Raw genomic sequence first — 57,671 nt, forward strand, 5'->3', positions numbered from 1 at the left:
GGAACCTTCGTCGACGAAGATCGGCAGGACCAGGTCGCGCGGATTGATCTCGGTTTCGCGGAACAGCTCGCGCAGTTGCGGTGTCGCGCGCAGGCGGCGCATGCGCGAAGTGGGAAATTGTGCTGGCATGGTATGACTGGCTTCAGGTTGAGAACGCCCGCAAGTATACGCCGATCACGCCGATTGCGCCGGGCTGCCCGGCAAAAAAGCCGCGCAGGTCAAAAAATGCCGCCTGGCGCCTTCATTGCGCGTGCAGCAGGGCCGCCACTTGCCAGCGCATGTCCGCCGCCAGCTGCACCAGCATGGCGCCCCGGCGGCGCGCGTCCGCGCGTTTTTTCGACGGCACCTGCTCCAAGTCCGGCATCCGGCATTGGCCGCATGGCAGGCGGTAATTGCCGTCGCTGGTGGGCAGCGCGTGCAGTTCCCGCCACGCCAGGTCGTAGTCGCAGGAGATGTGGCGGCGCCGGCGCCAGTTCAGCGCGATGCGGTTGGCGTTGCTGACCAGGTCCAGGTGGCTGCAGCCGAAAAAATCGCCGAGGTCGCGCAAGGCGGCCACCATCAGGTTTTTCGGCCGGCAGCCGTGCAGCGCCCGCGTGGCCTCTTTCACGGCCTGCGCGCCCGCCTGCGAGCGCAAGCCCTGCAAGGCGCCCAACTGGATGGCATTGCCGCCAGGCTGAGGCCGGAACAGGAAGCTGGCCAGGTACAGCGACACGCCGTCGCGCGTCAGGCGCAGGCACAGCTCCCCTTCGCGGTGGCTATCGTGGATGGCCGTCAGCTGCAAGCGGTAGGTGGCGCCGTCCTTGCCCTCGATGGCGGCCAGCACCAGCGCGCGCCGCGCCACATGGTCCACCAGCGCACGGGCACCCGCCTGCCACAGGAAGCGGTAATGCCCGCACAGCAGGTCCACGCGGGCCGCACAGCCGAAGCGGCGGCTGGCGTAGGGACGGTAGATCTTGTACAGCAAGCTGGGATGGGCTTGCGCCAGCGCCGCCAGGCCCGGCGTGCCGGCGATGAAGGCTTGCCAGCGCGCGCGCTGCACGGGAAAGACGAGCGCGCCCAGCGCAGCCTTGATGCGGTGGCCATGCTGGCGCAGTGGCACCGGCTGCGGCGCGGCGTTGTCGCCGATGGCGGTAAAAGTATGCATGCGAACAGCTCTACGACGGTCTGGATGAACGGGACGCGGCGGCGGCCGCTGGCAGCCCGGGGCCGGCGGCTGTACGCTGGCAGCCGCTTTGCGCCGGGTAGAGGGGATGATAGGGGGAGGTGAAAACGAAGGGGGTTACAAGTTGGTAATGTGCCGATATGCCACACCGGCCCGCTGCCGGCTCTGGCGGCCTAGCGCAGCAGGCGCAGGCGCAGGCGCAGGCCCGGCGCCGCATCCTCGATTTCCAGGCTGCCCCCGTGCAGGACCGCGATGGCTGCCACGATGGACAAACCCAGGCCATTGCCGGGCAAATGGCGGCTCTTGTCGAGCCGGTAGAAGCGCTGCGTCAGCTTCGGCAGTTCTTCCGCCGGCACGCCGGGGCCGTTGTCGCGCACGGCCAGCCAGCTGCCCTGCGCGTCGCTGCCGGCCGACACTTCCACCGTGGCGCCCGGCCCCGCATACTTGATGGCGTTGTCGACCAGGCTGGCCAGCGCGCTGCCCAGCAAATTGCGGTCGCCGCGCGCAGGCACGCCCTCGCCATACATCTGCACCAGCAGCACGCCCTGCTCGTCGGCCGTGGCTTCGTACATTTCCACGATGTCGGCGCCGATCTGGTGCAGGTCGATGTCATTGAAATTCTCGGGACGCATGCCCGATTCGGCCGCCGCGATCTGCAGCAGCTTGTCGAACACGCGCGTCAGGTCGTCGATGTCGTCGATGGCCGCCTGCGACGCGGCTTCAAAGCCCGCCACGCTCTGCTGCTGGCGCAAGGCGCCGTCGAGCTTGTTGCGGATGCGCGCCAGCGGCGTGCGCAAGTCGTGCGCAATGGCGTTCGATACGTGGCGCACGCCTTCCATCAGGTGCTCGATGCGGTCGAGCATGCGGTTGATATCGCGGCTCAGCAAGCCGAATTCATCCTCGCTGGAGACGGGAATGCGCCGGCTCAGGTCTCCCGCCTCGATTTCCCCCGCCGTGCGGCGGATCTGCCCGATGCGCGCCTCGAGCTGGCGGCGGAACAGCCAGGCGCCCGCCACCACCAGCAGGATGGCCACCCCGCCGCCATAGGCCAGCGAGCGCAGCACCAGGGTGCGGATCGACTTGCCCTCTTCCATGTCGCGTCCCACGAACAGGCGCGCGCCGCCCGCCAGGTCGCGGATCAGCATGCGCGCGGGCACCCTGCGCCCTTCGCGCGTGACGTCGCGGTGCAGCAGCCGGCCCACGGGACTGCCCGCATCGGGCCAGGACGACAGATTGCCGGCCACGCGGCGGCCATCGGCGTCCACCAGCAAGAAAATCTCCGTGTCGCTGTCGGTGCGGTCCGTGAGCAAATGGGCGATTTCCGCCGTCGTGCGGCTGGCATCGCCCTGCTCGTACAGCGCGGCAAGGCGTTCCGACAGCAGGACCAGCTTGCGGTCCACGCTGCGGTCGAGCACGCCGATGGTGCCGAAATAGAATACGGCGCACACGATGCTGATCGAGACGACCACCAGCACGCCGTAGCCGAGCGCCAGGCGGGCCGCGATGGAGCGGTGCAAATTACGCACCGTCGAGCACGCCCAGGGTGTAGCCGACGCCGCGCACCGTGTGGATCAGCGGCGGCGAAAATTCCTTGTCCACCTTGGTGCGCAAGCGGCTCACCTGCACGTCGATGACGTTCGTCTGCGGGTCGAAATGGTAGTCCCACACGGCTTCGAGCAGCATGGCGCGCGTGACGGACTGGCCCTGGTGACGCATCAGGTATTCCAGCAGGCGGAATTCGCGCGGCTGCAGGGCGATTTGCCGGTTGGCGCGCGTCACGCGCATGGTGCGCATGTCGAGCACCAGGTCGGCCACCTGCAGCTGCGTCGATTCGGGCACGGGCGCGGCGCGGCGCAGCAGCGCCTCGATGCGGGCCAGCAGTTCGGCGATGGCGAACGGTTTCGACAGATAATCGTCGCCGCCGCTGCGCAAGCCGCGCACGCGCTCGTCGACGCTGGACAGGGCCGACAGCACCAGCACGGGCGTGTTGCGGCCCATGCCGCGCAGGCGCGCGACGATGGCCAGGCCATCGATCTCGCCGGGCAGCAGGCGGTCGAGCACCAGCGCATCCCAGTCTTCGCCGCAGGCCAGGCGCATGCCGTCGATGCCATTGTCGCAGGCGGTCACGTCGTGGCCCGCCTCGCGCAGGCCGGCACAGATATAGCGGGAAGTTTCGGCTTCGTCTTCAATGACCAGGCAGCGCACGGGGAATTCCTTGTAAAGATCAGGACAGCAAACATGCGCAGCATACGCCAGGCGCGCGCCACTTGCCAGTCCCGTCGCGTGCGGCAAACGATGGCAGGGTCGGGTACAATACAGCCTCGACAATGTTTGGCCGCGCCCGCGCGCGCATGTTTGCGCGCATATTTTATGGCGCCGCCCCGCTTGCCGCAGCCTGCATAGCCTACCACTGCCACTAACGAACAGCAGGCGCGCCTGGCGCGCGCCACAGACAAATACAGCCATGAAATCGACCCACTCTCTCGCACTGGCGCTGGCCATCGCCTGCGGCAGCGCCGCCGCCGCAGACACCAAACAAAGCATGCTGTTCGATGAAATCCCCATCGGCAGCTGGAGCACGTCCGCCGAACTGGGCGCCATTACCACCTCGGGCAATACGGTGGGCACTTCCGTCACGGGCAAGATCGACGCGCGCCAGGAACTCGATGACTGGAGCAACCAGTACATCTTCAGCGGCTACTTCAAGGAAGACGAAACGACCAACGACGACGGCCAGAAGATCCGCGAACGCTCGGCCGAGCGCTTTTCCGCCTCCGCCAAGGCCGCCTACAAGCTGATGGCTGACCATGAAAAACTGTTCGTGCTCGCCTCGCACGTGAACGACAAGTTCGGCGCCTACACCAAGTACTCGACCCTGGCCGTCGGTCATGGTTCGCGCTGGTACCAGTCGAGCGACAAGAGCGTCGACGTGGAAGTCGGTCCTGGCTATTTCAGCGGCACCAACGACACGGGCGAATCGGAACACGGCCTGACGGTGCGCGGCGCGGCCGCCATGAAGTGGAAGATCAGCCAGTCGGCGATGTTCACACAGACCGTCAGCGTGGAACGGGGCACCTCGAACACCCACTCGATCGCCGAGACGGCCCTCAGCACCAAGATCAACGGCACCATGCAGATGAAAGCCGCCTTCAGCGCCCGCAACGATACGCGCGTACCGGACGACAAGAAGAACACGGATACGCAAACGTCGCTGACCCTGGTCTACTCGTTCTAGGCCGCGCCCGACCATGCCGACGCTGATGCGGCGCCTGCGCGCCTGCGCCCTCGTGTGCGCCGCGGCGCTGCTGAGCGGCTGCGCCGCCGTCACCGTCAGCGCGATTTCGCCGGCCGACTACCTGCAGCAGCGGCGCGGCGACATCCTCACCACGGGGAAATTGAGCGCCGCCGCCAGCGAAGTGCTGCGCATCATTGGCAGCGACATCGCCGCCTGCGAAGCCAATACGGGCAGCTGCCGCGCCGACCTGGCCCGCTCCGACCTGCTCAGCGACGAGCAGCGCCTGGCCACCCTGTCCGAACTGTGGCTGGAAAGCGCGCTGGCAGAAGAAAAGCAAGGCGGCCACGCCAGCGCCGAACTGCTGGCCGCCTGGCTGGAATCGGCCCGCTACGCCTATGCCTACCTGTTCTACACGACGCGCACGCCGGGCCAGCGCGCCTTCGAGGAGCGCCAGACGCAAATCCGCGACTACTACAACTACGCCGTGCAAAAGGCCGTCGGCAACCTGTTCCGCCACCGCGGCGAGTACCGCCCCGACGGCCATGTGATCCGCGTCGCCGGCTGGCAGATCGACAGCGAATTGTCGGCCCTGCGCCTGCCCGAAGACGGCACCCTGCCCGAAGAACTGCTGCCCGCCACCTCGCTGTCGTTTTCCGGCCTGCGCAATGTGTACCGGCGCGACGGCTTCGGCGCCGACCTGGTGGGCGTCATGCCCAAACCCGGCGCGCAAAAAGGCGAGTATGTGCCGTACCAGGAAACCCGCTTCCCCGTCGTCACGGCGCTGATCCGCTTCGACGGCAACAGCCTGCAGGAAGTGCTGGCCACGCAGCAGCTGCTGGTGATGCTGGTCGACCCGACGCGCAGCGAATCGACGCGCATGGCGGGCCAGGAACTGCCCGTGGCGGCCAATTTCACGGCCGGCTATGGCCTGTGGCTGGCCCGTTCCGGTTTCGGCGTGCAGGCGCTGCGCACCCTGTTCGGCCGTGCCGACGGCATCTCCCGCCCGCAGGTGCACCTGATGCAGCCCTACGACCCGGACAAGCGCACCATCGTCATGCTGCACGGCCTGGCCAGCAGCCCGGAAGCGTGGATCAACGTGGCAAATGAGCTGATGGGCGACGAGCAGCTGCGCCGCCGCTACCAGATCTGGCAGGTGTACTACCCGAGCAATGCGCCGCTGGCGGCCAACAATGCCGCCATCCGCCAGGCGCTCGCCGCCACCCTGGCCCAGTTCGACCCGTCGGCCAAGGCCGCCGCCGCGAACGACATGGTCTTGATCGGCCACAGCATGGGCGGCGTGCTGGCGCGCCTGATGGTGTCCGACGCCAGCAACACCCTGCTCGACGCCATCACGGAAGAATACAATTTGAAGGGCAAGAAGGCGGAAAAAGTACGCGCCGGCCTGGCGCCCTACCTGAATTTCACGGCCATGCCGCAGGTGAACCGCGCCATCTTCATCGCCGCGCCCCACCGCGGCACCTCGTTCGCCAACCACAAGGTGGCGCGCTGGATCGCCAACCTGGTGACGCTGCCCATCACCATGCTCGACCAGCTGTCGGACGCGGCCGGCAGCCTGGCGCAGCTCGACACGGGCAGCAGCGAACCGCTGCGCATCCCCAACAGCATCGATAATCTCAGCGACAAGGACCCGTTCGTGCGCCTGGTGGCAGACCTGCCCATCAGCCCGAAAGTGCGCTATTACTCCATCATGGGCAACGACACGCCGGACCTGCCGCTGGCGGAATCGAGCGACGGCGTGGTGCCCTACGCCAGCGCCCACCTCGACGGCGCGCAGTCGGAAAAAGTCATCCCTTCGTGGCACAGCGTGCAGGAAAGCCCGCAGGCGATCCTGGAGATACGGCGGATTTTGCGGCTGCCGGACAGCTTGCCCTGAGCCGCATCAGGCTTGCAGCGCTTCCAGCGCCACGGCGGCCACTGCCAGCGCCGTTTCCGGCGGCGTGCCGTCCTCGAGGTGCCAGGCCGCCGACAGGCCCGCCCAGGCGGCGCACCATGCCAGCAGGCGTGCACGCTCCAGCCCCGCCGCATCGGCGATCAGCGCGACCTGCCGTTGCAGCCGGCCCGGCGCCATGGCCAGTGCGCCATCCGGGTTGCACAGGATATTGGCGAAGTCAAAGCCCCGCTCGCCCATATAGCCTTTCGGGTCTATGGCCAGCCAGCCGCGCGCACCGCCATCGAGCACGTTACCGTGATGCAGGTCGCCATGCAGCACGACGCTGTCCTGCGGCGCCGCAAGCAAATCCCGCGCCACGGCCTGGCATGCGGAAAATACGCCGCCGTGCGCGACGGCGGCGCCCAGAGCGGCGAAGCAGCCGGACAAGGAAGGAAGTGTCGGCGCCATGGGCCGCGGCGCATGCAGTCGCGACGCCACGGCGCACAGGATAGCGGTGGCCGCCGCATCGCCCTCCTCGCCCGTGCGCGCCAGCGCGGCCAGTGAACGGGTACCCCTGGCCCGTTCGAGCAGCAGCGCATCGCCATCCGTGGAGGCGGCCAGCACACACACGGCGGCGTCACCACCCCACCAGCGCAGCACGACGCCGGCGCGCCGTTCGTCGCCGCCCGTCGACAGCTTCAGCATTGCCGGCTGGCCGCTCCGCAGCACGGGCAGCAGACTTGCCGCGTGCGTGTGCAGGGGGGCGCCATCGGCCTGCAATGACCATCGCTCAAGGTAGGTGGCAAGGCGGTCCTGGTAATCCATGGGCAATCCCCGGGTGAAGGTCAAGGCGCCACTATACGGGACAGGGCAACGCGCAGCCAGTTCACGCCGGCTCGCGCCACTTGTCCTTGATTTCCAGCATGGCCGGCAAGTGTTCCACAAACAGCGCCAGCAGTTGCGGGTCGAAATGCGTACCGCTGTCGCGCTGCATGGTGGCGATCGCGTCCGGCACCGTCCAGGCGGGCTTGTACGGGCGTTCGCTGGTGAGCGCGTCGAAGACGTCGGCGATGGCGACGATGCGGCCTTCGTGGGGGATTTCCTCGCCTTTCAAGCCGTGCGGATAGCCGCTGCCATCCCATTTCTCGTGGTGCGTCAGGGCGATGGTGCGCGCCATTTTCAGCAAACCGCCCGCGTGCTCGCCGATGATGGCCGCGCCGATTTCCGCGTGGCTGCGCATGACTTTCCATTCGTCCGCATCGAGCTTGCCCGGCTTTTGCAGGATGGCGTCGGGGATGCCGATCTTGCCCACGTCGTGCATGGGCGCCGCGTTGAGCAGGTCTTCCGCCCTGCCCGCGCTGTAGCCGGCCGCCAGTGCCAGCTGGCGCGCGTAATAGCTCATGCGGATGACGTGCATGCCCGTCTCGTTGTCCTTGTATTCGGCTGCCTGGCCCAGGGTCTGGATCACCTGCAGGCGCGAGCGGCGCAATTCCTCGGCATCGACCAGCGACAGATGCGTGCGCACGCGGGCGCGCACGATGGGCGGGCTGACGGGCTTCGTGATGTAGTCGACGGCGCCCGCGTCAAAACCGTCCGCCTCGTCCTTCACGTCGCACAGGGCCGTCACAAAAATGACGGGGATGGAAGCCGTGGCCGGCATCGCCTTGAGCTGGCGGCACACTTCGTAGCCCGTCATGGCGGGCATCATGATGTCGAGCAGGATCAGTTCGACGGGATTGTTCTGCGCCAGTTCCAGCGCCTTGTCGCCATCCTTGGCGTACAGCAGGCGGTAATCGTCCTGCAGGATCTGGCGCAGCACCTGCAGGTTCGTCGCTTCGTCGTCGACCAGCAGCAGGATCGGTTTGTCTTCGTGTAAGGTCATCGTCAGCCCAATATCAGGAATCAGGAAAAGTCGGCCGGCGCCGGCGCTTCCAGCCACGCCAGCATCTGGCGCAGCACGCCCGCGGCACGCGCAAATTCAAAGTCGTCGATGGCGCTGGCCAGCGTTTGCAGGCGCTGCTGCTGGCCGTGCGGCGCCAGCAAGGCGGCGATCTGCGCCATCAAGGCATCGTCGAGCTGCCCGCCTTCCAGGCTGGCGATGGCTTGCCGCAGCAAGGCACCGGCGGCGGCCGCATCGAGGGGAGCGCTGGCGGCCGGCGCGGCACCGGCCGATGCCGGCAGCGCCCCGATGTCCGCTTCCAGCTCGGCTGCCAGCGCCATGAAGGCGGCCGCCAGCTGCACCAGCAATTCGGTCGCCGGCAGCTGACGCGCGATGGCTTGCTCGATGCGTCCCAGCAGGCTTTCGACCTGCACCAGGCACAGATTGCCCGCCGCGCCCTTGATACGGTGCAGCAGGTGGCCCGCCACGCTGCTGCCGCCCCGCTCCATCTCGGCCGCCAGCATGGCGGCGCAATCGCCATTGGCCTGCACGAAACGGGCGATGGCCCGCTGCAAGGTTTCGCGGCCGCCCCACAGGGCGATGCCGCGCTGCCAATCCACCTGGCCGGCGGCGGCACGCGCCGCCGAACCGGCCGCCGGCGGCGGCATGGCCACGGCGATATCGAGCAGGCGGGCGATTTCCGCCGTCAGCTTGTGCATTTCCAGCGGTTTCGAGGCAAAGCCGTTCATGCCGGCCGTCTGTGCGGCACGCCGGTCCTGTTCCAGCACGCTGGCCGTCAGCGCGATGATGGGTGTCGCCTTCAAGCCCTGCTCGCGCTCGTGCACGCGGATCAGGCGCGCCGCTTCCAGGCCATCCATGCGCGGCATCTGCACGTCCATCAGCACGATATCGAAACCGCCCTTGCCAAATTCGCGCACGGCGCTCTCGCCATCGCTGGCGGCGATCACCTGGTGGCCGGCCGCGCCCAGGCTGATCAGCAGCAGCTCCACGTTCTGCGGCACGTCGTCGGCCGCCAGGATGCGCAGCGGCGGCAAGGCCACCACGGGCTGCTCGCTGCGGCGCGCCACGGCCTTGCCCGGCGCCAGCGGCAGCAGCACGTGGAACACGCTGCCCACGCCAAGGGTGCTTTCCACCGTGATGGTGCCCCCCATCAGTTCGACCAGCTGCAGCGAAATCGTCGTGCCCAGGCCCGTGCCGCCAAAGCGGCGGCTCATGGACGAATCGGCCTGCGTAAACGGGGCGAAAATCTTGTCCAGGCGGTCGGCGGGAATGCCGATGCCCGTGTCATGCACGGCGATATGCACCTGCTCGCCCTGCATGCCGACGGCCACGCGCACATGGCCCACTTCAGTGAACTTGACGGCATTGCCGATCAAATTCGTCAGCACCTGCTGCACCCGGCGCGCGTCGCCCAGGAAGAACTGGCCCATGCCCGGGTCGACATCCACATGCAGCACCAGGTCGCGCGCATGCGCCGTGATGCGCAGCGACGCGGCGACATGGTCGACCAGGTCCGGCAGCGAAAAGTCCACCAGTTCCAGCTCGGTCGCGCCTTTTTCCAGCTTGGCCGTGTCGAGGATGTCGTTGAGCAGATCGAGCAGGGAACGGGCCGACTGGCGCACCGTGCCCAGATGGCGGCGCTGCAGGCTGTCCAGGGCGGTCCCCAGCAGCACTTCCGTGAAGCCGATGATGGCATTCATCGGCGTGCGGATTTCATGGCTCATGTTGGCCAGGAAGCTGGTCTTCGATTCGGCCGCCAGCTCGGCGCGGTCCTTGGCCGCGCGCAGGTTTTCCTGCATGGCGCGCCGTTCGCTCACGTCGGTGGCCAGCTTGACCACCTTGAACGGCTTGCCGTCCGTATTGAAGATCGGATTGTAGGAAGCCTGTATCCACACTTCCCGGCCATCCTTGCCGATGCGCTTGTACTCGCCCGTATTGAATTCGCCCTGCGCCAGGTGCTGCCAGAACGCGATGTAGTCGGGCGAAGTCACATAGCCCGGTTCGCAGAAGATGCTGTGGTGCAGGCCCAGCACGTCGTCGGGCCGGTAGCCGACCAGGTCGAGGAAGTTCTCGTTGACAGCCAGGATGCGCCCTTGCAGGTCGAATTCCGCGACAGCCGTCGCGCGCGAAATGGCCGTCACCTTGCCTTCGTACTCGGCGTTGCGCAATTCGCTTTCCGTGATGTCGAGGATGACGCCGTCGATCCAGCGCACCACGCCGTCGTTGTCGAGCACGGGGCCGCTGCTTTCGCGCACCCAGCGCTCGCGCCCGTCGCGGTGGATCAGGCGGTAGACGTTCTCGAAGTCGCGCTTTTCACCGGCCGCCTGCACGCAGGTGTCGTTGACGCGCTGGCGGTCGTCCGGGTGCACGAGGTCGAACAGCCTGACCCGCCCGTCGACGAAGTCCTGCGGCATCCAGCCCGTCAGGTTGAAGACGGCGTCGCTGATGAAGATCATCTTCCATTCGGGCGCGAAGCTGCAGTGGAACGAGACGCCGGGAATGTTGCGGATCAGGGTGCGGTACTGGCGCTCGCTGTCCTTGAGCGCCTGCTCCATGCTGCGCGACGAGCGCATGTCCGTGACAAACGCCACGAACAGGGGCTGGCCCGGCGTGTCGATCTTGCCGATGGCCACGCGCATGGGCAGCACGGCGCCGTCCTTGTGGCAGCCATCGAGTTCGCGTCCGCTGTCGAGGATGCGCGAGGCGCCCGTTTCCAGGTAGTCGCGCAGATAGCCTTCGTATTCGGCCGCGTCGGCCGGCTGCAGCAGCACGCTGGCGTCGCGCCCCACGATCTCCGCTTCGCGCCAGCCGAACAGGCTTTCCGCGGCGGGATTGAAGGAGCGCACCTTGCCCTGGCCGTCGATGGTGATCAGGCCATCGGCCGCCGTATCGACGATGGCGCGCAGGCGCGACTCGCTGGCGCTGGCATGGCGCAGCAGCTGGCGGTAGCGCAGCAAGCCGTTCGCGGCCGCCACGAAGACGGTCAGGGTGACGGTGATCAGCGCCACGGCCAGGGCCACGAACGAGGCTTGCACCGTGATCGTGTTGTCGCCTGCCGTGGGGGTACCGGAAAAGCGCGCCGCCAGCATGCCTGTGTAATGCATGCCGGAAATGGCCAGGCCCATGACGACACTGCTGACCAGCAGCGCCGCCAGCGGGCTGAGGCGCTGGCGCAAGGCATGCAGGCCGAAGCGTATCCACAGCGCCAGCATGGCCATGACGACGGCCACCAGCAGCGACAGGGCAAACAGCCACGGCTGGTAATGCAGGGTCAGCGACGTCTGCATGGCGGCCATGCCGCTGTAATGCATGGAGCCGATGCCCAATCCGACCAGCACGCCGCCCACCACCAGCTGGCGCCAGCTGATGCGCGGGCGCGCCAGCAAGTGCAGTGCCACCCACGACGCCGCCACGCCGGGCAGCATCGACAGCAGGGTCAGGCTGGGGTCGAAGGACACGCGCGTGCAGATGTCGAAGGCCAGCATGCCGATGAAATGCATGGACCAGATGCCGCCGCCGAGCGCGATGGCGCCCGTGATGATGGCCGTCTGGCGCTGGAAGCCCCGCTCGCTGCTGCGCGCCATGCCGGCGATCTGCAAGGCCATGAACGAGGCAAAGATGGCGATACCGATGGAAAACAGCACCAGCCCGACATCGTGCGTGCCGTAGATGTACGGCATGGTATCGGTCGATGCGGTAAAGATGGAACTAAACATACTGTCGTGGCATAAGAGAGTGAAACCTAACGTCGCAAAACATGACTGCGCACCGCGCGCCGGTGCCAGGCTTTTTAGTAAAGCGGCAACACAGCGAAAATGACAACGGTAGCAGTCGACCAGGGCAAGGCTCGGTCATCACGCCCGCGCCTGCCGCGCGGGGGAAAGGTGCTCGTTCAGAGAAAACAAGCGGAATGCGTACGAACTCTGGCGCGGATGGCTGGCCGCCAGCGTGACGATGATTTTTTAAAGAGCCATGAGTATAGTTGCTTTGCGAAAATATTCATAGGACTTCAGCAATACAGTTATCAAAACTGATATTTATTGCGGCGGCGATGCGACAATGCCCTCCTACGCCTGCGGCCAACGCGCGCGGATGGCCTCGGATTGCTGGCTCAGCGGGCCAAACGTCTCGCTGACAGGGATACCGGCCAGTCTACAACGGCGGACGAGCTCCTCCTTGATCTGGCACAAGGACCAGCGTTGCGGCACGGGCAAGTTCAGGCCCACCACGCGGATCAGCGGACAGCCCCCCGAGGTCGTGTAGAGCAGCAGCTCCACGCGCGCCAGCGGCGCCGCGGTCCGGTAGACCTGCAACGCACCCCCATACGTGACCACTTCCAGCCGCTGCAGCTGCGTCAAGTCCAGCAGCACGCTTTTATCCCAGCCGGGCAAGCGTCGCGCCTGTCGCCGCAGCAACAGGCCTCCGTCGCCCAGTTCCGCATGAAAGAGCAGGCCCCGTCCGGGAAACAGCACCAGGCCCGCCACCCAGGCGGCCAGCGCCAGCGGACCGAACAACACTGCCTCGCCCGCATACGGCACGTTGCGCCAGACGGCTTGCAGCATGAAGGCGAGGATCAGCGCGCAACCGCCCAGCAGCACGCTGCGCGACAGCACGGGACGCATATCCGCCATCAGCGCCGCCTGGGCCGCGGCATCGTCGGCCGGCGCAAAGCAGATCCATTCGGCGCGCGCCCGTTGCAGCTGGCGCGCCGGTTCTCCGCTCAAGCGTTCTGCGCGAGCATGCCGCGGAACCAGGCCAGCTGCTCGCGCGTCAGGTAATTGGCGCCGTCGCCATGCAGGATGACGATCTCGATCTCGGCCGGGATCGAGGCGAGCAGTTGCGCGCCCGTCACGGGAATATTGGGAAACGCGATGCCGGCCAGGAAGGCGGGATCTTCCGCCACCGTCACGCAGCGGCGCTCGGGATTGGGCGACGGCACGAGGAACAGGTCGATCTGCTCGCTTTGTCCGCCGATCACGACGTGCAATTGCGCGGCCAGCAGTTCGGGCAGGATCAGCTCGATGTTGTTCTCGGCGCGCGATTGTTGGAAAGCATTTTTCAGGGGAGTCGATGCAGGCGTGGCGGTCATGGCAAATTGAAAAGATGAAGACGGCGGCAGTGTAGCAGAGGCGCCCGGACGGGCGCGCTCCGCTGGCGCAACGGCTACATCTTGTAGTTCAGCGAGACCAGCACGCTGCGCGGCGCGCCGTAGCGTTCCAGACCGCCCGACCAGGAATAGCCGAGTCCCTGGTAGTAGCGGCGATAGAGCACGTTGTCGACGTTCACGCGCAGCTGCAGCTGCTCGCTGAGGTGGTAGCCGGCCGTCAGGCCGACCAGCGCGTAGCCGCCCTGCCGCGTCAGGTAGCCGGGATCGCGGCGGTAGATCTTGTCCTGCGCGTAGACGGAGGCGCCCACGTTCCAGCGCGCCAGGCTGCCGCTTAGCTGCACATTCGTCATCAGCTTGAACAGCTGCTTCGGCTCGTCCGTGGCGATGCGCTGGCCGATATTCGCCGCCACGCTATCCTTCGTGTACTTGGCCAGCACATAGGTGTAGCCGCCCGCGATCTGCCAGCCCGGCAATGGCGAACCCGACAATTGCAGGTCGACACCCTCGCTCTGCACCTGCCCCGCCGCGCGGGCGCAGTAGATGGCGCCGCCCGTGGGGCAATTGACTTCATCGGCCATGGCGCGGTTGTTCTGCCTGATGCGGAACAAGGCGCCGCTGGCATTGAGCCTGCCGCCGAAATACTCGCCCTTGACGCCCACTTCCAGGTTGGTGCCGCTCAGCGGCGGCAAGGTATTGCCGCGCACATCCAGCGAGCTTTGCGGCTCGAAAATCTGCGTGCCGCTCGCATACACGGAATGGTGCTGATCCACATCGTAGACGAGGCCCGCGTACGGCGTAAACTTCGCGTTTTCCGTCAGGCTGCGGCGCCATGCGGGATTGGTGGAATACCAGCCCGTCACGTCCTGCGCGTACCAGCCGAAGCGCCCGCCCAGCACCAGGCGCAGGGGATCGGCCAGGCTGAAGTTGCCGGCCGCATACAAGCCCTTCTCGTTCGTCTTGCGGCCCCAGTTGTAGGGCTCGAACGCCGTGCCGCGCATCGGGTAGGCATACGGATTCCAGCTGCGGATGTCGATCACGCGCGTGTCCGCGCCCTCCCAGCTCTGGCCCGCGTCCGAATCGTCGTGGCGGTAGCTGGCGCCCACGATGACGTCGTGCTGGCGGCCGAACCACGTGACGGGGCCGCTCAGGCGCCAGTCGGCCACCACTTGTTCCGTGTTGTACTTCCAGCCCGTTTCCGACTGGCTCAGCTTGTATACTTCGCCATCGATGCGGCTGTTGGTAGTATTGCGCGTGCTGGACGCGGCATCGATATGCGTGATGGCGAAGCGGCTGCGCCAGCCCTTCTCCAGCCTGGTTTCCAGGTCGGCAAAGACGACGTTGTTGTCGCGTTTCTGGAACGAGTCCGCATTATTCAGGAAGGTCGAGCGGGGCAAGGGCATGTGGCTGCCATCGGTAAACGTGGGCAAGCCGACGAACACGCCGTCGGTGCGGCTGTGCTGGCGCGAAAAACCGATGCCTGCCGTGGTCGATGGCGTCAGGTCCGCCTCGACGATCGCATACACGGTGCTGTTCCTGTTGTTGACCACGTCGACGAAGCTGTCGCTGTCGCGCCAGCTGGCCGCCACGCGCCCGCGCACACTGCCCGACTCGTTCAGCGCATTGCTGGCGTCCACCGTCAATTGCCGGTCCTTCCAGCTGCCCAGGTGGGCGGACGCGTTCAGCATGGGTGTGGCCGTGGGGCGCTTGCGTATCATGTTGATGCTGCCCGACGGCGCGCCCGCCCCTTCCATCAGCCCCGTGGCGCCGCGCACCACTTCCACGCGGTCGTACATCAGCATGTCGGCGGAGACATTGCGTTCATTAAAACCCGTCACATCGAGCGGCAAGCCATCGACATTGACGTGGCTCAAGGCAAAACCGCGCGCGAAATACGTGGTTTCCTGGTCGGACACGCCCTGCGTCTTGCCATAGATGCCGGGCGTGGCCCGCGCCACGTCCTGCAAGGTGGTCAGATCGAAATCCTCCATTTGCTGGCGCGAAATGACGCTGACCGTTTGCGGCGTGTGGCGCTGCGACAGGTTCAAGCCCGTGGCTGTCGACAGATTGCGCGACGTATAGAGTCCCGTGCCTTCCGTGGCGCGGTCCGCCTCGGCGCTGACGACGACGGCGGGCATGCTCTCCAGGCCGCCATCGGCCGTGCTCGTATTGATCTTGCGCAACAGGTAATTACCGTTGCCACTGTCCGTCACTTCCAGCCCGCTGCCTTGCAGCAGTTTTTGCAGGCCGGCGGCGACGCCATGGCGGCCCTGCAAACCTGGCGTCGCCAGGCCGTCCAGCGCCACGCCCTGCGTGGACAGGTTGATGCCGGCGGCGATGGCAAACGTGGACAACGCGCCACGCAGTCTGCCGGCGGGAATATTGTAGTCGCGCACGCTCGCGGATGGGCTGGCCTCGGCGGCCAGCGCCGTGTGCGGCAAGCCGGCGCCAGCGGCGCCCACGGCCAGCAGCAGGATCAGCGCGGCGCGCACGGCGCCCGTGGTGGGATGGAGCGCGAGTGGCGTCCACGGTGAAGATAAGCGGTGCTGCACAGCCATGTAAAACCCTTTCGATGGTTCGGATTGTTCGTTCTCTACCTTGTATGACGAAGCAATCCCCAAAAAGGGACAGGCGGACGGCAAATAATTTCTTCAGACCGCCTCGACGCTGATCCAGTAGCGCGTGCGGCGTACCAGCCGGATCGGCAGGGAACGCTGCAGCAAGAGCAGGATGTTGTCCGGGTCGCTCAGCTGGAAGATGCCGTCCACGGGTATGGCGGCCAGCGCGGGATCGCAGCGCAGCACGCCGTAGCGGTAGCGCGCCACGTGGTCGAGCACCTCGCCCAGTGGCATGCGCTCGGCGATCAGCACGCCCTGCAGCCAGCCGGCAGCGTGCGGCGCCAGCGGCGTCAAGGCCGAAACGGCACGATCATCGAAACTGCCCTGCTGGCCCGCACCGACCCTGCGCACGGCCGCGGACGCCTGCGATGGCTGGATTTCGACGGCGCCCTCGCTGACGCTCACCTGCGTGCGCGGCGCCAGCACGCTGCCAAGGTGGCGCACACTGAAATGCGTGCCCAGCGCGCGTACGGCGCCATTGCTGCTGCGCACGAGGAACGGGCGCGCCGGCACGGCCCCGTCGTGCGCCGTGGCAACGTGGATTTCGCCCGCATGCAAGACCACGAGCCGCGCCCCGTCGTCAAAGCGCACGTCGATGGCCGTGTCCGTGTTGAGCACCAGTTGCGTGCCATCAGGCAAGCTCATATGGCGGATTTCGCCCCTGGCCGTGCGGATGGCGGCGCGCCACGCTTGCCAGGGCTCTGATTTACTGGCCAACCACAGCGCCGGGCCCGCCGCGATCAGCCCCGCCAGGCCGTAGAGCACGGCACGCCGCTGCGGCGACTGGGGCGCCCCGTCCGCCGCCTGGCGCAGCGCGGGGGGCACGCTGGCCAGGGTGCTGCACACGAGCTCGGCCCGCTGCCAGGCCGCTTCGTGTGCGGGATCGCCGGCGCGCCAGGCCTCGAACGCCTGCTGCTCGGCCCCAGTCAAGGGGCCCGCATGCAGGCGCACCAGCCATTGCGCTGCGGCATGCGCCGCGCGCGGGTCGATGGCCGGGCTCACAGGATCAGCAGGATGCAGCGCTCGAACGCCTGCACCATGTAGCGCTTGATGCTGCGCTCGCTCACGGCCAGGCGCCCGGCGATTTCCCCATAGGCGAGGCCATCGACATGGGCCAGCAGGAAGGCGCTGCGCACCAGCGGCGGCAAGCCGTCGAGCATGGTATCGATGCGCTGCAAGGCTTCGCGCACGAGCAGCCGCTCTTCCGGCGACTGCATCAGCAGATCGGGCTGCTGCGCCAGGGTTTCCAGCCACGCCTGCTCCAGCGACACGCGTCGGTAGTGGTCGATCAGCAGGCGCTGCGCCACGGTCGTCAGGTAGGCGCGCGGTTCGCGCATGGTCTGCCGGCCTTCCGGCGGCGCCGTCAGCAGGCGCACGAAGGTATCCTGCGCCAGGTCGGCCGCATGGTCGGCGCACTGCAGCTTGGCGCGCAGCCAGCGCATCAGCCAGCCGTGGTGGTGGCTGTAGATGCCGGCTATCGACTCGCTGGACTGCGCAATATTCACTGGGGACTCCGATGCGCGCAAGGCAAGGCGCAGCTAATTGATAATAATTCTCATTATCACAAATCATTGCCTCCGGCGTCAATGCCGGCGCCTGCCCGATCCTGGAAACTGTTGTTTCAGCGTGGCTGCCGGCGGCTCTCCTCCCATGGTGCGCTGCGCTGCACGGGCATTCCCTTTCAGCCAGCATACTTCAGCAATTCTTCAAATTGCAGCTCACTCGGCCTTCAGACTTTCATGATCTTGCAGAGCATTGCGCTGGCGACGGCGGAGCCCCTGCGCCTTGACTACGCTGCCGGCGGCGCGGGACATGGCGTGCGATCGGCCATTTCCGCATAGCTGCTGGCGGCGCCGCCCAGGTGGATGAAATCCGCATACAGGACGCGCTTGCCGTGCAGCGTGTCCTGGAATCCGCCCAGGTAGACACCCGTCTTCGGATAATTGCCGCGCGACGGCAACTCCACATTCATATAGTGGGTAGGAAAATTGCTTCCCTCGTACACCAACTTGCCATTGAGCCACAGGCGCGATGCGCCCGTCCCTGACGCATGTTGCCAGTCCGCATCGAGCACCAAACAGTACCATTTCTCACGCTCAATTTTTCCCAGCATCAGACGTTGCTGCATCGTATTGTCCGGACTCGCATCGGGCACCATCACGCCATTCTTCAACGTGTAGGTATCGCGGTGATTGGCCCGCGTCTCCATCAGCAGGTCGGGGCCATCGGCGATGATCGAAAACGGCGGCGACGTCACGACGATGCCCCTGGCGCTGTGCACCTGAAAGACGACGATCCAGCCATCCTTGCCCGTCAAGTCCCAGTCCGCAGGAAAATATACGCCGCCCGCATACCAGCGGCGCCCCTGGGGCACGCGCTCATACAATGGCGACACCTCGGTGCGCTTGCCATATTCGTCGGGATCGCTGGCGTTGACGGTCATGCGGAACACCTTGCGCGTCTCGACGCCCTGCGTCACGGCAGGATCGCCCACCAATTCCACTCCGGCAGCATTGCCGGCGCTGATGCCGTACAGCCAGTTGAAGTGGCGCGTCGTCACATTGTCGAAACTGGCCGGCCGGGACGCGCTGGACGGCACCATGGTGGTCACGGGTCCGCCGATGCCGTTGACGACCTGCGCGTGCAGCGGGGTGGCGGCCAGCAATGCCAGCATGGCGATGGCGATAAAGGAGCGCATGGGAAATCCCTGGTTCGGAGGCTGTTCAAGATGCCGCATGGCAAGGCGTCTTTTGCGTCATGTCATTGAGTGATGCGGCGGAATCGCCCACCCATACAAAGTCGGCATACATCACGCGATGTCCTGGCGCGGCCTCCTCCGGTACGCTCAAGCCCACGCGCGGTACGTGCAGCGCGCCCGCGTAGCTGTTGTGGCTTAAGCGGGCGAAAAAAGTTTCCTTCGCACTGCCATTCATGTAGACCCGCAGCTCACCGGTGCCAGCCACCGCCGACCAGTCGGCGCGCACCACCATGCAATGCCAGCTGCCCAGGGTTGCCGGACCGGCCAGCACCGTGCGGCGCGCGGAATTGGCGGGCGTGATATCGCCCGTCCGATGATTAAAGTTCATGTTCAGCATCAGCTGGTCGCCGCGTATCTGCAGCGCAAGGGGCGGCGCCAGGGTCCCTGCCCCGCTGCCGTTATCGACCTGCGCCACGGTGATGGGCGCGCTGGTGCTGATCCAGTCCGCGGGCAGGAAGATGCTCATGGCATACCAGCGGCGCGCCGATTGCACCGGGTGCTGTTCGTTCAGCAGGTGGAAATCGCTGTGCGGCGTGGCGTCCGTGCCATACCAGTCGGCGCGCACCACGGGCCGCGTGACGCCGCCCACGGTAGCCGTCGTCACTTGGACACGCTGCTGCGCATGCTGGCGCACGCCATAGTAATCGGTGAAATGCTGCGCGATGTCTGCCGCCGGAACGGCAGGAAAGACGGCTGCCACGACGTAAGCCGGCAAGCCCGCAACGGTCAATAGGGAGATGGCGGCAAAACGTAATAACTGCATGCAAAGCCTTGTATGGTTTGACTGCTCAAAACACGATACATGCAATTATATTTAAATATACTAATTTCGACAATTAATAAGTATTTTCTTAATAATTATTAACTGGACAGGATGGTGGCGCGCATGGCGGAGGAAGGAACCAGCAGGAATGGACGGGCCACCCGCGCCTGCGGCGCAGGGCGGGCCCGCCAGGGCAATGCGGCGCCGGATCCGCACAGGGGGAGCCGGCGCCTGAGCAACTTAGTGCTGGCCGATCTTCATGATTTTCAGCGCATTCGTGCCGCCCACCTTGCCCATCGGCTCGCCCCAGGTCAGCACGACGGTGTCGCCCTTGGCCACGACTTTATGTTCCACCAGCAAATCTTCCGCCTGTTGCAAGACCTTGTCGCGGTCCGTGCCGGACGTCAGTTCCAGGGTGCTGACGTTGCGGTACAGGGCCAGCTTGCGGCGCGTGCCCACGCTCGGGGTCAGGGCCACGATGGGGATGTCGATGTTGCAACGGCTCATCCACAGGGCCGTGGAACCCGATTCCGTCAGGGTGGCGATGGCTTTCACGCGCAGGTGGTGGGCCGTAAACAGGGCGCCATACGCGATCGACTGGTCGATGCGCGAGAAGGTGGCGTTGAGGAAATCGGCGTCCAGCTTGCAGGTATCCCACTTTTCCGCGTCCAGGCAGATGGCGGCCATCGCTTCCACCGTTTCGATCGGATAGCGGCCCGAGGCCGTTTCCGCCGACGTCATGACGGCGTCCGTGCCGTCCAGCACGGCATTGGCCACGTCCGACACTTCCGCACGGGTCGGCACGGCGTTGACGATCATCGATTCCATCATCTGCGTGGCCGTGATCGCCAGTTTGTTCGACGCACGCGCCATCTTGATCATGCGTTTTTGCAAGGCCGGCACGGCCGCATTGCCCACCTCGACCGCCAGGTCGCCGCGCGCCACCATGATGCCGTCGGACGCGTCGAGGATTTCTTGCAGCGCAGGAATGGCTTCCGCGCGTTCGATCTTGGCGATCATCATCGGCTTGTGGTCCCACGCTTCGCCCGCGATATTGGCCAGCTGACGCGCCATGACCATGTCGGTGGCGTTTTTCGGGAAGGACACGGCCACGTAGTCGGCCTGGAAACTCATCGCCGTCTTCACGTCTTCCATGTCTTTCGCCGTCAGGGCCGGGGCCGACAAGCCGCCGCCCTGGCGGTTGATACCCTTGTTGTTCGACAGCTCGCCGCCGATTTTCACAGTCGTGTGGATTTCGCTGCCGACGACCTTGTCGACCGTCAAGACGATGAGACCATCGTTGAGCAGCAGCACGTCGGCGGTGCGCAAGTCGCGCGGCAATTCCTTGTAGTCGAGGCCGCAGCGCTCGATATTGCCCAGTTCACCGTTCTCGCCCCACTTGGCATCGAGGATGAACTTGGCGCCGTTTTCCAGGAAAATCTTGCCTTCTTCAAACTTCCCGACGCGAATTTTCGGACCTTGCAAGTCGGCCATGATGGCCACTTCGCGGCCGCACAGGGCTGCCGCTTCGCGCACCATGCGGGCGCGGTCGATATGGTCTTGCGCCTTGCCATGCGAGAAGTTCAGGCGCACGACGTCGACGCCGGCCTTGAACATGCGGACCAGGGTATCGATATCGTTCGAAGCGGGGCCGATGGTGGAAACGATCTTGGTGGCGCGTTGCTGTACTTGCATGGTCATGGTGTGCTGCTTTCTATAATAAGTTGCTACAAGGGCCAGCCTTGTGGGCCGGCCGTCCTGGTGCGCTGGATCAGCGGTAAAACCTTGTTATTTGGCCGCCATCAGGGCGACCGTGGTGTCGAGCATGCGGTTCGAGAAGCCCCATTCGTTGTCGTACCACGACGACACTTTCACGAGGCGGCCCGACACCTTGGTCAGGGTCGAATCGAAGTTCGACGAAGCCGGGTTGTGGTTGAAATCGATGGAAACGAGCGGTTCCGTCTGGTACGTGAGGATGCCTTTCAGCGCGCCTTCCGATGCCGCTTTCAGCAGCGCATTCACCTCGTCCACCGTCGTGTCGCGCTTGGCGATGAAGGACAGGTCGACCAGCGAGACGTTGATCGTCGGCACACGCACGGCAAAACCATCGAGCTTGCCATTGAGTTCCGGCAAGACCAGGCCCACGGCCGCTGCCGCTCCCGTCTTGGTGGGAATCATCGAATGCGTGGCCGAACGGGCGCGGCGCAAGTCTTCATGCATCACGTCGGACAATACCTGATCATTCGTATAGGCGTGCACGGTGGTCATCAGGCCCGATTCGATGCCGATGGCGTCGTTGAGCGGCTTGACCAATGGCGCCAGGCAATTCGTCGTGCACGAAGCGTTGGAAATGACCGTATCCGAGGCTTTCAAGACGTGCTGGTTGACGCCGAACACGATGGTGGCATCGACATCCTTGCCACCCGGCGCCGAGATGATGACTTTCTTTGCGCCGCCCTTCAGGTGGGCCGACGCTTTTTCCTTGGTGGTGAAGAAACCCGTGCACTCGAGCACGACGTCGACGCCGAGTTCGCCCCACGGTATCAGGGCCGGGTCGCGCTGCGCGAACACGCGGATGCGGTCGCCGTTGACGATCATGTTGTCGCCGTCGATGGTAACGACGCCGGGAAACTTGCCGTGCACCGTATCGTAGCGCGTCAGATGCGCATTCGACTTGGCGTCGCCCAGGTCGTTGATGGCGACGATTTCGATATCCTGCTGCTTGCCGCCTTCATAAAAAGCGCGCAAGACATTGCGGCCGATGCGGCCATAGCCATTGATGGCAACTTTGATGGTCATGCTGTCTCCTTGTTGTTTTACTTAAAACTAAGCCAAGTGCAAAGCTGGGGTCAGACCCGGCGGGGGAATACGCCCTAGTGGGGCGCATTCCGATCACGCAGTGACTGACCCAAAAAGGTAGCCACTATTTCTCCCCCCCAAGTGCAAAAACCGGGGTCGCACCCTGAGGGTACGACCCCAGCATTGGTTGTCGGATTAAAAAGAATTAACCGCTGTTGCGCAACCCTGCCGCAATGCCATTGATCGACAAGTGAATCCCCGTGCGGGCCGCCGCATCCTGCTTGCCCTCGCGGAAGCGTTTCAGCAATTCCACCTGCACGTGGTTGAGGGGATCGATGTACGGGAAACGGTTGCGTATCGAGCGCTGCATCAGCGGATTGGCTTGCTGCAACTCTTCCTGGCCCGTGATCAGTTTCAGGGCGTCCAGGGTGGCCGCATATTCGGCGCGGATGCGCGTAAAGATGGCGTCGCGCAAGGCCTTGTCCTTGACCAGTTCCGCATACTTGCCGGCAATGGCGATGTCGCTCTTGGCCAGCACCATGTCCATGTTCGACAGCAGGGACGTGAAGAATGGCCAATCCGTGTACATGCCGCGCAGCACGTCGGCACCATCGGCCGGGTGGGCGGCCAGGTAGGCTTGCACGGCGGAGCCGAAGCCGAACCAGCCCGGCAGCATCAAGCGGCATTGCGCCCAGCTCAAGACCCACGGGATCGCGCGCAAATCCTCGATGGACGTGGATTTCTTGCGCGAGGCGGGACGGCTGCCGATGTTCAGTGCGGCAATCTCCGCGATCACCGTCGATTCCCAGAAATACTGCTCGAAGCCCTCCGTGCCGTAGACGAGGTCGCGGTAGGCGTTCAGGGCCGTGCCGGACAGCTCTTCCATGGCGGCCAGATGGCCCGCGCCGGCCGAAGCCTTCGGCTGCAGCTGCGCCTGCGGCAGCAGGGTCGACTGGATGGTGGCGGCCACCAGCACTTCCAGGTTGCGGCGCCCTACTTCCGGGTTCGCATACTTGGCCGTGATGACTTCGCCCTGCTCCGTCAGGCGGATCTGTCCCTGCACGGCGCCGGCCGGCTGGGCCAGGATGGCTTCATAGCTGGGTCCGCCGCCGCGGCCCACGGAACCGCCGCGGCCGTGGAACAGGCGCAGCTTGATCTGTTCCTGCTTGAAGACCGTCACCAGCTCGATCTCGGCCTTGTAGAGTTCCCAGCCGGACGTCAGGAAACCGCCGTCCTTGTTGCTGTCCGAATAGCCGAGCATGACTTCCTGCTGGTCCGCGCGCGACGCCAGCAAGCCCCGGTAGAACGGCAAGCCGAAGGCGCGCGCCATGATGGCGGGACCGGCGCGCAAGTCGTCGATGGTTTCAAACAGGGGGATGATATTGACGTCCACTTCGCGGCTGTCCTGGCGCAGCAAGCCCACTTCCTTGAGCAGCAAGGCCACTTCCAGCAAGTCCGAGACGCTGGCCGCCTTTGAGATGATGCAGTTCGGCACCGATTCCCGGCCGTACTTGACGTGGGCTTCGCGCACGGCGCGGAAGATGTCGAGTTCGGACGTGGTTTCTTCCGAGTACTGCGCATACGGCGACGTCAGCAGGCGCGGCGACTGCAGCTCGGTCAGCAGCAAGGCGATGCGCTGCTCTTCATCGAGGTCCAGGTAAACGAGGCCCGGCTGGGCGCCCGCGAACAGTTCGCCCACGACGCGCTCGTGCACGTCGGAATTCTGGCGCAAGTCCAGCGGCGCCAGCGAAAAGCCGAAGACCTTGACGGCGCGGCGCAGCTGGCGCAGCCGGCCCCGCGCCAGCGCGCGCAAGCCATTGCTGACGAGCGAATGCTGGACCACGTTCAGGTCGGCCAGCAGCTCGGCAGCCGCAGCGTAGGGCTGCACGCCATCGGCTTGCTTGCCCTTGCCGGAGAGCACGACGCGCGTGTTTTCCAGGCGCGCATGGATGCCGTGCAAGGCACGGCGGTACGGCTCGTCGACCCTGTGCGGCGATGCGTCGGCCGAACGCTCGGCCAGCGCGCGCAGCGGCTCGCTGCAGCCATTGAGTATCTGCGCCAGCGACAGTTGCGAAGCGAGCTTGCGCAATTCACCGAGGTAGAAATCGAGTGCCTTGTCAGCCTGCGTCTGCAAGGTGCTGCGCAGGATGTCGGCCGTCACGAACGGGTTGCCGTCGCGGTCGCCGCCTATCCAGCTGCCCACTTTCATGAAGTTGGGCAATTCCACATCTTCCCAGCGGGCATCGCGCTGGGCCAGCATGGTTTCCAGCGATGAATACAATTTCGGCAGTTCACGCAGGATCGTGTGGTCATAGAACGACAGGCCATTGGCCACTTCGTCCATGACGGACAGCTTGCTCGTGCGCAGCAGGCGCGTCTGCCACAGGGTGACGATGCCACGACCCAGCGCTTCTTCATTCTGCTCCGCCTCTTCCGGCGTCATTTGTACGCGGTCGCGCTCGCTCAACAGACGCGCGATGGCCATCTGGCAATTCTGGATGCTCTTGCGCTGCACTTCCGTCGGGTGGGCCGTGAACACGGGACTGACGAAGGCATCGTCAAAGAACGACGCCAGCGCATCGGCCTTGCCCGCGTCGAACACATTGCCGACGGCATGGCTGAGGCTACCCTGGCGCGGCGGCGAGCCGGCGATCAAATGGGCGCGCGTGCGGCGGATGTGGTGCTGGTCTTCCGCAATATTGGCCAGCAGCGAAAAATAGCTGAAAGCGCGCGTCAATTGCGTGGTTTCTTCCTGCGACAGCGCTTGCAGCGCAGCGGACAGCTGCGCGCGCGCCGCTTCATCATTGTCGCGGCGGAAACGGATGGCCAGCTGGCGCACATGCTCGATACGTTCGAAGGCGGGGTCGCCCAGGTGGTTGCGGATGGCGTCGCCCAAGAGACGGCCCAGCTGGCGGATATCGCTGCTCAGCAGCTCGTCTTTCACTTCATTCATTTGCATGGTATTCATTTCCTGGAGCGGCCACGGCGGCACCGCACAGATTGCGTAGTACGCGCTCCCCGGCCCGGGAAACGCTCATCATCCAATTTGTAGTAAATTTACCTTATTGTTTCACCATCCTCTTGATTTTCATCAGAAAAATCCATGCTCAAAGGGTTATAAAGGGCTTGCAAGCTATTTACCAGGGCAACAATATGAAAATTTACTACGCATTTGATCGAAAGGCAATCAACTTTTGCCTCTCGAGGCTGAAATGTGGCGTGAAAATGCGCAGCAGACCCGCTGCGGCAAGGCACTCTCCTGTATGCTGGCGGCTGAAACAAGGATGTAATCCACATCTTTACCGACCCGACTAGCGATGCGACTGACTGCCTATACCGACTACACCCTGCGCACCCTGATGTACCTGGGCGTGCACCGCGACCGCCTCGTGACCATCCAGGACATTGCCGACCTGCATGCCATCTCGAAGAATCACCTGATGAAGGTGGTGCATCAGCTGGGCCTGTCCGGCATCGTGGAAACCGTGCGCGGAAGGAATGGCGGCCTGCGCCTGGCGCGCGACCCGGCCGACATCAATATCGGCACCGTGGTACGCGAGACGGAAAGCGATTTCTTTATGGCGGAATGTTTTAACAAGGACAGCAACACTTGCCCGCTGACACCCGATTGCCTGCTGAAGGCCAGGCTGGGCCAGGCCACGGCCGCTTTCCTGGCCGTGCTCGACACAGTGACCCTGGCATCGATACTCGACGCGGCGCCGGGCGCGCCCGCGCTGGCGGCGGGCGTGATTCCCCTGCACCTGGCACAGTAGCAGGCGCACAAAAACAACAATGCCCGGCAAGCCGGGCATTGTTTTCTGCAAGGACTAGCTGATCAATCAGTGCGCGCTGGCGCCTGCCGCGCCGATGCCCGTTTCCGAGCGCATCTGCTGCGCTTCGTAGCCGGCGCGGTCGATGCGCGCGCGGGGGCTCTTGTCGAGCACCGAGAACAGCCAGATGCCGACAAAGCCTGCCGTCATCGAGAACAGCGCCGGCGACGCATACGGGAACAGCGCTTCGCCATGACCCAGCACGTCCACCCACACGGACTTCGACACCACCGTCAACGCGACTGCCGTGATCAAGCCCAGGAAGCCGCCGATGGTGGCGCCCCGCGTGGTGCAGTCTTTCCACAGCACCGACATGAACAGCACGGGGAAGTTGGCCGAAGCGGCGATGGCAAAGGCCAGCGACACCATGAAGGCGATGTTCTGCTTCTCGAACGCAATGCCCAGCACCACGGCAATGATGCCCAGCACGATCGTCGTCACGCGCGACACTTTCAATTCGTTGGCGCCCGTGGCCTTGCCCTTTTTGATGACGGTGGCATACAGATCGTGCGACACGGCCGACGCGCCCGACAGGGTCAAGCCCGCCACGACGGCCAGGATAGTGGCGAAGGCGACGGCCGACATGAAGCCGAGGAAGACGTTGCCGCCCACGGCCTTGGCCAGGTGCACGGCCGCCATGTTGTTACCGCCCAGCAGCTTGCCAGCCGCATCCTTGAACTCGGGATTGGTGCTCACCAGCACGATAGCGCCAAAGCCGATGATGAAGGTCAGGATATAGAAATAGGCGATCCAGGTGGTGGCCCAGAACACGGACTTGCGCGCTTCCTTGGCACTGGGCACCGTGAAGAAACGCATCAGGATGTGCGGCAGGCCGGCAGTGCCGAACATCAGCGCCATGCCGAACGAGATGGCCGAGATCGGGTCCTTGATGAAGGAACCGGGGCCCATGATGGCTTCCTTGGTGGCATGCACGTCCACCGACTTGGCAAACAGCGCTTCCGGGCTGAAGTTGAATTGCGCCAGCACGGCCACGGCCATGAAGGTGGCGCCGCCCAGCAGCATCACGGCCTTGATGATCTGCACCCAGGTGGTGGCCGTCATGCCGCCAAACAGCACGTAGATCATCATCAGGGTGCCCACCAGCACGACGGCGATCCAGTATTCGAGGCCGAACAGCAGCTTGATCAGCTGACCCGCGCCCACCATCTGCGCGATCAGGTAGAAGGCCACGACGACCAGGGTGCCGGACGCGGAAAAGATGCGGATCGGCGCCTGCTTGAAGCGGTAGGCGGCCACGTCGGCAAAGGTGAAGCGGCCCAGGTTGCGCAGGCGCTCGGCCATCAGAAAGGTGATGACGGGCCAGCCGACGAGAAAGCCGATGGCATAGATCAGGCCATCGTAGCCGTTCAAAAAGACGGCGGCGGAAATGCCGAGGAAGGAAGCGGCCGACATATAGTCGCCCGCGATGGCCAGGCCATTCTGGAAACCCGTGATGCCGCCGCCGGCCGTGTAGAAATCGGAGGCCGACTTGGTCTTCGCGGCCGCCCACTTGGTGACGAACAGGGTGAAGATGACGAAGGCGGCGAACATGATGATCGCCGTCCAGTTGGTGGGCTGCTTGACTGCCTGGCCCAGGTCGGCGCCGGCCGCCAGCACGCTGCTGCTGGCGCCCGCCAGCACGGCCAGGGCTGCCAGGCAGGCGAATGTGCGTTGCGTCGATGGGGCGCCGCTCATGCTTGCACCCGTGCCTGGATGGCGTTGCTCAGGTCGTCGAATTGCTTGTTGGCGCGGCGCACATAGATACCCGTGACCAGCACGGTAAACACGATGACGAACAGGCCGATCGGCATGCCCCAGGTCATCACGCCGGCACCCGTTCTCGTGGCGAGGAATTCCTTGTCGAAGGCGATGAGCAGGATGTAGCCGTAGTACACCAGCATCATCAGGCCCGTCAGCGCCCAGCCAAAGCGGGAACGTACCTTGACCAGCTGATGATAGTTGGGGTCGCTCTTGATTTTTTGAACGAGATCGTCATGCATTGTGTTGCCTCCTGTTATGTAAAAGCTGCTCTGTTGTTTTCGAGCTTGGATTCACAGTACAGCGCGAGGCTTACCCGCCCCTTACGGCAGCGGTTTTTTCTCGCGGCGACAACACGCGGCAGGCGGCACCATCAATTCAGTGCGGCAGCCGGTCCGAAGAATTCATGGTGCGTCTGCTGTTCCGGCACGCCCAGTTCGCGCAAGTATTGCTTGACGGCCCGCATGAATGGCTGCGGCCCCAGGAAGTAGGCATCGACGTCGCGCGAGGCCGGCAGCCAGTGCGCCAGTTGCTCCCTGTTCAGCAAGCCGACGGCGTCCGGCGCATCGTGTTCGCCTTCATGTTCCGCGTAGCAGTAATAGCGCTGCAGTTGCGGATGCTGGGCGGCCAGTGCGTCGATCTGCGCGCGGAATGCATGCACGCCCCGGTTGCGCGCCGCGTGGATGAAATGCACGGGACGCTTGCCGCGCAGGGCCGCCGCCAGCATGGCCAGGGTGGGCGTAATGCCCACGCCGCCGCTGATCAGCACCAGGGGCTTGTCGCTCTGCGTCAGCACGAAGTCGCCCGACGGCGGCGTCAGCTGCACGGTGTCGCCCGCCTGCACCTCGTCGTGGAAGAAATTCGACACCTTGCCGCCCTCTTCGCGCTTGACGCTGATGCGGTACGTCTGGCCATTGCTGGCAGCCGACAGCGAATACTGGCGGCGCATGGGCACGCCATCGACGGCGGCCAGCACGCCGATGTATTGGCCTGGCGCAAAGTCGAGCACGGGCCGGCCATCGGCGGACGCCAGCAGGAAGGACGTGATCTCCGCGCTTTCCACCGTCTTGCTGTGCACGGTAAAGTCGCGCGCGCCGCTCCAGCCACCGGGTGCGGCCGCCTGCGCCTTGTAGATGCGCCCTTCTTCGCCGGCCAGGATATCGGCCAGCTGGCCGTAGGCCGCGCCCCAGGCGTCGATGACGGCGTCGCTGGCCACCTCGGCGCCCAGCACTTCGCGGATCGCTTGCAGCAGGCTGGCGCCCACCAGCGGATAGTGTTCGGCACGAATCTGCAGGGCCACGTGCTTGTTGACAATGGTGGCCACCAGGTCGCCCAGCGCTTCGAGCCGGTCGATATGCTTGGCATACATCAGCACGCCATTGGCCAGCGCCCGCTGCTGGTCGCCGCTGTGCTGGTGCGCCTGGTTAAAGTACGGCAGCACTTCGGGATGGTCGCGGAACAGGTTCTTGTAGAAATGGCGAGTCAGCGCTTCGCCGCCCTGCTCGAGGATGGGGACGGTAGCCGTGATGATGGTGCGTTGTTGCTGGGTCAGCATGTAAAACTCCTGTGTATCTATCAGTAAGCGGCCTCAGGCGAGGGATTCTATGGCGGGATAAAGGTCATGGTCTTCGCGCCGCATGCGCTGGAACAGCGCGTGCAGCACGGTATTGGCTTCGCTGCGGAACGCTTCCGGCTCGGCTGCCAGGCGCACGGGCGTATTCCAGCGACCCGCAAAATCCAGGTAGGCGCCCGCGATGCCGTGCATCTCGTTTTCGTACTGGCGGCCCAGCTGGGCTACCCTGGCCACGCCGCACGCTTGCGCGGCCGGATACAGGTAGCGCTGCTCGACGGCCAGGTGCAGCTTGATCAAGCCGCTCATGGCAATGATCTGTTCGGCGATGGCCTGCGCCTGCGCGGCAACACCGCCGCGCGCCAGCTGGCGCAAGTCATCGATGGCGGCCAGGATGGCCAGGTGCTGCTGTTTGAATTTGTCGATATTCATGGCGTGTTTCTCTTGTTGAGTGCAGCCAGTGTAGCGGAATTCATTTAAACATGCAAATCATATACATCTTTAAATGGCGACAGTTTCTTGCGGAAATATGCACTGATTGCGCCACTATGTGCGGCACAGAACATTAGCTATGGCCATGCCTGCCTATAATTTATTCATCACAGCGCGTGCCCGCTTGCGGCCGCGCCGCACCCTCCACTCCAGCCAAGGATGAGCATGAGTATGAAGACGGACACGGTCAAGACGGGCACGGGCCAGGCGCAACAACTGGCCGGCATCATCAGCCAACACCACACGGAACTGCTGGACGGCTGGATGGCCGGCCTGATCTCCCGCCTGGTGCGGCGCGACAAGATCGCCGAAAACGAGCTGCGCCAGCAGGCCTCGCAATTCCTGCCGCTGCTGGCAGGCGCGCTGGAAAGCGGCGACTCGTTCGACATCGAAGGCGGCGCCTGGGACGACACGCGCCAGTTGCTCGCTGAAATATCGCAGTCGCGCGTGCGCCAGGGCTATTCGCCGATCGACACGGCCAGCTTCATGTTTTCCCTCAAGGAACCGCTGTTCGGCTATCTGCGCAAGGAAATCACGGCCCAGCCGCAGCAGCTGGGCGACGCCATCGTCAGCACCAGCAAGCTGTTCGACGAACTGGGCCTGCTGACCATCGCCATCTACCAGAAGGCGCGCGAACAGGTGATCCTGCGCCAGCAGCAGGAATTGCTGGAACTGTCCACGCCCGTGGTCCAGCTGTGGCAAAACGTGCTGGCCCTGCCCCTGATCGGCACGCTCGACAGCGCCCGCACGCAGGTGGTGATGGAAAGCCTGCTGCAAAAGATCGTCGACACGGGCGCCCTGATCGCCATCATCGACATCACGGGCGTGCCCACCGTCGACACCCTGGTGGCGCAGCACCTGCTGAAAACCATTGCCGCCGCGCGCCTGATGGGCGCCGACTGCATCATCAGCGGCATCCGCCCCCAGATCGCGCAAACCATCGTGCACCTGGGCGTGAACCTGGAAGACGTGATGACCAAGGCCACCTTGGCCGACGCCTTCGTCGTGGCCCTGAAACGCACGGGCTCCAGCATCACCTACCCGCAGCAGCACTGAGGCGCCCATGGAGAGAATCCCCATCTTACGCATGGGCCGGCTGCTGCTGGTGACGATCCAGGTGGACATGCATGACCGCCTGGCGATGACCTTGCAGGACGACCTGACCACGCGCATCGTGACGGACCGCGCCACGGGCGTGCTGATCGACATTTCCGCGCTCGACATCGTCGACTCCTTCATCGGCCGCATGATCAGCAATACGGCGGCGATGGCAAAAATCCTCGACGCGCGCACCGTGGTCGTGGGCATGCAGCCCGCCGTGGCCATCACCCTGGTGGAACTGGGGCTGACCTTGGAAGGCGTGAGCACGGCCCTGAACGTGGAACGGGGGATCAAGCTGCTGGAACGGGGCGGCGCATGCGCATGACGGAGGCGCCGTGCTAGGCGCACAAGGGCAGGCAGCGGCCCAGCCGACGCAGCAAATTCTGCCCCTGCACAGCGATGAAGATGTCGTGCGGCTGCGCAAGCAAGTACGCGACAGCATGGTCGCCATGGGTTTTGGCCTGATCGAACAGACCAAGATCATCACGGCGGCCAGCGAACTGGCGCGCAACACCCTGCGCTACGGCGGCGGCGGCGAAGCGCACATCGCGCGCGTCAGCGACGGCGCGCGGCTGGGGCTGGAACTGCGCTTTGTCGATGCGGGACCGGGCATCGAGGATATCACCCTGGCGCTGACCGATGGCTATACCAGCGGCGGCGGGCTGGGACTGGGGCTGGGTGGCGCCAAGCGCCTGGCCGACGCATTTCACATCGACACGGCGCCCGGCGCGGGCACCACCGTCACCATCGCGAAATGGAAGCTGTTTTGAATCACCAAGAGCCGTACCCTGACATTGCCAGGCAACGCAGTTTTCCCATCGGCGAACCGAGCGAAATCGCCGCGGCCCGCCGCGCCGGCAACGAGCTGGCGCGCCACATCGGCTTCGACGACGTGCGCACGGGCCAGTTGGCCATCATCATCAGCGAAGCGGCCACCAACATCGTCAAGCACGCGCAGCGCGGTGAAATCCTGCTGCGCAAGGTGCTGCGCGGCGGCACCAGCGGCATCGAAGTGCTGGCCATCGACAACGGTCCCGGCATGGCGAACGTGCGCCAGCACATGCAGGACGGCCATTCCACCACGGGAACCTATGGCGTGGGACTGGGCGCGATACGCCGATTGAGCCAGGAATTCGACCTGTACACGGCGCCCGGCAAGGGCACGGCGCTGATGATGGTGATATGGGGGCAGCACGCCAGCAGCGCCATTCCGGCCAGACCGAACTGGCAGATCGGCGCCGTGTGCCTGCCGCTGGCCTCCGAACAGGTATGCGGCGACGCCTGGAACGTCGTGTGCGAAGGCCATGAACTGAGCCTGATGGTGGCCGATGGCCTGGGCCACGGCCCGCTGGCGGCGCGCGCCTCGGAATGCGCCAGCGCGCTGCTGGAACACGACACGCCCGGCCTGCCGCCCCTGCCCGCCCCCTTCATCGAACTGGCCCACGGCGCCCTGCGCGCCACGCGCGGCGCGGCCATGGCGGTGGCGCATATCGACACCATGCAGCGCGAATTGCGCTATGCGGGCGTGGGCAATATCGCCGCCTGCGCCTTCGATGCGCGGCAGCGCAGGCATCTGCTGTCGCATAACGGCATCGTCGGCAGCAATCTGCGCAAGGTGCAGGAATTCCGCTTTCCATGGCAGCAGGGCACGACCTTGATCATGCATACGGACGGCCTGCATACGCGCTGGGACCTGGAACAGTATCCGGGCCTGGCGCACTGCCATCCCAGCCTGGTCGCCGCCGTGCTGTACCGCGATTTTTCGCGCGGACGCGACGACGTCACGGTGGTGGTGCTGCGCGAGCACGAGGAACACCAGGCTATATCAGCAGAAGGGACAGGTGCAGCATGACGCAACGCATATTGACGGCCCATATCGGCAGCGAACTCGATGTGGTGGGCGCGCGCCAGCGCGCGCGGCAGATCGCTGCCCTGTGCGGCTTCGGCGTGCAGGACCAGGTGCGCATCGCCACGGCCGTCTCGGAACTGGCGCGCAACGTCTACAACTACGCCGGCAGCGGCAAGGTGCATTTCGCCATCGACGGCTTGACGGCGCCGCAGGTGCTGAGCATCCGCATCGAAGACCAGGGCCCCGGCATCGCGCAGCTGGATCAGATACTGGCCGGCACCTACCGCTCGCACACGGGCATGGGGCTGGGCATCCTGGGCGCGCAGCGCCTGATGGACCGCTGTCACATCCGCAGCGCGCCGGGCGACGGCACGCAGATCACCCTGCACAAGCTGTTCCCGCGCGACGCGCCCCTGCTCGACGGGCAAAGCATCGGCACCCTGTCCGGCAGCCTGCAGGCGCTGCCTTCGGATATCACGCTCGCCGAAGTGCAGCAGCAGAACCGTGAACTGCTGAGCACCCTGGCCGAACTGAAGACGCGCCAGGACGACCTGCTGCAGCTGACGCGCGAACTGGAAGACACCAACCGGGGCGTGGTGGCGCTGTTCGCGGAACTGGACGAAAAAGCCGACCACCTGCGCCGCGCCGACCAGATGAAATCGCGCTTCCTGTCGAACATGAGCCATGAATTCCGCACGCCGCTCAGTTCCATCCGTGCCCTGTCCAAGCTGCTGCTCGACCGCATCGATGGCGAGCTGTCGGAGGAGCAGGAAAAGCAGGTGATGTTCATCCTGCAAAGCGCCGTCAGCCTGAGCGACCTGGTCAACGACTTGCTGGACCTGGCCAAGATCGAGGCGGGCAAGGTCGACGTGCACGCCAACAGCGTGCTGGTCGCCGACCTGTTCAGCGCCCTGCGCGGCATGCTGCGCCCGCTGCTGGTGTCCGATTCGCTCACGCTCACCTTCATCGACCCCGATCCGGCGCTGCACATCCACACGGATGAAGGCAAGCTGTCGCAAATCCTGCGCAACTTCATCTCCAACGCCCTCAAGTTCACGGAAGCGGGCGCCATCATCGTCAGCGCCACGCCGTTGCCGGAGCAGGATGCCATCTGCTTTTCCGTCTCCGACACGGGCCTGGGCATCGCCGCCGAAGACGTGCAGCTGATCTTCGAGGAATTCAGCCAGGTGGAAAACCACATGCAGCGCAAGGTCAAGGGCACGGGCCTGGGCCTGCCCCTGTGCCGCAACCTGGCCACCCTGCTCAACGGCACGGTGGCCGTGGAAAGCACGCCGGGCCAGGGTTCGCTGTTTTCCGTGATCCTGCCCGCCAGCTACCATGCGCCCGAAGGCAGCCTGCCGCCGTGCGCGCCCGCCAACGACAACGGCAACGACCAGCGCATCCCCGTGCTGGTGGTGGAAGACAATCCGCCCGTCCGCCTGCTGTATGAAAAATTCCTGGCCGGCAGCGAATTTCGCGTGGTTCCCGCGCGCAGCGTGCGCGAAGCGCAGGAACGCTGGGAACAGCAGCGCCCTGCGGCCGTCATCCTCGACATCCTGCTGCACGGCGAGACGGCCTGGCACTGGCTGGCCGAGCTGAAAAACGACCCGCTGCGGCGCCAGGTCCCCGTCATCGTCGCCACCGAGATCGACGACGTGCGCAAGGGCCTGGCCCTGGGCGCCGACGCCTATTACATCAAGCCGCTGCCGCGCCAGCAATTGCTGGCCACCCTGCGCGCGCTGATCGGCAATCAACATCACCGGCAAGAGCCGGTTCCGCCGCAAGGCACAACCACCGAGGACAATGCGCATGCGACCGGATAACAATAGCGATGCTCTGATCCTCAACGTCGATGACAGCGACGGCGCCCGCTACGCCAAGTCGCGCATCCTTCAGCGCGCCGGCTTCAAGGTCATCGAAGCATCGAACGGGGGCGACGCCCTGCTGCGCGCGCGCCAGGACCGCCCCAACCTGATCCTGCTCGACGTCAAGCTGCCCGACATCAACGGCCTGGAAGTGTGCCGCCAGTTGAAGGGCGGCGCCGAGACGAACACCATCCTCGTGCTGCAGACGTCCGCTTCCTGCATCGGCTCGGCCGACAAGATACGCGCGCTCGACGGCGGCGCCGACAATTATCTGGTCGAGCCGATCGAGGCGGACGAACTGATCGCCAACGTCAAGGCGCTGCTGCGGCTGGGCCGCGTCGAGCGCGCGCTGCGCGACGTGGACCGCCGCAAGGATGAATTCCTGGCCACCCTGGCGCACGAACTGCGCAACCCGCTGGGCCCCATCCGCACGGCGCTGGCCTTGCTGTGCAAGCTCGATCCAGTCGTGCCGGCCGCGCAGGACAATGCGCGCCGCACCATCGCCCGCCACACGGACCACCTGGTGCGCCTGGTGGACGACCTGCTCGACGTGTCGCGCATTTCGCAGGGAAAAATCTCGCTGCAATGGGAAAGCGTGAGCCTGGCCAGCGTCATCCGCAGCGCACTGGAAACGAGTTCGCACAGCGTCGAGGCGCGCGGCCATGCGCTGGACGTGAACCTGCCCAGGGAAGAACTGTGGGTCTGCGGCGACGCCGTGCGCCTGTCGCAGATCGTCGCCAACCTGCTGCTCAACGCGGCCAAGTTCACGGCGCCGGGCGGGCGCATCGCGATTTCCGCCGCGCGCGAAGGCGACAACGTGCGTATCCGCCTCAGCGACAACGGCATCGGCATTGCCGCGGCCAGCATCGACAGCATCTTCGGCCTGTTCGAGCAAAGCGGCCACGCGCCCGACCGGGTGCAGGACGGCCTGGGCATCGGCCTGTCGCTGGTGCGCAACCTGGTGACCCTGCACGGCGGCCAGGTCAGCGTGTGCAGTCCCGGCGTGGGACTGGGCAGCACCTTCGAAGTCACCCTGCCGCTGGACGCCAACGTGCCGCTGCCGGCCGCCGCGCCGCTGCCGGCAGCGGCCACCGGCGGCAGCCAGCGCATCCTCGTCGTCGACGACAACCTCGATGCGGCCGACACCCTGGCCGAATTGCTGGAAATGTACGGCCACACGGTGCGCACTGCCTACACGGGCGCGCAAGCGACCGAACGCACCCTGGAATTCAAGCCCGACATCATCTTTCTCGACATCGGCCTGCCCGACATGAGCGGCTACGAGGTGGCCGTGCAATTGCGCCAGTTGCCGATACCGCAGCAATTCCTGCTCGTGGCGCTGACCGGCTATGGCCAGGAACACGACCGCCAGGCCGCCCTGCAGGCCGGTTTCAACGAGCACTTCGCCAAGCCCGTCGATTTCGGCAAGCTGGCCATGCTGGGATTGCATATCGCCCCATGAGCGGGACCGGCCATCCGTAGACCAGGCGTCGGCTATAATCGGCCGATGCCAGGCGCGACAGGTTCGGCCATGCCGCCATGCTGTCGACGCGTCCGCCGCGCCGGGCACCCCACCACTGGAACCATGACATGAAAACCCGCACGCCGCTGCTGCGCATCACCATGATACTGGGCGCCCTGCACGCCCTGCTGGGCTGGCTGCTGCTGCCGGCCCTGCCCGTGGGGCTGGCCGGCTGGCTGCTGGGCGGCCTGGTGCTGCTGGCGTCGACCATGCTCATGCCGATGACTATCTTCGCCCGCGCCGTCACGAATGATGCGCGCCTGGCAGACCGTCTGGTCTGGGCAGGTTCGCTGTGCATGGGCTTTTTTTCCTCGCTGTTCGTGCTCACCGTGCTGCGCGAGCTGCTGATGCTGATTCCCGCCGTCCGCGCACACGCGCAGGCGTCCGCCGTGGCGACCCTGGTCCTGGCGTTGCTGGCCACCGTCGTCGGCTTCCTCAACGCCCGCAGGGTGGCGCGCGTGCGCGAGATCGACGTGCCCATCGCGGGCCTGCCGCCGGCACTGCACGGCTACACCATCGTGCAGCTGAGCGACATCCACGTGGGCGCCACCATCCAGCGCGCCTATGTGGAAGCCATCGTCGCGCGCGCCAACGGCTTGCAGGCGCACCTCATCGCCATCACGGGCGACGTGATCGACGGCACGGTGGCGCAGTTGGCCAGCCATACGGCGCCGCTGGGCGAGCTGCGCGCGCGCCACGGCGTGTTCCTCGTCACGGGCAACCACGAATACTATTCGGGCGCCGCGCCGTGGGTGGCGGAATTTCGCCGCCTGGGCCTGCGCGTGCTGATGAACGAACATGCGGTCATCGAGCACGGCGGCGCGCGCCTGGCCGTCGCCGGCGTCACCGACTACAGCGCGGGCGCATTCGACCCGGCCCAGAAAAGCGACCCGCAAGCGGCCATCGCCGGCGCCCCGGCCGGCATCCCCCGCATCCTGCTGGCGCACCAGCCGCGCAGCGCGCCCGAGGCCGAAGCGGCCGGCTACGACCTGCAGTTGTCGGGCCACACGCACGGCGGCCAGTTCTGGCCGTGGAACCTGTTCGTGCCGCTACAGCAGCCCTACGTGGCGGGACTGCACCGGCAAGGCCGTTTGTGGATCTATGTCAGCCGCGGCACCGGTTACTGGGGCCCGCCGAAACGCATCGGCGCGCCGGCGGAGATTACGAGAATCAGGCTGGTGGCGGCGTAAGTCGGCGGCAGACAGCCCGTCGGAGACGCGCTTGCTCATAGACAGTTTCACGAACTCAGCTCCCCCCCTCCAGGGCAGCTGCTTATTTTCGTGCCAAGTTTCAATGCAGTTCGCGAGTCCGGATGGCTTACCCCGTAAGAAAAGACCATGCAGCCCATGTAGATGACAAGCACCGCATAGAACCATTTTGAACGGAAAAAACCGTACCTGACATAATCATCAGGGACGATATGGGCGCCAACGGCGGCATCACTTCTTAATGTGCGGAAGAGCTTTCGCGCGCCATACAACTGAAGAAATGTGCCTGCAATAACCCAGCCCGATGAGAACTCGGGGCTTAACTTTCCGCAGCCAGCTAAAAAATGTACATCGATGAATATTGCAATGGCCAATACGGACACAAAAAATATCTTTTTGGTTTTAGGCATTTTATTCACCCCTGCTCCGCCCAGCTGGCCATCCACGCCTCGTAACGCGCCACCACCGCCGGCGGATTCAAACGCGCCAGCGCGCCTTCCACCGGCTCGCTGTCGCTGACTTCGAACAGCAGCACGCTCGCGTCGCGCTGCGCGCCCGTGCCGAGTATGCCTTCCATATCGAGCTGCGCCAGCGCCGCGATGCAGGCGTCGAACACGCCGCTGCGCAAGGTGATGAAGTCCACGTCGAACGGCAGCTCGCGGTGCGCCTGCAAGAGCAGGCGGTAGGCGCTGTCGAAGTACGCGCCGCCATCCTCGAACGCCCACTCGGCGGGATTCCACAGCATTTCCTCGCCATACTCCGAGGCGGCCAGCGCCTCGCGGCTATTTGCCATGAGAGCGATGGTCATGGCACTGTCGTCGCTCACCAGCGCGACAGCGTCGATGTGCTGGCCGGGATGCGCGCGGCGCGCGGCATCGACAGCCAGGCGCGCGGCATCCGCCACCAGGCTTTGCAGCAGCGCGAAATCGAACACGGCCGGGTCGATGGCCGTGGCACGCGCCAGCGCGTAGCCATCGGCCAGGGCAGCCTGGCCATACGCCGCGTACGCGGCATGCGCTGCGGCTTCGCTGACGTACTGCGAGCGCGTCTCCTCGCCCCACGTCATGGCCGCACCGCTGGCCGTCCAGACGGTCGTGCCGAATACGCGCGCTTCCCGGAAGCGGGCCGGCTGGTCGCCGTCGAAGGTGTAGAACAGGCTGTAGTTGCTATGCATGGATTTTTTCATCGTTTAATCGGGCCGTATCTGCGCGGCGAAGTCGCGCTGGCGGAACTGCTCCAGCAAAAAATCGACGAACACGCGCGTCTTCGCGGGCAGCAGTTTCTTGCTGGGATAGTACACGGACAGGGGGCCGGAATCGGCATGCCAGCCGGGCAGCAACCGGATCAGGGCGCCGCTGCGCAAGTGGGCCAGCGCGTGCGGCATGGGCAACAGCGCCACGCCCACGCCCAGGATGGCCGCCTGCGCCATCGCTTCCGGATCGTCGAAGATGGCGCGGGGCCGGCATTCGGCCACGCCTTCGCCGCCCACGCCATCGCGCAGTATCCAGCTGCGCAGCCTGCCGCTGCCGGCCGAGCGGCGCGCCACGCCGTCGAAGTGCGCCAGGTCAAGCGGATGCGTGGGCATGGCTTTGTCCCGCATGAAGGCGGGCGACGCCGTGGCGACGATGTGGGCGTGGCCCAGTTCGCGCGCCACCACGCCGGGCGTCAGTTCAATGCCGCCGCCGATGGCCACGTCAAATCCCTCGCCGATCAGGTCCACTTGCCGGTTGTCGAAATGGCAGTCGGGGATGACGCCCGGATAGCGCGCGATGAAGTCGCCCAGCAGGGGAACCACGTAGCTGCGGCCGAACGACGGCGCCATGCTGATTTTTAATATGCCTGCCGGCTGGCCACCCTCTTCCGCCACGCCGGCGATCGCTTCCTGCAAGGTGGACAGGGCGCCGCCTATCTGCAGCAGGAAACGCTCGCCCCCTTCCGTCAACGTCAGCTTGCGCGTGCTGCGCTGGAACAGCCGCAGTCCCAGGCTCGCTTCCAGCCGCGCCACGTTCTTGCTGACGGCGGCCGGCGTCAGTCCCAGGCGGCGCGCGGCCGACGAAAAGCTGCCCAGTTCGGCAGACAGCACGAAAGATTGCAAGTGATTGAGGGCTTCCATGTGCCTATTCTACCCTCTCATTTGATAACAATGGTTGAAAGTGATTGTAATGATTCATGGCTAGCGCGGCAGGAATGAAAGGCAGATACTGAATTCCTCGACTCCTCACTCAGAAAGCACATCATGCAAACCCAAGCCACCACCAGCACCGCCCTGTCACTGCAAGACAAGATCGCTTTTGTGACGGGCGGCTCGCGCGGCATCGGCGCCGCCATCGTCCAGCGCCTGGCACGCCAGGGCGCCACCGTCGTCTTCACGTATCAAAGTTCCGCCGCCGAAGCGCAGGCGCTGGCCGCCAAGGTGGAGGCCAACGGCGGCAAGGCACTGGGCGTGCAGGCCGATGCGGCCGATGCCGACGCACTGACGGCGGCCATCGACAAGGTGGCGGCGCAGTTTGGCAAGCTTGATATCCTCGTCAACAACGCGGGCGTGTTCCTGCCCGGTTCCATCGACGATTTTTCGCTGGCAGACTTCGACAAGACCGTGGCCGTCAACGTGCGCGCCGTGTTCGTGGCCATCAAGGCGGCCGTGGCCCACATGCAGACGGGCGGACGCATCATCAACATCGGCAGCACGAATGCGCACCGCATGCCGTTCGGCGGCGCGGCCGCCTACGCCATGAGCAAATCGGCGCTGAGCGGCCTGACGCAAGGCCTGTCGCGCGACCTGGGTCCGCGCGGCATCACCATCAACAACGTGGAACCGGGTCCCGTGGCCACCGACATGAACCCGCCCACGGGCGACTTCGCCGACCTGATGCACGGCCTGATGGCCCTGCCCCGCCACGGCAGCGCCGATGAAATCGCCGGCATGGTCGCCTACCTGGCCAGCGAAGAAGCGGCGTTCGTCACGGGCGCCGGACTGAAGATCGACGGCGGTTTTGCCGCCTGATCCCCCGCACGCGCCACGGTCCCGGCATTACGCCGCCGGGGCCAGTCCGAACATCAGCGAGCGGTGCGCTGCCACGCCAGCCATGGCGCCATCGGCCACCGCGAACGCCACGCTGCCGGCCATGCGGCCCGCATCGCCGCAGCAAAAGACGCCAGGCACGCTGCTGGCCTTTTGCTCGTCGGTGCGCACGAACGGACCCATGGCCCCCTCTTCCAGAGTGCAGCCCAGCTCACCGGCCAGGGAACTGGCCGGACGGGTGCGGGTCGCCACGAACAGGCCGGCCATCGCATGGCGGCCGCCATCCTGCATGACCACGTCGGCCACGCCGGCGATCTGCGCCACGGGCGCGCGCACCACCGTCACGCCGCGCGCAGCCAGTTGCTCCAGCTGCGCGCCATCGGGCTCGAACGCGCCATTGAGAAAGAAAGTCACCGTGCCCCAGTCGGGCAGCATCAGCGCATGGTGCATGGAGAGGGGGCCGGTGGCCAGCACGCCGATGGCGCCCTGCTCCAGTTCATAGCCGTGGCAGTACGGGCAATGGAAGACGCTGCGGCCCCAGCGCTCGGCCAGGCCATCGACGGGCGGCAATTCGTCGATCACCCCGGTGGCCAGCACCAGCCGGCGGCCCCGCACGAGCGTGCCGTCTGCCAGGGTCACGTCGTAGCCATCGCCCTCGCTGCTGGCCGCCGCCCGCACGGCCGTGCCATCCAGCCAGGACACGGTGGCATACGCCATCAGCTGCGCCTTGCCCTCGGCCACGATGGCGGCCGTTCCGCTGCCGTCGCGGGTGAGGAATCCGTGGGAATGGCTGGCGTAGCGGTTGCGGCGCTGGCCGCCATCGACGACCAGCACGCGCCGGCGGGCCCGCGCCAGTTGCGTGGCGGCCGACAGGCCAGCGTAGCTGCCGCCGACGATGATGGCGTCGAACGGGGCGGCAGACGCGGCGGCGCCTTGGAATTCAGGATTGCTCATGCATTGCTCCTTGGTGGGTGTCGTATTGTTGGCTGAAGCGTTCGGCCAGGTCGGCCAGGGTGACGGCGCCAAAGCGCTGCATCAGCAGCGCCTGCGCTTCGTCGAAGGCGCCGGCCAGCGACTGGTTGACCACCTGCTCGACCAGGCAGCCCGGCTGGTCGACGCGGTTGCCCATGGCGAAGATGGTGGGCGAACCCACGGCCACGTAAATATCGTGCAGGGTGACGCGGTGCAGGTCGCAGACGATGCGCCAGCCGCCGCCATGCCCCTTGACCGAGGCCACGTAGCCCCGCTCGCGCAAGCCGGCCATCACACGCCGCACCAGCACAGGGTTGGTGTCCAGGTAGGCCGAGAGTTCGTCGGACGTCATCGGGCGTCCCGCGTGGGCCATGTGCAGCAGCACGTGGAGGATCGATGATAGTTTGCTGTCGCGTCTCATGTAACCAATGGTAGTACATGAAATTCACATATGCAAGCAAGTTGCATTTTTCGGCATAAAAAAAGGGGTCAGACCCTTTGGGTCTGACCCCAGCCGTTGCTTCAGGGTGTTTTGTTAACGTGCCTATGCATCCTTGCGCCGGCGTCCCCGCCACCACAGCAGCAGTGCCAGCAGCACCAGCACGCCGACGATGATGCCTGCGCGGGCCAGGCCGATCAGGTTGGACGGCGCGCCGCCGTTGCGCAGGGTCGTCACCTGCTCCGCCGTCACCTTGACATCGGGGTTGCCGTACATCGTCTGCACGTAATTGCCCAGGGTGACGATCTGCTCGTCCGACAGGGTCTGGCGGAAGGCGGGCATCAGGTGTCCTGCAGCATGACTGCCGTTGCCATCCTGCCGCTCCACGCCATCGAGGATGGCCATCACCAGGTTGTTGCTGTTGCTGCGGCCCGTCACCGAGTTGTGGAACAGGGGCGGCAGGCTGCCGTCGAAACTGCCCTCGCCCCTGGCCTGGTGGCAGCTGGCGCACTGCGCATCGTACAGCTGCGCACCCGACATCTTGTTCAGGTTTTGCGGCAGCGGCACGCCGCGGATGGCGGCCAGCTCGTCGCCCGCCTTGCCCCATTGCGTCACCGGCCGCGTATCGGCCTTGTCGCGGATGGCCGGCACGCTCTTGACGTAGTGGGCGATGGCGTTCAGGTCCGCGTCGCTCAGGTGCTTCAGGCTATGGTCGATGGCTTCGGCCATCGGTCCCGCCGCCTGCGCCTTGTTCGCGGCACGGCCCGTGCGCAGGTAATCGACCAGTTCCTGCTGGCTCCAGCCGCCCACGCCGCTGTTGCTGTCCGACGTGATGTTCGGCGCATGCCAGGTGCCCAGGTCGGCGCCGCCCAGTTCCTTCGACAGCTGCTCGGCCATCAGCGCATTGCGCGGCGTGTGGCAGGTGGTGCAGTGGGCCAGGCCTTGCGCCAGATAGGCGCCCCGGTTCCACTCCATGCTTTTCGCCGTATCGGCCACGAAGGGCTTCTTGTCGAGGAACAGCATATTCCAGCCCGCCATCGACAGCCGGATATTGAACGGGAACGGCAGGTCCGTCGCCTGCGCCGGCGCCGCATCCACGGCCGCCACGCCGTGCATGAAGTAGTCATACAGGGCGGCCGTGTCCTCGTCCGTCACCTTGGCGTAGGCCGTGTACGGCATGGCCGGGTACAGGTTGGCGCCGTCGGCGCGCACGCCGTGGCGCACGGCATCGGAAAACTGCTTGAGCGTGTAGTTGCCGATGCCGTGCGTGGTCGACGGCGTGATGTTGGTGGCGACAATGGCCCCCAGCGGCGTGACCAGGGACAACCCGCCCGCCATCGGCTGACCACCGGGCACGCTGTGGCAGGCGATGCAGTCGCCGGCCGTAGCCAGGTAGCGGCCACGCTCGATGGCGGCCGCATCCGGGCCGGCCGCCAGCACGGGCAGAGCCAGGGCGAGCAAGGCGGCACCGGCCGCCATTCTGAAGGTCGCCATCATGCTGTGCCTCCCGCTTGTTCGTCGAGGATGTGCTTGACGGTGCGCAGCGCCACGGCCAGGCCGTTTTCCGTCGAGTTGCAGGTACCGGACGTGGGCAGCACGCCGGTGCTGCACAGGAACAGGTTGGCGTGGTCGAAGGTGCGGCCCCATTGGTCGCACACGGCCTTGGCGGGGTCGGAACCCATCGACAGGGTGCCGCAGATGTGCTGGTTGTTGGCAAACACGCCTTCCTTGCTATGGCGCAGATTGGTGCCGCCCATCAGCTTGGCGATCTTCTCGAAATCCTGCTTCGAGCGCTCGTGGCCCCGCTTCGTGTACTCGTCGATCGAGTAGTGCGCCTGCGGCTTGGGGATGCCCATGGCGTCCTTCTCGCTGCTCAGGGCAATGCGGTTCTCCGGATTCGGCAGCACTTCCAGCACGTTTTTCAGGCTCATTTCGCGCGCCGAGCGGAAACGCAGCTGCTGTTCGAATGCCTCGCCAAACACGCCCTTGCCGATCAGCTCCTTGGTGGCGCCGTCGACGCGCGAGATGTTCGTGAAGTCCAGGCGGTACGGCGAGTGCTGGCTGCGGAAATCGCCATCGCGCATGGTGTTGATGGAATTGGGGCTTTGCGGGCCCCGGCCCAGCCACAGGTCTTCATCGGCGTCGAAGGTGATCGAGGTGCTCGGGTGGTCCATCAGGTTGCGGCCCACCATGTCGCTGCTGTTGGCCAGGCCGTTCGGGTATTTGTCCGAGGCGGAAACGAGCAGCAAACGGGGGCTTTCGATGCCGTTGGCGGCGAGGATGAAAGTCTTGGCCGTGACGCGGTGGCTTTTCTTGTCCACGTCGTAGTACAGGGCAGCCGTGATGCGGCCCTGCGCGTCGTGTTCCAGCTTGTAGACGTTGGCATTGCAGACGATCTTCACGCCGGCCGCTTCGGCCTGCTGCGCGGCGATGCCGCCGTGGTATTGCGCATCGATGGGGCAGATCGGCTGGCAGCTGTTGTTGCCGCAGCAGGCCGGGCGGCCATCGTAGCTGACGCTGTTGCGCGCCACCGTGTTGCCCACCACCTTGAACGCGGGGTCGAGGCGCTCGCGGATGCGGCGCATGGCGTACGGCTCCGTCACGGATGCCATCGGAAACGGCTGCTTGCGCGGCGAACCCGTGTTCTCCGCGCCCGAGACGCCCATGATCTCCTCCGCTTCCTGATAGAACGGCTCCAGGTCTTCGTAGCTGATGGGCCAGTCGACGCCCACGCCATACAGGGTATGGATGCGGAAGTCGTTCGGCACGTTGCGCCACGCCTGCGCGGCCCAGTGCCACGACGTGCCGCCGAACTGGCGGATGTATTCGGCCGGATACGGATACGGGCCGGCCTGCACCAGATAGCCGTTATCCTTGGGCTGGTAGATCGGGTGCGGCGCCGTGGCGACGGACGGATACGGCGACATCCAGTCGCTGCGGCGCGTCGTGTTGCGGAAACGGGCGACGATTTCGCCGCGCGACACGCGCGGTCCTGCTTCCAGGATCAGCACCGAGGCGCCTGCCAGCGCCAGCTTGCGCGCGGCCAGGGAGCCGATGATGCCGGAGCCGATCACGAGGTAATCGGCAGAGAGTTCTTCAGCCATGATGGCTCCTTAAATTGGTTTTCTGGCCCAGCTGCCGTAGGCGCCGTAGGAATACGTGGGAGGCTTGAGCACGTCGGCCACGACGGCCGCGTTCAGCGCCTGCTCGTAGGCGACGCAGACGGCCGCCTCGCCCGTGCCCACGATGCCCAGGTACCAGGCGCTGGCGATCTGGCGCGGCAAGGCGGCCAGCGGCGATTGGGCGGGAGCGAGCGCATCGAGCGCTTCCTGCAGCCCGGCCGCCTGCAAGCCTTGCGCATTGATCAGGGCCAGCAGCGCGCGCACGTTGGCGGGAAAGGCGGCGTCCTGCGCCACCAGCGCGTCGTACAGGCGCCTGGCCAGCACGGGGTCGAGCACCTGCCGTCCCACCAGCATGGCCGACACACCGAGGAAGGCGCCCTGCTCCGCATTGGCGACCGGCTCGGCCAGCGCCCAGGGAATCAGCGCCGCCGCCGAAGCCGACAGCAAGCCGGCCAGCACCATGCGGCGGCCGGGATTCAGAGGGCCGCGGCCCTCATTGTTATGTGTAGCGTCCAATTGAAGCTCCCGTGAGTTCAGCAACCGTTCAGAAAGAATGCTTGAGACCGACCATCACCACCGTCTGGCCGCCGTTCGACGACGGCGTGCCGTTTTGCGAATCGCCCACCGAGGCGACGGCATCGGCGATGGCGCCGTTCTGGGCCAGGGTCTGGCCGCGCGCCAGCTGGCGCGCTTCGATCAGGTAGATGGCGGTGCGCTTCGACAGCGCATACGTCTGTTCGAACGACAGTTGGCGGTAGCGCGCGCGGTCGGCGATGCCGTTGGCGCGGCTGGCGAAGGTGTCGCTGTAGCCGGCGGCCAGGAACCACTGCGGCGTCAACTGGTAGCTGGAAATCAGGCCGGCCGTGTTGAAGATGGCCGTGTCGCGGAAGGCCGAGCGGCTGCCCGCCTGGTATTGCACATTGCTGGCATTGGCCCCCACCATCCACTTGCCCATGGTATAGCGCGCGCTGGCGGCGATGAACGCTATGCTTTCCGCCGAGGCGTAGCCCTGGTTGATGGCCGAGATGCCGAAGCTGCCCGAAGCGTTGTCGCTCCAGCCGGCGCCATTCTGTCCATTTTTCAGTTTCAGGTAGCCGAGCGCGAATTCGGCCGGGGACGTGCTGTACTTGACGGCGGCGCTGAAGCTGCTGCCCACGGCATTGCCGTCGGCCGCCTCGCCGAAGCCGTACTGGGCGCTGGCCTGCAGGCCGCGCCAGGCAGGCATGCTGTAGGTGATGGAATTGCTGATGCGCACGGTCGTATCGAGGCCGTCGATATCGCCCGGATGGGCGCCGGTGGCGCCCGTCAAGACATTGCTGGACGCCAGAGAGCCGACCAGCAGGTAGTACGGCGTGTACTGGCGGCCGGCCGTCACGGTGCCGTAGGCTGCCGATTGCAAGCCCACGTAAGCCTGGCGGTTGAACAGGGAGCTGGCGGAACTTTGCGCGCCCGTATCGCTTTCAAAGCCATTTTCCAGCAAGAACAGCGCCTTCAGGTCGCCGCCCAGGTCTTCCACGCCCTGGAAGCCGATCTTACTTGCGGACAAGCTGCCGCTGCGCATATAGGTATTCGAATTGCCGCCCTGGTTGCTCGCGTAGGCGGTGGCCGCGTCGACCACGCCATAGATGCTGACATTGCTTTGGGCGCAAACGTTTGCGCCGATGAGCGTGGAGACGGCCAGCGCCGCAGCGCGCATGCAAGTATTGTTCATTATTTTTCCTGATTTTCCTGTTTTATTGTACGCCCGACAAGTATTGCCGCCGCATGGGCGACATACCGGCTGTGGCGCCGCGTTGCGGCCCCGTCCAGCGCGTGGGGCGTCCGCTTTTGTTCTTGATTTGGATCAAGTGAGGCAAATTATACGCTTATTTACTCACATGTAAGTAATTGACTGTAAGGCGTAGTCTTATAGCAAAACTTTCTTGTGTCTTATAGTAAAACGGGCAGGCGCGCGGGCGCACGCCTGGCAGGATGCGGAAATACGCGGAACAGGCATGGAAAAGGCAGCGGCGGCGCGTGTGGGAAAACACGCGCCGGTGGGCAATCAAGCAGGCGGGAAAGAGCGGAAAGGTCAGCGCAGGATGGCGGGCGCCACCGGCAGGGTTTCGAGGGCAATGAAGGCTTCCAGGGTGCGGCGCATGTCTTCGAACACTTGCTTGCCATAGGCCGCTTCCAGGTGTTCATATTGCAAGTCGATCAGCTTGCCCATCTGCAGCAGCAGGCTGGCGCCCGCTTCCGACAGGTGCACCTTGCGGCGCCGCTGGTCGCCTTCGAACTTGCTGCGCCCGATCAGACCGATTTCTTCCATGCGCGCCAGGATGCCGCTCATGCTGGGACTGGAAATCTGGCAGATGTCGCACAGCTCGCGCGGTTCCAGCGTGGGACTTTCGTTCAGCGCGCGCATGATGCGCCACTGCTGCTCCGTGACGCCGAAGTGGTTGAGGATGGGGCGGAAATGCTGGAGCAGGCTGTCGCGGGCCTTCAGCAGCAATTGCGGCATGTTCGGATAACGGATCGGTAGCTGCAAGCGGAACTCCCTCGGTGCGCGGAAAAATTAGCGTAATTATACGGCCCGTCCACTGCAAACGGCAGGCTGGCAACGATGTATTTTTCGCTACGCCCGCCCCTCCCCGCCATCCTCCCCTTGCCCCGCATGCGCGTGCACGGACCACAGCACGCCCGCCGTCAGCAAGACCATGGCCGCCCATTCCAGCGGCCGCGGCATGCGCTGCGCGTAAACGAAGCCGTACAGCAGCGCGAACAGCGTCTCCGACAAGATCAGCTGGCCCGACAAGGTGACGGGCACCAGGCGCGACGCCAGGTTCCACAGGTAGTTGCCGATCACGGAAGCGCCCAGCGCCAGCAGCAGGCACACGAGCCAGAAATGGGCCCAGTCGCGCGCCGGTCCGCCATCGGGGCCGCCCGCCGGCTGCAGCGCCAGCGCCGCGGCGCCCACGGCCAGGGCGATGACGCCGCTGGCCAGGCCATACAGCATGGCCCACTCCACGGCACTGAAATGCGCGTGGCGCTTGAGGAAGCGGGCATTGTCGAGCGCATACCAGGTCCAGCACGCGAGCGCGCAGATGGCGCACAGCACGCCGGCCAGCTTGTGCGCCATGCCGGCGCCGCCCGCGCTGCCGGCATGGCTGAAGATATCAAGATTGATGCAGGCGATGCCCAGGGCCACCACCAGCAACGGCAGGGCCAGGCGGCGCAGAGGCAGCGCGCCGTGGTCCTTGTGGCCGAAAACCGTCACGCTCAAGGGCAGCAGGCCGATGATCAGCGAGGTGGGTGCCACGCCGGCCAGCTTGACGCCGTAGGCCAGCAGCAGGTAGTAGACGACATTGCCGGCCAGCGCCTGGCGCAGCATGGCCAGCCAGTCGCCGCCTCGCAGGCGCCGCAGCAGGGGCAGGAGGCGCGGCAGCATCAGCCCGGCCGCCAGCGCGCCGTAGCAGATGTAGCGGCCCACCATCAGCTCGACCGGTGAAAAATCGGGCAGCAAGACGGGCACAATGAAAACGGCGCCCCAGAAGGCGCCGGCCAGCAAACCCGATACGATCCCACGCCACATGCAGCCACACCCGCGTCTTCATTCAAAGACGCCAGTATAGGGTATGCAGAACAGCGCGGCGCGCCGCATCGCGCGATCGCTTCAGCCCCTGGCTTTTCTCTGTTCGGGAATGAAGTGCTCGCGCACGGCCTTGGCCAGCAAGCCAGGCGGCAGCAAGCCCTGGCCCAGCAGGAAGTTGTTGAAGGCCAGGCGGTCGAATTTCTCGCCCAGCGCCAGCTCCGTTTCCGCGCGCAGCTGCAGGATGCGCGTATAGCCGTAGAAATAGCTGCCCGCCTGGCCCGGCGAATTGAAGGTGTAGCGGTCCAGTTCCTGGCGCGCCATCGCTTTCGACAGCATCACTTCATCCGTCAGGATGCGCCCTGCTTCCTCGCGCGTGACCTGGCCCAGGTTCAGCATCGGGTCGAGCATGGCGCGCGCCGCGCGCAGCATGCGGAACTGCAGCGCGATGAACTGGCCTTCGGCCGGCTCGTAGGGAATCATCTCCGCTTCCGCGTACAGGGCCCAGCCTTCCACATTGACGCTGTTGAACGCATACAGGCTGCGCGCCTGCGACACGCCCCGCTCCACCATGGCGCTGAACTGCAGCTCGTGGCCGGGACGGCCCTCATGCGCGCTCAGGGTCCAGGCGGCGCCCGCGAAATTGAAATCGTCATAGGCCTCGCCCTTGCCGCTGGCGGCCGGATTACTGACGGGCAGGACGAACTGGCCGTGCTCCCCCGTATTGCCGATCAGCGGAGGCGGACGCATATGCGGCGCCGGCTGGGCGGCCGATTCGGCGTCGGACGCCAGGCGCATGGTCATGGCGCGCGCCGGAATGTCGACCACGCGCTGCTGGCGAATGCGTTCCTCGAGCTGCGTATTGACGCCCTTGTAGTGCGCCTCGAGCTGCTCGTTGGGGATGGAGTCCGCTTTCAGCGCGCGCAGCACCTGGCGGTAATCAGTGCCGTCGACACCCTTGAGCGACATTTTCGCCGCCACCACGGGCGCCAGTGCCTGCATGGCTGCGCGCGTTTCCAGGTAAGCCACCTGCGCCCGTTCGACCAGCGCGCGCGGCTCGATGTCGATGCCCACCTGTTTCAGGTGGAACGCATACAGTTCGGGCGCCATGCGGAAATCCGTGCGCGACAGGGGCAGCACCACCTGCTTTTCCCATGCCGCATACTCGTTCAGCTGCTGCTCCATGGCCGCCAGCGCGGCTTCGGCGCCCGCGATCTGCATGTCGGCAAACAGCTTGCGGATGCCGGCGATATACGTGGGCACGTTTTCCAGCGACTGCTCCACCTGCAGGCGCACGGGTCCGGCCAGGCCGGGCTTGCCGATTTTTTCCGTGAAGCGGGCCTTGGCCTGCTGCGTGATCGGCGTACTGCCCGGGAACTGCCCCACATAGCGCTGCAGGCGCTCCAGCGCCTTGGCGCGGCGCGCGGCCGGACGCTGTTCCTGCAGCAGGCTTTGCATGCTGCCAAAGACCATCTGCGGCACGTCGACCCACGGCAAGGCGTATTTGGCTTCCAGACGGGCGCCGCTGATTTCCTGGTCGACGGCGTTCGTCAGAATTTGCAGATCCTGGCGGATGCGTTCATCCTTTTCCGCCGCCAGCTTTTGCTGCAATTGCGCGCGCGCCTTCTGCATGGCCGCCACATGGCGCTCGGTGATGTTCGGCCCCAGGTCGGCGGCCAGGCCGTCGTACTGCGCCAGGCCCGTATCGGAGGCGTCTTCGGGCGAGAACTGCGCCTGGGCCGCCAGCACGATGGCCGCGTTGCGGTTGCTGGCCTCGACCCAGGCCGATGGGGCGGCGGCAGCTGCCGCAGCTGCGGGGGCGGCCATGGCCGGCATGGCGAACGCGGTGGAGAGCAAGGCGGCCAGCACGGTCTGATGCAATTTCGGGATGACGGACATCGGGGATTTCCTTCAAAGGTGAGCGATGAGCGAAGCGGCGAGTATCGGCCAGGCCCGGGCGGCTGTCAATTCAGTCCGTTCAGCGCGGGCAGGTTCCACGGCGTGACGATCTGGATGGCGGACAGCGAGGCGGGCTGCGCCAGGGCCGGCAGCGCGCCCTGCGCCCGCAGGATTTCCTGGCAGGCGCGGCGCATGTCCTGGCCCAGGTCGTGGTGCAGCACGGCGTGGATGGCGCCCGAACGGAGCAGCGCCAGGTTGTCCGCATCGAGGTCATGGCCGATGAAGACCTGGCAGGGCCGGCCCGCTTTGGCGAACGCCTGCACGATGGCGGCATTGCCGCCGCCGATGGAATACACGGCGGCGATATCGGGATGTCCGGCCAGCGCTTGCCGCACCAGCGCGCCCGTGGCGCCGTCGATGCCGTGGCCTTCGCTCACTTCGACGATCGATAAATGCCGGTGCCGTTCGCGCAGCGCGCGGCGAAAACCGATCTCGCGCTCTTCCTCCCCGTGAAAACGGTTGCTGCTCAGGGTCACCAGCACCTGCCGTTTCTTTTTCGCGCCGCCCAGCCACTGGCCGATCAGATAGGCGGCCGTCTCGCCCGCCGCCCGGTTATCCATGCCCACATAGCTGCGGCGCGCGGACGCGGGCAAGTCCGTGACAAGGGTCACCACGGGGATGCCGGCCGCCGCCAGCCTGGCGACGGCGTCGGCCACGGGCGGCACGTCCGGCGCCTTGAGCAGCACGCCGTGGCTGCCGTTCTTGCGGATGCGTTCCAGCAGGTCGACGATGCCGTCCACCTCCAGGGTTTCATGCAGGTGAAAGCGCGAACGCAGCACGGCCGGATGCAGGGACGGCAGCTCCGCCTCCAGCGCGGCGCGCACGGCATCGGTAAAACGGCGCGGCGCCACCATCAGCACGTCGAGCATGAATTTTCTGCCGGCCAGGCCCACCTGCGTGCTTTGCCGCGCCAGCTCGTCGAGCGCCTGCATCACGCGGCGCACCGTATTGGCGTGCACGCCGCCGCGCTGCCTGATCACGCGGTCGACCGTGGCCACGCTGACGCCGGCCTGCAGCGCCACGACCTTGACGGGGAAAGGATGCGTCACGTGCCCTCCATTTCGGCTTGATGGTTTTTTGATGGATTTTCTGATCAAAAATGCGGATTTTCATCCCTATACTGATTCTACAACTTAAATAATCAGGAGACACCGCATGCACACCACCAACGCCGGCGCCGCGCCGCCCGCCCCGTATTGGCTGACGCCGGAAAGCTGCGACCTGCAAGACTTCATCGACACCGTCAGCTGCCGCACGGCGCTGGCCGACTATCCGCACGCCGCCGCGGTGCAGGAAAATATCCTCGTCTACGACTGCGATAGCGTGCGCGAACTGGCCGCCAATCCGGCCGCGCTGCGCGCGCTGCAGGCCGAATGGGGCAAGGCGCTGATGGACGGCCCCGGCGTCATCGTGCTCAAACGGGCCGTCACGGACATGGAAACGCTGGAGCAGGCCAATCGCGTGTTCCGCGACCTGATCGCCGGGCAGCATGCCAGCGGCCAGACGGCCGGCGACCATTTCGCCAGGCCGGGCGCGAACGACCGCATCTGGAACGCCCAGCAAAAGCTTTGCCTGCGCGCGCCCGAAACGTTCGCGCGCTATTACGCCAACCCCGTCTTCGCCTGGATATCGCAGGCCTGGCTGGGGCCTGCCTACCAGATGACGGCGCAAGTGAACGTCGTCAATCCCGGCGGTGCCGCCCAGGCGCCCCACCGCGACTATCACCTGGGCTTCCAGAGCGCCGCCGCCTGCGCCGCCTATCCCGCGCCCGTGCACCAGATGTCGGCACTCCTGACCTTGCAGGGTGCCGTCGCCCATTGCGACATGCCGCTCGAATCCGGCCCTACCCTGTACCTGCCCTGGTCGCAGCGCTACCGGGCCGGTTTTCTCGCCTGGCAGCAGCGGCCGTTCCGCGACTATTTCGCCCGGCATTGCGTGCAGCTGCCGCTGTCGCAAGGCGACGCCGTGTTCTTCAACCCCGCCCTGTTCCACGCGGCCGGGCATAACCGCTCGCCCGACATCCACCGCATGGCCAACCTGCTGCAGGTGTCGTCGCCATTCGGGCGCGCCATGGAAGCGCTGGACCGCCGCGCCATGAGCGCCGCGTTATACCCGGCCTTGCAGGCGCTACGCGCGCAGGGCGCGCTGGATGACGCCGGCGCCGGCCACGCGATCGCCGCCTGCGCCGAAGGCTATGCCTTTCCCAGCAACCTGGACCGCGACCAGCCCATCGATGGCATGGCGCCGCCCACGCAACAACAACTCATGCGCGAAGCGCTGGCGCAGGACTGGCCAGCAGCCCGCTTGCTCGATGCCCTGGACAGCCATGCCTGGCGCCAGCAAGCCTGAATTCCATACGCGCCACCTCGGAGACTCCCTATGCAAGACATCAACATCGGCCTGATCGGCGCCGGCTACATGGGCAAGGCCCACACCATCGCCTATAAATCCGTGCGCAGCATCTTTCCCACGTCCCGCAACCCCGTCTGCGCATGCATCGCCACCAGCAGCGAAGAAGGCGCGGCCCGCAGCGCGCGGGAACTGGGCTGGAACAGCTCCACCGGCGACTGGCGCACGCTGGTCAATGACCCCGCCATCGACGCCATCGTCGTCGCCACGCCGCCCGCCACGCACAAGGACATCGTGCTGGCGGCGCTGGCCTTGGGCAAGCCCGTGTTCTGCGAAAAACCGCTGGGATTTTCCGCCGCCGAATCGCTGCAGCTCGCGCAGGCGGCGGAAGACGCGGGCGTGGCCAACATGGTCGGCTACAACTACATCCGCACGCCGGCCAGCCAGCTGGCGCGCCAGATCATCGCGTCCGGAGAAATCGGCGACATCATCCACGTCGCCGCCGAGCACGTGGAAGACTACCTGCACGATCCGCGCGCGCCTGCCTCGTGGCGCACGCGGGAGGCCACGGCAACGCGTGCCGGCGCGCTGGCCGACGTGGGTTCGCATCTGCTCAACCTGGCCCTGCGCCTGGGCGGCCCCGTCGACTCGCTGGTGGCCGACATGAATACCGTGCATGCGCGGCGCGACGGCCCGCACGGCATGGAAGCGGTGGACAACGACGACCAGGGGAATGTGATGCTGCGCTTTGCCAGCGGCGCGCTGGGCGCGCTGACCTTCAGCCGCGTGGCGGCCGGGCGCAAGATGGGCTATACCTACCGCATCACGGGGACGAAAGGCGCGATCGCCTTTGATCAGGAAAACCAGAACGAGCTGTGGCTGTACGACGCCAGCCGCCCCGCGCAGCGCCAGGGTTTCCAGCGCCTGCTGATGGGCCCCGCCCACCCCGACTACCTGGCATTCAGCCAGGGAGCCGGGCACGGCACGGGCTACAACGAGCAAATCGTCATAGAGGCGCGCGATTTTCTGCAGGCGATCGCCGGCGGCGAGCCAGTCTGGCCCACCTTCCGCGACGGCTACGAAGTGGACCGGCTGGTCGACGCCGCGCTGCGCTCCGTGCAGGAGCGCAGCTGGATTACCGTGCGCTGACAGCAGGAGCGTTGTCAGTACCCCAGGCCGTAACCGAACTTGTACAGCGGATGGGCCGTGTCATACGGCACGTCCGATTTCTGCACCTGCACTTCGGCCATCGACGATGGCAGCTCGAACGGCAGCTTGCCTTGCGGCTTGGCCTTGCCCGTCAGGACGTCGAACAGCGCGCCGTCGCTCACGCCGAAGTTGGCGAGTATGGCGCTGGCCTTGTCCTGCACGTTGCCGAGGATGGCCGGGCGGTCCAGGTACACCGTCACCACCGTCTTCGGCGCATATTGGGCCGCGTTCTTGATGGCCTCGTAGTCGGCGTCGCCATCGACATAGTTCAGGCGTCCTTCGTGCTGCATGCTGCCGAAGATGTAGTTCGGGTGCAGGATTTCATACGGCGCGGCCACGCGCAGCAGGGCCACGTCCGCTTCCTGCGGCGTGGCGACCACCGTGTAGCCATACTGCTTCGCCACGGCCGCGTCGATGCCGTACAGGTAAACCTTCTTGACGGTGGCCGCCAGCGGCAAGGTCTTGTCCTTGTTTTCCAGCAGGACCAGCGAACGGCGCTGGGCTTCCAGGCCCGCCTCGATGAAGTCCGCCTTGCCCACCGTGGTGGCCGCCTTGGCAGCGTCGACGAACGGATGCTCGAACAGGCCCTGCTTGAATTTCTGCACCAGGATGCGCCGCGCCGACGCGTTGATGCGCGCTTCCGTCAACTGGCCCCGCTGCACGGCTTGCGTCAGATACGGCGCTTCCGTCACGCCGCCAAACTGGTCCATGCCCGCCGTGACGGCTTTCACATAGCGCTCGGCCTTGGTGGCGTCTTCCATGCCCCACGGCGTGCCGAAGCCGATGAACGACGGCGCCACGCCAGGCGGCGTGCCGTTGCGGCAGTTGGCGTCGCAGTCGGAAGTGATGCCCCAGTCGGACAGGATCACGCCTTCGAAACCGTATTTTCCGCGCAGCAGATCCGTCAGCATGGTCTTGCTGAAGCCGGCCGCCACCTGCTCCAGGGTGATGCCGTCGATGGTGATATTGCCGTCCGGCAGAGCATAGGTGGGCATGACGGAGGCCGCCTTGGCCGTGAAGGCGCCCTCGAACGGCTTGACGTGGTAGGCAAAATTATTGCCCGGGTAAGTCATGTAGCGGCCATAGTAGTTATGGCCGTCGAAGCCCTCTTTCGTGGCGCCGTAGCCGACCCAGTGCTTGACGACGGCCACCACGCTGCCGTCATGCAGGCCCGTATTGCCATCCTGGAAGCCCTCGATATAGTGCTGCACCATGCGCTTGGCCAGGTCCGCATCTTCGCCGAACGTGCCGTTGATGCGCGACCAGCGCGGCTCGGTGGCCAGGTCCGCCTGCGGCGACAGCGCTTGCGTGATGCCGACGGCCAGGTATTCCTGGCGCGCGATGTCGCCGAAGCGGCGCACCAGCGCATCGTCGCCGATGGCGGCCAGGCCCAGGGTTTCCGGCCACTGCGAAAAACCCTTGGTACCGGCGCTGGCGCCCACCGTGTACTGGAAATGGTGGCGCGGGTCCGTGCTGATGGACACGGGAATGCCGTGGCGCGACGTCTCGCTCAGCGCCTGCAGCTTGTTGTACTGGGCCGCCATATTCGCCGTGTCGCCCGCCATGCGGGTAATGAAGGTGTTGACGTACTGCTTGACGATCAGGTCCTGCAGCGCCGCCATGTCATACGCGCCGCCCAGGCCGATGCCGGAAGGGTCGGACACGGTGGGCGCCGTGCCATGCATCATCAAGCCGGCCTTTTCATCAAGGCTCATGCGCGACAGCAGGTCGTCGGCGCGCGCTTCGGCCGGCAGGCGCCAGTCTTCGTACGGATCGACCTTGCCGTTGCGGTTCATGTCCTTGAAGGTATAGCCGTCGGACTTGAGCTGGGCGTAGGTGGTGGCGCCGAACACGGGCTGCGTGTATCCCTCGCTGCCGGTGTCGTTGCCGCAGGCGGCCAGGGCAAGCGTGGCGACGCAGCCGGCGACCACGCGGGCCATCGGTTTCAAAGTGCAATTCATCATTATCTCCAAGACTGTTTTTGTAGGTATCAAGGCGCGGCAGCAAGGCCGGCCGAAAACAATATAGCGTGAGAATGCGTGAGTTTCTTGACCGCGCAGCACGCGTTTTATACCCGCGAAAACAATTTTTGGTTAGGCGGCACGACAACCAACAATTTCCTACAAAGTGCTAATATTTGTGAAAAATTACTACAACAAGCAGGAGACACCCTTGCACAAACCCGACACGCGCACGGTTTCGAACCGGATTGCGCAGCAATGCGCGCGCGCCTTGCAGGCCGATGGCCACGACCCCGCCGACTTCCTCCGGCAGACCGGCATCACGCCGGCGCAGCTGGACGAACCGGGCGGCCGCATCAACGCCGAGCGGCACCGCCGCATGACGGCCTACGCCCAGCAGTTGCCGCAGCACCGGGCCATTCTCGACATCGACGTGACGCACTGGTTTGCCCATTTTTCCGGCATCGCCCACGTCTGCTTCAACCGCCCCACCCTGCGCAGCGCGCTGCACGAACTGCTGCATTTGCGTGGCTTGATCGGCGAATTCGATTTCATGCTGATGAGCGAAAGCGGCACCCGCATCGAGATCGAATACCTGTCCGAATTCTGCCCCGCGGGCGGCGCCATGCAGGCGCTGGCCAATTTCCGCATGCTGTCGCTGGTGGCGCGCGCCTACGACGATGGCGCGGCCACCGCCTTCCATGCCGGCTTCCAGGGCAAGGCGCCGTGGTTCGCGCCCGCCATTGCCGAGTGCTTCGGCGCCGCCGCCAGCTTTGGCCAGGGACGCAATACGCTGACGTTTGATGCACCCGCGCTGGACCGGCCCTTTGCCCAGTTCAACGCCATGCTGGCGCCGCACGCGCTGCGCCACGCGCAGGGGCAATTGCAGAAACTGCAGGGGGCGCAGCTGTTTTCGGCCCGCGTGGAGCAAGCCATCATCGATTTATTGAGCCGGCAGGCGGACGCCGACGGCGCCGCGCTGCTGCCGGCCCTGTGCGACGGCCTGGCGATGAACCGCTGGACCTTGCAGCGCCAGCTGCAGCAGGAGCAGACCTCGTTCCGCGCGCTGGAACTGCGCGCCAAGAGCCGCGAATCGCGCCGCCTGCTGCGCGAAACGAGCATGAGCGTGGCGGAAATCGGCGACCGCCTGGGCTTTTCCTCGCAAAGCGCGTTCACCCGCTTCTTCAAGACCCAGTTCGAACTGCCGCCGGCGCGCTACCGGCACGACGTGCAAGGCAGTTCATCGGAATTCGTTCAGACACAGGCCCTGCCATGACGATGATCGAAGCGCTGGCTGCGCCGAGCGACGGCACGGCATTGCCAGTTGCGCAACTTTTCCCCATACTTCCACACCCGACTTTTCATCACCTTCGACCATGACCATCAGCCTGCGCGCCGTCACCGCCGACAATTTTGACATCATCAGCGAATTGCCCCTGCTGCCACAGCAACGCGATTATCTGGCCAGCAACGACTACTCCATCGCGCAGGCCAGCTTTTACCCAGCCACCATGCATACGCGCGCCGTATATTGCGATGAAGAGGTGATCGGTTTCCTGATGTTCGTTTCGCCGGACGATGAAGACCCGCCCGGCCACTACCAGATCTGGCGTTTCATGGTCGACCACCGGCGCCAGGGACAAGG

Annotated in this window: 50 protein-coding genes (2 of these 50 cut by a window edge); 15 read left to right on the plus strand and 35 right to left on the minus strand. The window is 65.5% G+C overall.

From position 1 onward, the window contains the following. The 4 genes from hemB to VPH41_RS11555 form a co-directional block, all read right to left on the minus strand. Positions 1–129 carry the 5' end (the start) of a porphobilinogen synthase gene (hemB, locus tag VPH41_RS11540; protein ID WP_328570098.1) on the minus strand. The gene continues 843 nt to the left of window position 1, outside the view, so the window shows 129 of its 972 coding nt (coding positions 1–129); the start codon lies at positions 127–129; the stop codon falls past the left edge of the window. A 112-nt stretch (positions 130–241) separates the two neighbouring features. Then, on the minus strand, positions 242–1,144 hold the full coding sequence (locus VPH41_RS11545; protein ID WP_328570099.1) for a VirK/YbjX family protein: 903 nt from the start codon (positions 1,142–1,144) through the stop codon (positions 242–244). 191 nt (positions 1,145–1,335) lie between these two features. Further along, the gene (locus VPH41_RS11550; RefSeq protein WP_442906259.1) at positions 1,336–2,688 is read right to left on the minus strand and encodes a sensor histidine kinase; all 1,353 of its coding nucleotides are present in this window, start codon (positions 2,686–2,688) and stop codon (positions 1,336–1,338) included. Continuing rightward, positions 2,681–3,367: a winged helix-turn-helix domain-containing protein gene (locus VPH41_RS11555; protein WP_071077124.1), complete on the minus strand. Its 687-nt coding sequence runs from the start codon at positions 3,365–3,367 to the stop codon at positions 2,681–2,683. The genes VPH41_RS11550 and VPH41_RS11555 overlap by 8 nt, the downstream gene beginning before the upstream one ends. A gap of 259 nt (positions 3,368–3,626) precedes the next feature. Between VPH41_RS11555 and VPH41_RS11560 the strand changes: the two genes are divergently transcribed. Together VPH41_RS11560 and VPH41_RS11565 are read left to right on the plus strand one after the other, a co-directional pair. Beyond that, on the plus strand, positions 3,627–4,397 hold the full coding sequence (locus VPH41_RS11560) for a DUF481 domain-containing protein (protein WP_152256439.1): 771 nt from the start codon (positions 3,627–3,629) through the stop codon (positions 4,395–4,397). 13 nt (positions 4,398–4,410) lie between these two features. Further along, positions 4,411–6,291: an esterase/lipase family protein gene (locus VPH41_RS11565; RefSeq protein WP_328570101.1), complete on the plus strand. Its 1,881-nt coding sequence runs from the start codon at positions 4,411–4,413 to the stop codon at positions 6,289–6,291. 6 nt (positions 6,292–6,297) lie between these two features. Here VPH41_RS11565 and VPH41_RS11570 read toward each other — a convergent pair whose 3' ends face one another. The 13 genes from VPH41_RS11570 to ppc all read right to left on the minus strand — a co-directional run bounded on the left by VPH41_RS11570 (position 6,298) and on the right by ppc (position 25,189). Next, a complete protein-coding gene (locus VPH41_RS11570) occupies positions 6,298–7,113 on the minus strand; it encodes an aminoglycoside phosphotransferase family protein (RefSeq protein ID WP_328570102.1) in 816 nt (271 codons plus the stop codon). Between the two features lie 61 nt (positions 7,114–7,174). Next, positions 7,175–8,170, minus strand: coding sequence for a response regulator (locus tag VPH41_RS11575; RefSeq protein ID WP_328570103.1), 996 nt, complete (start codon positions 8,168–8,170; stop codon positions 7,175–7,177). Positions 8,171–8,190: 20 nt separating this feature from the next. Continuing rightward, positions 8,191–11,904 (minus strand): PAS domain S-box protein, encoded by a 3,714-nt coding sequence (locus VPH41_RS11580; protein ID WP_328570104.1) that lies wholly within the window; start codon positions 11,902–11,904, stop codon positions 8,191–8,193. A 351-nt stretch (positions 11,905–12,255) separates the two neighbouring features. Then, on the minus strand, positions 12,256–12,912 hold the full coding sequence (locus tag VPH41_RS11585) for a hypothetical protein (RefSeq protein ID WP_328570105.1): 657 nt from the start codon (positions 12,910–12,912) through the stop codon (positions 12,256–12,258). After that, entirely contained in the window at positions 12,909–13,277 is a 369-nt protein-coding gene (locus VPH41_RS11590) for a hypothetical protein (protein WP_328570106.1), read from the minus strand. Before VPH41_RS11590 ends, VPH41_RS11585 begins: the two co-directional genes overlap by 4 nt. A 74-nt stretch (positions 13,278–13,351) precedes the next feature. Continuing rightward, entirely contained in the window at positions 13,352–15,850 is a 2,499-nt protein-coding gene (locus VPH41_RS11595; RefSeq protein ID WP_328570107.1) for a TonB-dependent siderophore receptor, read from the minus strand. Positions 15,851–15,943: 93 nt separating this feature from the next. Then, complete coding sequence (locus VPH41_RS11600; protein WP_328570108.1) at positions 15,944–16,912, minus strand: FecR family protein; 969 nt, start codon at positions 16,910–16,912, stop codon at positions 15,944–15,946. Beyond that, positions 16,909–17,415 carry a sigma-70 family RNA polymerase sigma factor gene (locus VPH41_RS11605; RefSeq protein ID WP_328570109.1) on the minus strand — a complete coding sequence of 169 codons (507 nt, stop codon included), beginning with the start codon at positions 17,413–17,415 and terminating at the stop codon, positions 16,909–16,911. The genes VPH41_RS11600 and VPH41_RS11605 overlap by 4 nt, the downstream gene beginning before the upstream one ends. 284 nt (positions 17,416–17,699) lie before the next feature. Continuing rightward, positions 17,700–18,608 (minus strand): heparin lyase I family protein, encoded by a 909-nt coding sequence (locus tag VPH41_RS11610; RefSeq protein WP_328570110.1) that lies wholly within the window; start codon positions 18,606–18,608, stop codon positions 17,700–17,702. 25 nt (positions 18,609–18,633) lie between these two features. Continuing rightward, positions 18,634–19,431, minus strand: a complete 798-nt coding sequence (locus tag VPH41_RS11615; RefSeq protein ID WP_328570111.1) for a heparin lyase I family protein — start codon at positions 19,429–19,431, stop codon at positions 18,634–18,636. 240 nt (positions 19,432–19,671) lie between these two features. Beyond that, positions 19,672–21,132, minus strand: a complete 1,461-nt coding sequence (gene pyk / locus VPH41_RS11620) for a pyruvate kinase (RefSeq protein ID WP_080698726.1) — start codon at positions 21,130–21,132, stop codon at positions 19,672–19,674. Positions 21,133–21,219: 87 nt separating this feature from the next. Beyond that, positions 21,220–22,230, minus strand: a complete 1,011-nt coding sequence (gene gap, locus VPH41_RS11625) for a type I glyceraldehyde-3-phosphate dehydrogenase (RefSeq protein WP_328570112.1) — start codon at positions 22,228–22,230, stop codon at positions 21,220–21,222. Positions 22,231–22,435: 205 nt separating this feature from the next. Then, positions 22,436–25,189: a phosphoenolpyruvate carboxylase gene (ppc, locus tag VPH41_RS11630; protein WP_328570113.1), complete on the minus strand. Its 2,754-nt coding sequence runs from the start codon at positions 25,187–25,189 to the stop codon at positions 22,436–22,438. Positions 25,190–25,547: 358 nt separating this feature from the next. Between ppc and VPH41_RS11635 the strand changes: the two genes are divergently transcribed. Continuing rightward, positions 25,548–26,003 (plus strand): RrF2 family transcriptional regulator, encoded by a 456-nt coding sequence (locus VPH41_RS11635; RefSeq protein WP_328570114.1) that lies wholly within the window; start codon positions 25,548–25,550, stop codon positions 26,001–26,003. Between the two features lie 66 nt (positions 26,004–26,069). Here VPH41_RS11635 and VPH41_RS11640 read toward each other — a convergent pair whose 3' ends face one another. The 4 genes from VPH41_RS11640 to VPH41_RS11655 all read right to left on the minus strand — a co-directional run bounded on the left by VPH41_RS11640 (position 26,070) and on the right by VPH41_RS11655 (position 29,820). Beyond that, positions 26,070–27,755, minus strand: coding sequence for a cation acetate symporter (locus VPH41_RS11640; RefSeq protein ID WP_328570115.1), 1,686 nt, complete (start codon positions 27,753–27,755; stop codon positions 26,070–26,072). Next, positions 27,752–28,060, minus strand: a complete 309-nt coding sequence (locus tag VPH41_RS11645) for a DUF485 domain-containing protein (protein WP_328570116.1) — start codon at positions 28,058–28,060, stop codon at positions 27,752–27,754. The genes VPH41_RS11640 and VPH41_RS11645 overlap by 4 nt, the downstream gene beginning before the upstream one ends. Before the next feature lie 131 nt (positions 28,061–28,191). Beyond that, entirely contained in the window at positions 28,192–29,373 is a 1,182-nt protein-coding gene (hmpA, locus tag VPH41_RS11650) for an NO-inducible flavohemoprotein (protein ID WP_328570117.1), read from the minus strand. A 33-nt stretch (positions 29,374–29,406) separates the two neighbouring features. After that, entirely contained in the window at positions 29,407–29,820 is a 414-nt protein-coding gene (locus VPH41_RS11655; protein WP_328570118.1) for a hemerythrin domain-containing protein, read from the minus strand. A gap of 225 nt (positions 29,821–30,045) precedes the next feature. Here VPH41_RS11655 and VPH41_RS11660 point away from each other — a divergent pair, with 225 nt between their 5' ends. The 7 genes from VPH41_RS11660 to VPH41_RS11690 all read left to right on the plus strand — a co-directional run bounded on the left by VPH41_RS11660 (position 30,046) and on the right by VPH41_RS11690 (position 37,407). Next, on the plus strand, positions 30,046–30,936 hold the full coding sequence (locus VPH41_RS11660) for an STAS domain-containing protein (RefSeq protein WP_328570119.1): 891 nt from the start codon (positions 30,046–30,048) through the stop codon (positions 30,934–30,936). A 7-nt stretch (positions 30,937–30,943) separates the two neighbouring features. Continuing rightward, positions 30,944–31,306 (plus strand): STAS domain-containing protein, encoded by a 363-nt coding sequence (locus VPH41_RS11665; protein ID WP_099667758.1) that lies wholly within the window; start codon positions 30,944–30,946, stop codon positions 31,304–31,306. A gap of 10 nt (positions 31,307–31,316) precedes the next feature. Further along, complete coding sequence (locus tag VPH41_RS11670) at positions 31,317–31,751, plus strand: ATP-binding protein (RefSeq protein WP_193317372.1); 435 nt, start codon at positions 31,317–31,319, stop codon at positions 31,749–31,751. After that, positions 31,748–32,833, plus strand: coding sequence for an ATP-binding SpoIIE family protein phosphatase (locus VPH41_RS11675; RefSeq protein WP_328570120.1), 1,086 nt, complete (start codon positions 31,748–31,750; stop codon positions 32,831–32,833). Before VPH41_RS11670 ends, VPH41_RS11675 begins: the two co-directional genes overlap by 4 nt. Further along, entirely contained in the window at positions 32,830–34,653 is a 1,824-nt protein-coding gene (locus tag VPH41_RS11680) for an ATP-binding protein (protein WP_328570121.1), read from the plus strand. The genes VPH41_RS11675 and VPH41_RS11680 overlap by 4 nt, the downstream gene beginning before the upstream one ends. After that, on the plus strand, positions 34,640–36,157 hold the full coding sequence (locus tag VPH41_RS11685; RefSeq protein ID WP_328570122.1) for an ATP-binding response regulator: 1,518 nt from the start codon (positions 34,640–34,642) through the stop codon (positions 36,155–36,157). Before VPH41_RS11680 ends, VPH41_RS11685 begins: the two co-directional genes overlap by 14 nt. 128 nt (positions 36,158–36,285) lie before the next feature. Further along, positions 36,286–37,407: a metallophosphoesterase gene (locus tag VPH41_RS11690; RefSeq protein ID WP_328570123.1), complete on the plus strand. Its 1,122-nt coding sequence runs from the start codon at positions 36,286–36,288 to the stop codon at positions 37,405–37,407. Positions 37,408–37,454: 47 nt separating this feature from the next. On the opposite strand, the gene VPH41_RS11695 is transcribed toward VPH41_RS11690, so the two are convergent. The 3 genes from VPH41_RS11695 to VPH41_RS11705 are packed head-to-tail and all read right to left on the minus strand — an operon-like array spanning position 37,455 to position 39,538. Continuing rightward, the gene (locus VPH41_RS11695) at positions 37,455–37,835 is read right to left on the minus strand and encodes a hypothetical protein (RefSeq protein WP_328570124.1); all 381 of its coding nucleotides are present in this window, start codon (positions 37,833–37,835) and stop codon (positions 37,455–37,457) included. A 5-nt stretch (positions 37,836–37,840) separates the two neighbouring features. Beyond that, positions 37,841–38,599, minus strand: coding sequence for a DUF4303 domain-containing protein (locus tag VPH41_RS11700; protein WP_328570125.1), 759 nt, complete (start codon positions 38,597–38,599; stop codon positions 37,841–37,843). A 15-nt stretch (positions 38,600–38,614) separates the two neighbouring features. Next, positions 38,615–39,538 carry a LysR family transcriptional regulator gene (locus VPH41_RS11705; protein ID WP_328570126.1) on the minus strand — a complete coding sequence of 308 codons (924 nt, stop codon included), beginning with the start codon at positions 39,536–39,538 and terminating at the stop codon, positions 38,615–38,617. A 123-nt stretch (positions 39,539–39,661) separates the two neighbouring features. On the opposite strand from VPH41_RS11705, the gene VPH41_RS11710 reads away from it, so the two are divergent. Further along, positions 39,662–40,429 carry an SDR family oxidoreductase gene (locus tag VPH41_RS11710; RefSeq protein ID WP_328570127.1) on the plus strand — a complete coding sequence of 256 codons (768 nt, stop codon included), beginning with the start codon at positions 39,662–39,664 and terminating at the stop codon, positions 40,427–40,429. A gap of 27 nt (positions 40,430–40,456) precedes the next feature. Here VPH41_RS11710 and VPH41_RS11715 read toward each other — a convergent pair whose 3' ends face one another. The 10 genes from VPH41_RS11715 to VPH41_RS11760 all read right to left on the minus strand — a co-directional run bounded on the left by VPH41_RS11715 (position 40,457) and on the right by VPH41_RS11760 (position 51,556). Then, on the minus strand, positions 40,457–41,401 hold the full coding sequence (locus tag VPH41_RS11715) for an NAD(P)/FAD-dependent oxidoreductase (RefSeq protein ID WP_328570128.1): 945 nt from the start codon (positions 41,399–41,401) through the stop codon (positions 40,457–40,459). Beyond that, a complete protein-coding gene (locus tag VPH41_RS11720; protein ID WP_328570129.1) occupies positions 41,388–41,840 on the minus strand; it encodes an RrF2 family transcriptional regulator in 453 nt (150 codons plus the stop codon). Before VPH41_RS11720 ends, VPH41_RS11715 begins: the two co-directional genes overlap by 14 nt. A gap of 123 nt (positions 41,841–41,963) precedes the next feature. Beyond that, on the minus strand, positions 41,964–43,355 hold the full coding sequence (locus VPH41_RS11725) for a cytochrome c (RefSeq protein WP_328570130.1): 1,392 nt from the start codon (positions 43,353–43,355) through the stop codon (positions 41,964–41,966). After that, positions 43,352–44,962, minus strand: coding sequence for a GMC family oxidoreductase (locus VPH41_RS11730; RefSeq protein ID WP_287771190.1), 1,611 nt, complete (start codon positions 44,960–44,962; stop codon positions 43,352–43,354). The genes VPH41_RS11725 and VPH41_RS11730 overlap by 4 nt, the downstream gene beginning before the upstream one ends. Before the next feature lie 9 nt (positions 44,963–44,971). Then, positions 44,972–45,496, minus strand: a complete 525-nt coding sequence (locus VPH41_RS11735; RefSeq protein ID WP_328570131.1) for a sugar dehydrogenase complex small subunit — start codon at positions 45,494–45,496, stop codon at positions 44,972–44,974. A gap of 28 nt (positions 45,497–45,524) precedes the next feature. Further along, on the minus strand, positions 45,525–46,691 hold the full coding sequence (locus tag VPH41_RS11740) for a porin (RefSeq protein ID WP_328570132.1): 1,167 nt from the start codon (positions 46,689–46,691) through the stop codon (positions 45,525–45,527). Between the two features lie 360 nt (positions 46,692–47,051). Further along, a complete protein-coding gene (gene hpaR, locus VPH41_RS11745; RefSeq protein WP_226938963.1) occupies positions 47,052–47,507 on the minus strand; it encodes a homoprotocatechuate degradation operon regulator HpaR in 456 nt (151 codons plus the stop codon). An 87-nt stretch (positions 47,508–47,594) separates the two neighbouring features. After that, positions 47,595–48,551: a DMT family transporter gene (locus VPH41_RS11750; RefSeq protein ID WP_328570133.1), complete on the minus strand. Its 957-nt coding sequence runs from the start codon at positions 48,549–48,551 to the stop codon at positions 47,595–47,597. An 81-nt stretch (positions 48,552–48,632) separates the two neighbouring features. Beyond that, complete coding sequence (locus VPH41_RS11755; RefSeq protein ID WP_328570134.1) at positions 48,633–50,447, minus strand: DUF885 domain-containing protein; 1,815 nt, start codon at positions 50,445–50,447, stop codon at positions 48,633–48,635. Between the two features lie 65 nt (positions 50,448–50,512). Further along, complete coding sequence (locus tag VPH41_RS11760) at positions 50,513–51,556, minus strand: LacI family DNA-binding transcriptional regulator (RefSeq protein WP_328570135.1); 1,044 nt, start codon at positions 51,554–51,556, stop codon at positions 50,513–50,515. Between the two features lie 106 nt (positions 51,557–51,662). Between VPH41_RS11760 and VPH41_RS11765 the strand changes: the two genes are divergently transcribed. Next, positions 51,663–52,856: a phytanoyl-CoA dioxygenase family protein gene (locus VPH41_RS11765; protein WP_328570136.1), complete on the plus strand. Its 1,194-nt coding sequence runs from the start codon at positions 51,663–51,665 to the stop codon at positions 52,854–52,856. 30 nt (positions 52,857–52,886) lie between these two features. Beyond that, a complete protein-coding gene (locus VPH41_RS11770; protein WP_328570137.1) occupies positions 52,887–54,005 on the plus strand; it encodes a Gfo/Idh/MocA family protein in 1,119 nt (372 codons plus the stop codon). A 14-nt stretch (positions 54,006–54,019) separates the two neighbouring features. Here VPH41_RS11770 and VPH41_RS11775 read toward each other — a convergent pair whose 3' ends face one another. Further along, entirely contained in the window at positions 54,020–56,029 is a 2,010-nt protein-coding gene (locus VPH41_RS11775; protein ID WP_328570138.1) for a glycoside hydrolase family 3 protein, read from the minus strand. Between the two features lie 208 nt (positions 56,030–56,237). Here VPH41_RS11775 and VPH41_RS11780 point away from each other — a divergent pair, with 208 nt between their 5' ends. Together VPH41_RS11780 and VPH41_RS11785 are read left to right on the plus strand one after the other, a co-directional pair. Next, the gene (locus VPH41_RS11780) at positions 56,238–57,302 is read left to right on the plus strand and encodes a helix-turn-helix transcriptional regulator (RefSeq protein ID WP_328570139.1); all 1,065 of its coding nucleotides are present in this window, start codon (positions 56,238–56,240) and stop codon (positions 57,300–57,302) included. Between the two features lie 100 nt (positions 57,303–57,402). Beyond that, positions 57,403–57,671: the 5' portion of a GNAT family N-acetyltransferase gene (locus VPH41_RS11785; protein ID WP_328570140.1), read on the plus strand. 187 nt of this gene lie beyond the right edge of the window; the window shows 269 of its 456 coding nt (coding positions 1–269); it begins with the start codon at positions 57,403–57,405; its stop codon lies off the right edge, out of view.

Origin of the sequence: Janthinobacterium sp. P210006, from assembly GCF_036231885.1 — a bacterium.
In the GTDB taxonomy this organism is placed as follows: domain Bacteria; phylum Pseudomonadota; class Gammaproteobacteria; order Burkholderiales; family Burkholderiaceae_D; genus Janthinobacterium; species Janthinobacterium violaceinigrum.

Coding starts and splice junctions, on each gene's coding strand:
- hmpA (WP_328570117.1), bottom strand. CDS start 29,373: ATGCTGACCCAGCAACAACGCACCATCATCACGGCTACCGTCCCCATC.
- VPH41_RS11685 (WP_328570122.1), top strand. CDS start 34,640: ATGCGACCGGATAACAATAGCGATGCTCTGATCCTCAACGTCGATGAC.
- ppc (WP_328570113.1), bottom strand. CDS start 25,189: ATGCAAATGAATGAAGTGAAAGACGAGCTGCTGAGCAGCGATATCCGC.
- VPH41_RS11705 (WP_328570126.1), bottom strand. CDS start 39,538: ATGGAAGCCCTCAATCACTTGCAATCTTTCGTGCTGTCTGCCGAACTG.
- VPH41_RS11595 (WP_328570107.1), bottom strand. CDS start 15,850: ATGGCTGTGCAGCACCGCTTATCTTCACCGTGGACGCCACTCGCGCTC.
- VPH41_RS11590 (WP_328570106.1), bottom strand. CDS start 13,277: ATGACCGCCACGCCTGCATCGACTCCCCTGAAAAATGCTTTCCAACAA.
- VPH41_RS11725 (WP_328570130.1), bottom strand. CDS start 43,355: ATGATGGCGACCTTCAGAATGGCGGCCGGTGCCGCCTTGCTCGCCCTG.
- VPH41_RS11665 (WP_099667758.1), top strand. CDS start 30,944: ATGGAGAGAATCCCCATCTTACGCATGGGCCGGCTGCTGCTGGTGACG.
- VPH41_RS11690 (WP_328570123.1), top strand. CDS start 36,286: ATGAAAACCCGCACGCCGCTGCTGCGCATCACCATGATACTGGGCGCC.
- VPH41_RS11560 (WP_152256439.1), top strand. CDS start 3,627: ATGAAATCGACCCACTCTCTCGCACTGGCGCTGGCCATCGCCTGCGGC.
- gap (WP_328570112.1), bottom strand. CDS start 22,230: ATGACCATCAAAGTTGCCATCAATGGCTATGGCCGCATCGGCCGCAAT.
- pyk (WP_080698726.1), bottom strand. CDS start 21,132: ATGACCATGCAAGTACAGCAACGCGCCACCAAGATCGTTTCCACCATC.
- VPH41_RS11740 (WP_328570132.1), bottom strand. CDS start 46,691: ATGAACAATACTTGCATGCGCGCTGCGGCGCTGGCCGTCTCCACGCTC.
- VPH41_RS11775 (WP_328570138.1), bottom strand. CDS start 56,029: ATGATGAATTGCACTTTGAAACCGATGGCCCGCGTGGTCGCCGGCTGC.
- VPH41_RS11765 (WP_328570136.1), top strand. CDS start 51,663: ATGCACACCACCAACGCCGGCGCCGCGCCGCCCGCCCCGTATTGGCTG.
- VPH41_RS11565 (WP_328570101.1), top strand. CDS start 4,411: ATGCCGACGCTGATGCGGCGCCTGCGCGCCTGCGCCCTCGTGTGCGCC.
- VPH41_RS11720 (WP_328570129.1), bottom strand. CDS start 41,840: ATGAGACGCGACAGCAAACTATCATCGATCCTCCACGTGCTGCTGCAC.
- VPH41_RS11715 (WP_328570128.1), bottom strand. CDS start 41,401: ATGAGCAATCCTGAATTCCAAGGCGCCGCCGCGTCTGCCGCCCCGTTC.
- VPH41_RS11570 (WP_328570102.1), bottom strand. CDS start 7,113: ATGGATTACCAGGACCGCCTTGCCACCTACCTTGAGCGATGGTCATTG.
- VPH41_RS11755 (WP_328570134.1), bottom strand. CDS start 50,447: ATGTCCGTCATCCCGAAATTGCATCAGACCGTGCTGGCCGCCTTGCTC.
- VPH41_RS11545 (WP_328570099.1), bottom strand. CDS start 1,144: ATGCATACTTTTACCGCCATCGGCGACAACGCCGCGCCGCAGCCGGTG.
- VPH41_RS11575 (WP_328570103.1), bottom strand. CDS start 8,170: ATGACCTTACACGAAGACAAACCGATCCTGCTGCTGGTCGACGACGAA.
- VPH41_RS11770 (WP_328570137.1), top strand. CDS start 52,887: ATGCAAGACATCAACATCGGCCTGATCGGCGCCGGCTACATGGGCAAG.
- VPH41_RS11750 (WP_328570133.1), bottom strand. CDS start 48,551: ATGTGGCGTGGGATCGTATCGGGTTTGCTGGCCGGCGCCTTCTGGGGC.
- VPH41_RS11680 (WP_328570121.1), top strand. CDS start 32,830: ATGACGCAACGCATATTGACGGCCCATATCGGCAGCGAACTCGATGTG.
- VPH41_RS11710 (WP_328570127.1), top strand. CDS start 39,662: ATGCAAACCCAAGCCACCACCAGCACCGCCCTGTCACTGCAAGACAAG.
- VPH41_RS11645 (WP_328570116.1), bottom strand. CDS start 28,060: ATGCATGACGATCTCGTTCAAAAAATCAAGAGCGACCCCAACTATCAT.
- VPH41_RS11695 (WP_328570124.1), bottom strand. CDS start 37,835: ATGCCTAAAACCAAAAAGATATTTTTTGTGTCCGTATTGGCCATTGCA.
- VPH41_RS11635 (WP_328570114.1), top strand. CDS start 25,548: ATGCGACTGACTGCCTATACCGACTACACCCTGCGCACCCTGATGTAC.
- VPH41_RS11730 (WP_287771190.1), bottom strand. CDS start 44,962: ATGGCTGAAGAACTCTCTGCCGATTACCTCGTGATCGGCTCCGGCATC.
- VPH41_RS11660 (WP_328570119.1), top strand. CDS start 30,046: ATGAGTATGAAGACGGACACGGTCAAGACGGGCACGGGCCAGGCGCAA.
- VPH41_RS11580 (WP_328570104.1), bottom strand. CDS start 11,904: ATGTTTAGTTCCATCTTTACCGCATCGACCGATACCATGCCGTACATC.
- VPH41_RS11610 (WP_328570110.1), bottom strand. CDS start 18,608: ATGCGCTCCTTTATCGCCATCGCCATGCTGGCATTGCTGGCCGCCACC.
- VPH41_RS11640 (WP_328570115.1), bottom strand. CDS start 27,755: ATGAGCGGCGCCCCATCGACGCAACGCACATTCGCCTGCCTGGCAGCC.
- VPH41_RS11655 (WP_328570118.1), bottom strand. CDS start 29,820: ATGAATATCGACAAATTCAAACAGCAGCACCTGGCCATCCTGGCCGCC.
- VPH41_RS11700 (WP_328570125.1), bottom strand. CDS start 38,599: ATGCATAGCAACTACAGCCTGTTCTACACCTTCGACGGCGACCAGCCG.
- VPH41_RS11615 (WP_328570111.1), bottom strand. CDS start 19,431: ATGCAGTTATTACGTTTTGCCGCCATCTCCCTATTGACCGTTGCGGGC.